A 57,671-nucleotide genomic window follows, 5' to 3' on the forward strand; every position below is an offset into this window, starting at 1 on the left:
AAGATCAGCAGGCATCCAACAGATCCTGCCGACACAACACCCAACTGCCAAGCCCCACAACACATTTCATTCTGAAACGATCAGTAACTCGGGCAGGACGAACGCCGCCAAGTCCCGCTTGGGGACATCACCTTGAAACATCCCGAGAAGCTAGCGGAGAGGCCATCTGACCTGCAAGAACTCGCGAGTTAGTTCGGTTAACGGGCCCTCTGCCGCAACTGCAACACGGTACTCGGCTTCATCGAAAGCAACTACGAGGCCGCAGGCTTGTCTCCCAAATACCTGCAGCAACACAGGAGTTCATAGCCTCGATCCCGCGCCAGAGCCGTGCCAGATCCTGCGGGGAACCACGGGGGAACAGTGGAGACTGGCACGGGTGCAACCAGGGCATCAACACCACTCAGCCGCAGGTCAATGCAACAACCGCCGCCAGAAGACCCAAGCTTCCCAAACTGAGGGCATGAGCGCCCTACCCGGTCCCCGTCCTCAGGCGGGATCGTTGCAACGGCTCGTGCTGGCTTCCTTGGCTGAGGTCGATCGCGTTTGTGCCACCCCGACACTCCGTGGTTGATAGACATAGGTCATCGACGGGAGGGGGACCGATGAAGATTCGGCCAACGGCGTTGAGTGCGTTCGGCTTTGGCGTGAACTGGGAGTTCACGAAGTCGGACAGGGACATCGCTCAGGAGGTCATGGACTTCCTGGCTGACAAACGTGTATTGACGATCGGGCACGCGCGCCCGCAGGTCGAAGCCGCAGCGTGCCTCGCGTCTGCCGGCGAGTGCCGCACTCGGTTGTCCGAGTACCTGACCCAGCTCAAGAAGCCCGGAAGCGACCTGCGCATCTGGCTACGCGCCATGCGTCAGGCCTTCGTGGACTTCATCGAAGCGGGTGGCCCTGACGGCAGCCGTTTCGGCCCCGGATCCGACAGCAGGTTCAACGAGGCTTTGGCTCGACTGCGAGACCAGGTCCAGCAACAAGCCGATGAGGTCTCGGGACGTTACAAGCTCGGCGGCCTCAACCTTCCAGAGCACGAGAGATAGCCCGCAGACTGATGTCCGAGCTCGGACCGAGGCCGGCGCAGGTCGCCTGGCGGACCGAAGTTGGTTACTCCGACGGCGAGGCCAGCCGCCGTCATGGACGATAACCGCATGCATTACTTCAACGGGACGGGGTGGCTCGCGATCTTCACCGGCACGGAAACGATGATCGGTCGGACTGTGGACGTGGACGCCTGGGACGAGACGACGGGCGTTGCCCTCGTGGTCCATCCCAAGCGCGGTACGCGCCGTCCCGTAACGGACTACCCGGACTTCTCCCACCTGGAGCGAGCCGACCAGGTAGTGGCCACCATCCCCGGAGGCGGCTGGCGTGCGTACTGGAAGGACGAAGGACCCGACAACGGGCCGTTGACCGAGCAAGTGCTTGCATGGCTGGTCACGTCCAAGGGGCGTGCCACCCCGATCACCGTCGATACCCACGGACACGTGGACGACGCCGAGAGTGCCGATCGTTTTATCCCACCTGAGGAAGAGTGAAGCGACCGCTCCGGCCCACCGTCTCAGTTTCCGTCTCATGCAGCCCCGTTCACGGTCGTTCAGAGTGGGCCACACGTCAGGCCCGCCAGACGGGCGAGACGCCCATGAACGCAGGTGTATGCCCTTGCACACAGCCCACCACCCCACCAACACAGTTGGAAAGCCTGTTGGGCCCGGGTGGTCCGCCCAGCGAGTCCCCGCGTCTTACGGAGTCGTGACGTGCGGCGGCGGTCACATGGTCCGGCGTCGTCCCGGGCTTAGCGTGGCCATATGCGTGTACTGGTCACCGGCGGTGCCGGGTTCATCGGGTCCCATGTTGTCGACGCGCTCCGGGCGGGTGGACATGAACCGGTGGTTTATGACGTGCGGGAGGATCCGGGCGCCGATGTGCGCGACCCGGCGGCGGTCGCCCGTGCGCTGGTCGGTGTGGATGCCGTGTGCCACCAGGCCGCGATGGTCGGACTCGGCGAGGGGATCTCCGACGCGGCGGAGTATGTCTCCCGCAACGACCTCGGTACCGCCGTCCTGCTCAGCGCCGTGGCGGAGGCGGGCGTGGGGCGCTTCGTGCTGGCCGGGTCGATGGTCGTCTATGGGGAAGGGCGGTACGAGTGTGCCCGGCACGGGGTCGTGCGGCCGGGGCCGCGGGCCGTCGCCGATCTGGACGCGGGCCGGTTCGAACCGACGTGTCCGGTCTGTGGTGCGGAGCTGGGCCCCGGGCTGGTCGGCGAGGACGCTCCGGCCGATCCACGGAATGTGTATGCCACGACCAAGCTGGCGCAAGAGCACCTGGCGGCCGCCTGGGCCCGGTCGACGGGCGGGTCGGCGGTGTCGCTGCGCTACCACAACGTGTACGGGCCCCGGATGCCTCGTGACACCCCGTACGCCGGAGTCGCCTCCTTCTTCCGTTCCGCGCTCGGTCGTGGCGAGGCGCCGCGCGTCTTCGAGGACGGCCGGCAGCGGCGGGACTTCGTGCATGTGCGGGACGTGGCCGCCGCCAACGTGGCCGCGCTGGAGGCGGATGCGCCCCGGGGCGTGCTCACGGCGTACAACACCGGCAGCGGAGAGCCGCACACGGTCGGCGAGATGGCCCGTGCGCTGGCCGCCGCGTACGGCGGGCCCGAGCCCGTCGTCACCGGCGAGTACCGGCTGGGGGACGTCCGCCACATCACCGCGGACTCGTCTCGGCTGCGGGCCGAGCTGGGCTGGAAGCCCACGGTCGGGTTCGGGGAAGGGATGAAGGAGTTTGCACGTGCCGGGCTGCGTGGGGAGGGGCCGGGCGGCGAATCGTCCCCACGGTAGTTCTCATTTATCGACGGTGGTTCTCGCTCAACGCTCGGCCGTCGGCAGCGTCACCTCGAAGCGGCAGCCGCCAGGGATGTTGCGTACGGTGGCCCGCCCCTGGTGCGCTTCGACGATGCCGCGGACGATGGCGAGGCCCAGACCCGCGCCGGCGGGAGGCGTACGGGCATGCGTACCGCGCCAGCCGGTGTCGAAGACGCGCGGCAGGTCCTCCTCGGGGATGCCGCCGCAGCCGTCCGTGACCGACAGGACCACTCCCTCGGGCGAGCGTTCGGCGGCCACCGCGACCGTGCCGTCGGCGGGCGTGCGTCGGATCGCGTTGACGAGGAGGTTGCCGAGCACTCGGCTCATCTCCTTGCCGTCCACCTCGACCGGCACCGGCTCCACATGGTCGCCGAGCAGCCGTACCCCGTGTGCGCGGGCGAGCGGATCCGCGCCCGCCAGAGCGTCACCGATCAGGTCGTACAGGGAGATCCGGGAGGGGGTGAGGAGGAGGGTGCCGGCGTGGATGCGGGAGAGCTCGAAGAGGTCGCCGACCATGTCGTTGAGGCGCTCGACCTCGGTGCGGATCTGCTTGAGGTAGCGGTCCGGGTCCGAGGCGACGCCGTCCTCCAGCGCCTCCGACATGGCGCGCAGGCCGGCCAGCGGGGTGCGCAGGTCGTGCGAGATCCAGGCGACGAGTTCGCGCCGGGAGGACTCCAGGGCGCGTTCACGCTCCCTGGATTCGGCGAGCCTGGCGCTGGTGGCCGCCAACTCGCGGCTGAGCGCGTCCAATTCGGCGGTCGCCGGACCATCGGGGGCGGCGAAGGTGCCGCCGTCGCCGAACGAGCGTGCGGCGACGGCGAGTTCCCGGCTGCGGGCGACGACCCAGCGGCCCAGGAGCAGCGCGGTGGCCAGGGAGACGACCGCCGCCATCGCGACGACGGTCGTGACGACCGTCAGGTCGTGCGACGACAGGAACATCGCCCACGCGACGGCGAGCGTGCCCGCGAGCATCGCGAACACGCCCACGGCCGCCACCACGGCGAGCGACGTGGTGAGCGAGCGCCGCCGGATCAGCCGCAGTACGCCCGCTCCGGCCAGGCCGGTGGCGGCGGCGCCGAGGAAGGAGTAGAGGGCGATGAGGAGGGTGTCGTGCACCGTCAGCCCACCTCCTGGCCGCTGGGGTCGAACCGGTAGCCCACGCCCCACACGGTCTGGATCAGCCGGGGCCGGGCGGGGTCGTCCTCGACCTTGCCGCGCAGACGGCGGACGTGGACCGTGACGGTCGACAGGTCGCCGAAGTCCCAGCCCCACACCTCACGCATCAGGTCCTCGCGGCCGAAGGCCCGGCCGGGGTGGCGCAGGAAGAAGGCGAGCAGGTCGAACTCGCGGAGGGTGAGGGCGAGTTCGGCGCCGTTCTTGGCGGCCCGGCGGGCGGTGGGGTCGACGGTCAGGCCGGCCGCGCCCAGCGGACGCTCCGCGGCGGCGGGTCGCGTACGGCGCAGGACCGACTCCACCCGCAGCACCAGCTCGCGCGGGCTGAACGGTTTGGTGACGTAGTCGTCGGCGCCGACCTCCAGACCGAGGATACGGTCGTCCTCGTCGCCGCGGGCAGTGAGCATGATGACCGGCACGGGACCGCGGCCGCGCATCCGCCGGCACACTTCCAGCCCGTCCATGCCGGGCAGCATCAGGTCCAGTACCACCAGGTCCGGCCAGTGTGCGGCGGCCCGGGTGAGTGCCGTGGGGCCGTCGGCGGCCCGGTCGACGACGTAGCCGGCCCGGTCCAGATACCCGGCGACAACCTCGGCGACCGTGGGATCGTCGTCGACGACCAGGACCCGGGCGGGCCCGTCCGGCTGGGGCCCGGCGGTGGAACCTGCCTTCGCGGACCCGTCCGGCTGGGGCCCGGCGGTGGAACCTGCCTTCGCGGACCCGTCCGGCTGGGGCCCGGCGGTGGAACCTGCCTTCGCGGACCCGTCCGGCTGGGGCCCGGCGGTGGAACCTGCCTTCGCGGACCCGTCCGGCTGGGGCCCGGCGGTGGAACCTGCCTTCGCGGACCCGTCCGGCTGGGGCCCGGCGGCGGTCTGGTCCGGCCGGTGCCCGGTGGTGGATCCCGCCCGCGTGGGCTCGTACGGCTGCTGCATGCATTCAGCCTCGCACCGCGTCACTCTCCTATGTCGCCCCCGGCGCCGCTCCGGCCTCCGACGTCCGCGTTTCGTAAGGAGCCGGAGTCCGAAATGCCTGATTCGCGTTCGTAGGGTGAAAGCCGTGACCACCTCGCCCACACCGCAGCACGTCGACGTCGTGCTTCCCTGCCTGAACGAGGCAGACGCCCTTCCCTGGGTCCTGACCCGTATCCCGGCCGGCTGGCGTGCCCTCGTCGTCGACAACGGCTCCACCGACGGCTCGGCCGACCTCGCCCGCACGCTCGGCGCGACCGTCGTCCATGAGCCGCGCCGGGGCTTCGGCGCCGCCTGCCACGCAGGGCTGACCGCCGCCACCGCCGACATCGTGTGCTTCTGCGACTGCGACGCCTCCCTCGACCCGTCCCGCCTGGTGCCCTTCGTCCGCGAGGTCCGCGCCGGTGCCGCCGATCTGGTACTCGGCCGCAGGAGGCCGCAGAGCCGGGGCGCGTGGCCCGCGCACGCCCGCGTCGGCAACCTCGCGCTCGCCCGCATGCTCCGCCGCCGCACCGGACTGCGCCTGCACGACCTCGGCCCCCTGCGCGCCGCCCGCCGCGAGCCGCTCCTCGCGCTCGGCCTCACCGACCGGCGCAGCGGCTACCCGCTCCAGATGGTCGTGCGCGCCGCCGACGCGGGCTGGCGGATCACCGAACACGACGTGCCGTACCTGCCACGCACCGGCGCCTCCAAGGTCACCGGAACCTGGCGGGGCACCTGGCAGGCGGTACGGGACATGAGCCGCGTCCTGGCCGAAGCCCCCGCGGCCGACGCCCCCGCCGGGGAAGGAACCGCACGGTGACCACCCTCCTCGTCATCGCCAAGGAGCCACGGCCGGGGCGGGTCAAGACCCGGCTCACACCGTCGTTCACCCCCGCCGAGGCCGCGGTCCTCGCCGAGGCGGCCCTCACGGACACCCTGTGCGCGGTGGCCGCGACGCCCGCCCGCCGCCGGGTGCTGGTGCTCGACGGAGAGCCCGGCCGCTGGCTGCCGGCCGGCTTCGACGTCGTACCGCAGTGCGCGGGTGGCCTGGACGAGCGGCTCGCGGACGCCTTCGCCGGGTGTGACGGCCCGGCCCTGCTGATCGGCATGGACACCCCGCAGGTGACGCCGGAACTGCTCACCGTCGACTTCGCCGGGTGCGACGCGTACTTCGGTCCTGCCGAGGACGGGGGCTTCTGGGCTCTGGGACTCGCCGAGCCCGAGCCCGGGCTGCTGCGGGGCGTGCCGATGTCGACGCCGGTCACCGGTGCCATGCAGCGCGGGCGCCTTGTCGCGGCGGGGTTGCGGGTGCGTGACCTGCCGAGGCTGCGGGACGTCGACACCGCCGCCGACGCCGAGGTGGTCGCCGCGACGGCACCGCACAGCCGGTTCGCGGCCGAGCTGGCCCGGCTGGCCCGGCTGCGCACGGCCGGCGGCCGATGAGCACCGCACAGCGCCGGACCACCGAGCCGCCCTGGTCCGCCGACCCCTACTCCGCCGCCTTGCGAACCGGCCGCGGCCCGCTCTTCCTCTCCCGCGGTGACGGCTGGCTGCTGCCCCTGGAGGTGGAGCGGTGGTGTGCGCGCGCCGACGCCGTGGACCTGAAGGTCGTGGCGCGGTGCGAGGGCACGGTGCTGGACGTGGGGTGCGGGCCGGGGCGGCTGGTGGCGGAGCTCGCGGCCCGGGGCCGGTCCGTGCTCGGCATCGACGTCAGTGAGGCCGCCGTCGCCCACACGCTGCGTCTCGGTGGGCAGGCGCTGCGGCGCTCCGTCTTCGACCCGTTGCCCGGGGAGGGGCGCTGGGGCACCGCCCTCCTCGCCGACGGGAACCTCGGCATCGGCGGCGACCCCTGCGCCCTGCTCGACCGGATGGCCCAACTCCTCACCGCTGGCGGCCTGTTGATTGCCGAGACGGTTCCCCTCGACATCGACGAGCGAGTGAGTGTCCGGGTCACCGACGCCCGGGGCGGCACCAGCGCTCCCTTCCCCTGGGCCCGCCTCGGCACCCCGGCGTTGCTGCGGTACGCCGGGGCGCTGGGCTGGCGCACCGTCGATCAGTGGACGGTCGGCGGCCGCTGTTTCGCCGCCCTGCGCAGCCGAGGCCGAGGCCGAGGCCGAAGCCGAAGCACCAGCAGCAGTGCCGAGCCGCCGAAGAGCAGGGCCGTGATCAGCAGCCAGCGGGCGAGGAACCCGTCCGCCGACAGCCCGGTGGCCGACCGGTAGTGGTCCGACACCCGCCCGCTGATCAGCGGGAACCAAGTCAGCAGGAGCAGCCCGGACAGGGCGGTCGGCACACGCACGTACGGGATCCACTCCCGGTGACCGGTCGTGCCGAGCGCCCCCGCGACCGCGCGGTCCGCCACCGCGTACAGCGGCAGCAGCACCAGGTCGTGCAGTAGAGCCGCGCCCACGAACCACAGCGCCACGCCGAACCAGTCGTCGGCGAGCAGCCGTACGCCCGCGTAGCCGGCGAGCGCGAACGAGCAGGCGAGCAGCAGGAGTTGCAGGGGACTGCCGAGCGGGATCCGTAGCCTCGTCAGCCTCGTCCACCGGCTCATCACAGGTCTCCGAACGTCATCCGGGCCACCCACTTGGTGTTCAGCACGCCGGGCGCGGCGGGCACGATCACCCGCGCCGGGTGGCCATGGTCGGGGGTCAGGTCCTCGCCGTTGACGTACAGGGCGAGCAAGGAGCGTGGGTCGGCCACCTGGTTGGCGCGCAGGGCCGCGCGGCGGAAGGCGCCGCGGTGCTGGAGGGACTCGACGAACACGTCCGGCGGGTCGTCGTACCCGACGAGCGCCGCGAGATCCCGCAGCCGTACGCCCCGCCACCACTGGTCGGATGTGGACCAGCCCTCCACACAGGCGATGGGCAACGCCGAGCTGCGCAGGGGAAGCCGGAGGAGATCGGCACGGCTCAGCCGGACGGTGCCGGTGCGGCCGGTGACGATCAGCCGCCATGCCTCCTCGCTCGTCTCCGCCGGGTCGATTCCCGCGTACGCGGCCGTCTTGTTGATCTGGAAGCCGCCGGGGCCGCTGCCCGGCTCACTGCCGCCGTGCGGCGCGAGGAGGGCGGTGGCCCGCAGAGCGTCGGAATTCTGTCCGACCGTCGTGCCGAACAGGAGCAGTGAGCCGCCCCCGACCAGCCACAGCGCGCCGCGCCGGGAGACGGTGGGTGGATCGGGCCGCGGGGACGTCAGGCCGTCCTCCTCCCGGTCCTCCGGCCGGTCCTCCCGCAGGTGGCGCAGGTTCCGTACGGCCGCGGGCAGCTTGAGTACGGTGTGCGCGACGAAGGCGGCGAAGAAGACCCAGGCCCCGTAGAAGTGCAGCGGGTAGAAGGAGCCGGGGAAGACGTAGTCGAGCTGGATGTTGAGCATGCCGGTCACGAACTCGAACAGCGCGCCGCCGACCAGCAACAGCAGCGAGATCCGCTCCAGGGCGTGGGCGAGGGAGCGGGCCGGCGGCAGGGCGAACAGCTTGGGCACCACCGACCACAGCTTGGCCAGCAGCACGGGGATCAGAGTGATGCCGAGGGTGACGTGGACGCCCTGGTTGAGCCGGTACAGCCAGTACGGGTTCGTCGGCCAGGCGAAGAGGTAGAAGCCGAGGACGCCCTTGTCCGGCGTCTGGTCGTTCACCGGCGACAGGTCCGGGTTGTAGGCGGCGTACGAGACCAGGCCCGTCACGAACAGCACGGTGATGCCGACGAGCAGGACGAGGCCGAGCACCGAGGTGAACCAGGGGCCGCGCAGGGGGCTGCGCCAGAAGCCGGGCGAGGTGGGAAGCCGAGGGTTGCTGAGACGCCGAGGGGTGCTGGGAAGCCGAGGGTCGCCGCTGGGACGCCGGTGGTCGCGCATGCCCCGACCGTAGGCACGCACCGGCCCAGGAATCGGCCCGCAACCCATGACGAAACGCTGACGTCCGGCTTGTGCGCCGCCCCGATGCCCGCCTTCCGGCCTAGCGTTCCGCTGTGACCCGCGCTCTCCTCCGCGACCTGTACGCCGCCGTCGCCGCGGCCCTGCTCGTGCTGGTGGCCGTGCTGATCGGCCGCCACATCCAGTTCACCCACCACACGCTGTTCGTCCACTGGCCTCCGCTGTTCGCCGACTGGGACCCCCACCTGGGTCCGGGTACCCCGGCCGCCCTCGTGCTGGCGGCCGCCGTGGTGGCGTACGGGCCGGTCCTCGCGGTGCGGCTGCGGTGGCGGGCGCTGCTCGCGGCGGCCTGGGGCACGGCGATGGGCTGGACCTGGTCACTCGCCCTGATCGACGGCTGGCAGCGCGGCATCGCGGTCCGGCTGACCACCACCAACGAGTACCTCCAGGTCATCGACCGCTTCCATGACATCCCGGCCACGCTGCGGGACTTCACCCACCACATCCTCATCGGCACCCCCGACCGCTGGCCCGCCCACATCGCCGGCCATCCCCCGGCCGCGCCCCTCACCTTCGTCCTGCTCGACCGGATCGGCCTGCGTGGCGGGGGCTGGGCCGGGGGCTGGTGCATCACCGTGGGCGCCACGGCATGCGTGGCCGTCCTGGTCGCGGTGCGGGCACTGGCCGGGGAAGGCCTGGCGCGGCGGGCGGCACCGTTCCTGGTGCTGGCACCGGCCGCGGTGTGGATGGGCGCCTCCGCCGACGCGTACTTCGCGGCGGTCGCCGCCTGGTCCGTGGCGCTGCTCGCGCTCGCGGTGAGCGGGAGTTCCCGGGAGGAAGTCTCCCCTGGCCGGGCGAAGTCGAGAGCTTGGGCGTGGTGGGCGGCGGCCTCCGGCCTTCTGTTCGGCCTGACCTGCTACCTCTCGTACGGGCTCACGCTGTTCGCGCTGATCGGGGCCGTGGTGCTGTTGCTCGGCCGCGACCGGCTGCGGGCACTGCCCTGCTTCTTTGCCGGTCTGAGCGTCGTGCCGCTCCTGTTCACCCTCGCCGGCTTCGACTGGTGGGAGGCGTACCGGCTGCTGGTCGAGCGCTACTACCAAGGAGTCGGCGGCATCCGCCCCTATGGCTACTGGGTGTGGGCGAACCTCGCCTGTACGGTGCTCATCACGGGCCTGGCTACGGCGGCGGGCCTGCGGCGCGCCGGTGCCGTGCTCGTCCGGCCCGGCAGGTACGACGGGTACGCCGCGGAGGCCCGCCTCGCGCTCCTCGTGTCCGCGGCCCTGCTCGCCCTGTTGATCGCCGACCTGTCCGGGATGAGCAAGGCCGAGACCGAGCGCATCTGGCTCCCGTTCGCGATGTGGCTGCTCCCGGCGTGCGCGTTCCTCACCCACCCCCGCGCCTGGCTCACCGGCCAGGCGGCCCTCGCGCTCCTCCTCAACCACCTGCTGTACACCGGCTGGTGACCGATTTCTCGCCCCCGTCCCCTGGGGGGCTCCGCCCCCAGACCCCCGTTCGGCCTAACGGCCTCGTCCTCAAACGCCGGACGGGCTGAAATCCTTGGCCCGTCCGGCGTCTGAGGACGAGCCCTTCGGGCGAAGGCGGGGGTTTGGGGGCGGAGCCCCCAAGGACGATGGGGGTCCCCCTGCTCGAGCGAAGCCGAGAGCTTGGGGGAGGGTAGGGGCGGCGGGGGAGGGTAGGGGCGGCGGGGGCGAAGAACCGCCCCGCACGCCCCCCGGTCGGCAGACGCTACGCGTGCTCGCGCCACCGATTCGTGATCGGCAGCCGCCGGTCCTTGCCGAACCCCTTCGCGGAGATCTTGGTGCCCGGCGGATACTGCCGCCGCTTGTACTCCGCCGTATCCACCATCCGCAGCGTTTTCACGACCAGCTCCCGCTCGAACCCGGCCGCGACGATCGCGTCAGCGCCCTCGTCCCGGTCCACATACCGTTCGAGGATCGCGTCCAGGACGGGATAGTCGGGGAGGGAGTCCGTGTCGACCTGGTCGGGGCGGAGCTCCGCGCTCGGGGGCTTGGAGAGGGAGTTCTCGGGGATCGGGGGAGTCTGGCCGCGTTCCACGGCCGCCCGGTTGCGCCACTCGGCCAGCCGGAAGATCGACGTCTTGTAGACGTCCTTGATGGGGCCGTACGCACCCACCGAGTCCCCGTACAGCGTCGAGTACCCCACCGCCAGCTCGGACTTGTTCCCCGGCGCCAGCACGATGTGCCCCTCCTGGTTGGAGATGGCCATCAGCGTCGTGCCGCGCAGACGGGACTGGAGGTTTTCCTCGGCCAGCCCCGTCAGGCCCAGCGAGGACATATACGCGTCGAACATCGGCTCGATCGGCACGGTCCGGAAATTGAGCCCCGTGCGCCGCGCCAGCTCCGCCGCGTCCCCCTTGGAGTGGTCGGACGAGTACTTCGACGGCATCGAGACGCCGTACACGTTCTGCGCGCCCAGCGCATCGCACGCGAGGGCGGCGACCAGCGCCGAGTCGATGCCTCCGGACAGTCCGATCAGCACGGACCGGAACCCGTTCTTCGCCGCGTACGCCCGCAGGCCGACGACCAGCGCCGAGTAGACCTCCTCGTCGTCGTCGAGCCGCTCCGCGTACCCTCCGGCGAGCTCCGCCTCGTACGGGGGCAGCGGCTCCTCCGACAGCACCAGCCGCTCGATCCGCAGCCCGTCGTCCACAACGCTTCCATCAGCGACTTCGTCGCGGGCGGTCACCGGCGACGCGGCCGCAGCCGGAAGCTCCAGGTCCAGGACGACGCACCCCTCCGAGAACTGCGGCGCCCGCGCCACGACCTCCCCGTCCCGGTTGACCACGATCGAGTCCCCGTCGAAGACGAGCTCGTCCTGGCCGCCGATCATGGCGAGGTAGGCGGTGGTGCAGCCGGCCTCCTGGGCCCGCTTCCTGACCAGCTCGAGCCGGGTGTCGTCCTTTTCGCGCTCGTACGGGGAGGCGTTGATGGAGAGCAGCAGGCCGGCCCCGGCGGTGCGGGCGGCCGGCACGCGTCCGCCGTCCTGCCAGAGGTCCTCACAGATGGCCAGGGCCACATCGACCCCGTGGACCCGCACGATGGGCATGGTGTCGCCGGGCACGAAGTACCGGAACTCGTCGAACACGCCGTAGTTCGGAAGGTGGTGCTTGGCGAAGCGCAGGGCCACCTTCCCTCCGTGCAGCACAGCGGCGGCGTTCCGCGGGGTTCCGGCAGGCTGCCCGTACTTCGGCTGGGCACTCTCGGACCGGTCGAGGTAGCCGACGATCACCGGCAGCTCCCCGAAGCCCTCGTCGGCCAGCCGCACGGCCAGCGCGCGCAGCGCCGCGCGGGAGGCCTCGATGAAGGACGGCCGCAGGGCCAGGTCCTCGACGGGATACCCGGTCAGCACCATCTCGGGGAACGCCACCAGATGCGCTCCCTGCTCGGCGGAGTGCCGGGTCCAACGGACGATCGCCTCGGCGTTGGCGACAAGATCGCCGACGGTCGAGTCGATCTGATTCAGGGCGAGGCGTAGTTGAGGCACGGATCCAGTGTAATCGTCAGAGCGACACAATGGGGTGTGGGGCGCCCCACGTGGAGGCGCCCCACACCTCAGGCCGTCAGGGCCTGTCCGGGGCGGGGCCTCGTGCCCTTACGCCTGATCCCTTAGGGCCTGTCCGGCGGATCATGCCGGAGACGCAGGGTCTGGTGCGCCGATCTGCGGCGTTGTCGTCGGTTGCCGACTCCCCCAAGTTCTCGGCTTCGCTCGAACAGGGGGGACCCCCATCGCGTCGCCGCCCTCCTCCGCCTTGCAGCTCGACGCACCAGACCCCGCTCACCTGCGCTGACAACGCGCCGCCGCTTCCCTCCGACCTGATCCGCCGGACAGGCCCTACGCGCGATAACCCAGCACGGTCATCATCCCCGCCTCCGAGTGGTAGACGTTGTGGCAGTGGACCATCCACAGCCCCGGATTGTCGGCGTCGAAGTCGACCGTCAGCGTCCCGTTCGGCAACACGATCGCGGTGTCCTTGCGCGGCCCGCCCACCACGCCGGCCAGGGCGAAGGTGTGCCCGTGCAGATGGACGGGATGCCACATGCTCGTGGAGTTGGAGAACACCAGCCGCACCCGCTCCCCGGACCGCACGGGATGGCGCTGATCCGCGCGATACGGCTTCTTGTCGAAAGCCCAGTCGTACTTCTCCATTCCCCCGGTGAGCTGGAGCTTCACCGTGCGGTCCGGCTCCCGCTGCTTCAGCGCCACGGACTCGTCCGCCGTCAGCTGGTCGGCCGTCAGCAGCCGCCCGTCGAGCTCCTTCGGCCGTACGGAGGCGGCGGGCGCCGAACCGCCGCCGGTCCGCAGCAGCGCGAGCGCCGACGCCTTCTTGCCCTCGGCGAGCGCGGTCAGCGGGAAGACGCCGTCCTTGGCGGTGACCAGTACGTCGTAGCGCTCGCCCATGCCCAGGAGCAGGGTGTCCGTCGTCGCGTGCCGCACCGGGAAGCCGTCCGTGTGCGTCACCGTCATCTCGTGCCCGCCGAGGGCCACTCGGAAGGCGGTGTCGCCGCCCGCGTTGATGATCCGGATCCGGATGCGGTCGCCGGGGCGTGCGCGGAAGACCGAGGGGGCCTTCGCCGTACGCCCGTTGACCAGGTAGTACGGATACGCGACATCCCCCGCGTCGCCGCCCAGCAGATCGCTCTCGGCGCCCATGAGCATGCGGGAGGGACCGGGCGAGGACGACTCCGTCGTCTCCGTCCTCCGCATCGACATGTTCGCCATGTCGTGCCCGGAGTGATCCATGCCCCCGTCGTCACCCGTGCCCATGCCCCCGCTCAACTCCTTGAGCACGGCGTCCGGCGTGGACCCGTCCACCCCGTCGACCCAGTCGTCGAGGACGACCACCCACTCCTTGTCGTAGGCCAGGGGCTCCTTGGGGTCATCCACGATCAACGGCGCGTACAGACCGCGGTCCTGCTGGGTGCCCGAGTGGGGGTGGAACCAGTATGTCCCCGGGTGCGGCACCGTGAAGCGGTACGCGAAGTCCCCCCCCGACTTGACGGGGCGTTGGGTGACGTCCGGCACGCCGTCCATGTCGTTGCGCAGGGCGATGCCGTGCCAGTGCAGGGTTGTGGACTCGGGGAGATGGTTGGCAAGGGTGAGGGCGAGGGTGTCGCCCGCGGTGACGCGGATCTCCTTGCCGGGCAGCTCGCCGCCGTACGTCCAGGACTTGACCGTACGGCCGCCCAGGTCGAGGGAGGTCTCGGCGGCGGTGAGCCTCACCTCTCGGACCGGCCCGGAGCCGCGCTTCTTCTCGGCGGCGGCGACTTCCTGGCCGGCCGGATCGACGTATCCCTTCGGAGCGCCGCCGCTCCCGGACCCTCCGTGGCCCGAGTGCCCCGAATCCGAGCTCGAACAGGCGGACAGAACTCCCGTCCCGACCGCCGTGCCGGCGACGGCGATCGACGCACCGAGAACGGTGCGGCGCGTGTGTGTGCGCATGGCTGAGTAACACCTCGTCGTGTGATGTTGCGTGCGGATGGGCGCGTCCGCTGCTTCTGGTACACCGCTCGACGCCCGGAGGTTCCCACCTCTGGCGTCCGGAGATTCGGCCCCGTGCGGGCAGCCCGAAGCAGCCGGTGCGCCGGCCTAGATGCGCAGCACCGACAGACGGGAGAGAAGGGTTCTGGGCGGGGGAGGGTTGGGCCACAGGGCGCGCAGCAGCCGTGTGAGCGCGGGTGGGCGGAGGGAGTCGGCCCACGGGCGGCCCAGGGCCACCGCGAGCAGCAGCAGGAGGGCGAAGCCTCCGAGCACGGCCAGACAGACGGACAGCGGGTCCATGCCGCTCATCGGCGGCATCTCGGTGTCGGAGAGTTCGGCCGTCGCCGCGTGACGGGTCTCGGCCGCCTGCCCGTGCGCCTCGGACACGGCGGCGGACATGCCGGGCAGTGGCGCCTCCGCCACCCCCGCCACCGTGTGCGCGGAATGGGCGGAACCCGGCCCCGCACCGTCCCCGCCGTGCCCGGACGGATGTCCCAGCGTGTGCATGGTGACGATCCCGAAGAGCAGCGCGGCGAACAGCAGCAGCTGTCCGTATCCCGCGCCCGCCCGGAGCGCTCGGCGCGTCCGGCTCCTCGTCGTCATGTCCCGCACCCTACCCCCACCGGGTATATGGCGCCTCCGTGCCTCTCCGGGCCGGGCGGCCGGAAACACGTGCGCCCGCCCCTCGGCGAGGGACGGGCGCGACGGTGGTGGCCGACGGTCAGTGACCGCGACGTGCGCGGTACGACGCGACAGACCCTGGACGGCACGCTGCCGCCGCCGGCAGCACTACGAACGCGCCTTCGCCCCCCGCTCCTTGAGCATGTCGGCCATCAGATCGATCTCCGACTGCTGCGCGTTGACCATGCCCTGGGCCAGCCGCTTCTCCACCCCGACCGTGCACTCGGCCACACAGCCCTTGGCCATGTGGATGCCGCCCTGGTGATGGTCGGTCATCAACTGCAGATAGAAGACCTCGGCCTGCTTGCCGCTCAGCGTGCCGAGCTTCTTCAGCTCGGAGTTGGTCGCCATGCCGGGCATCAGTGCGCCGTCCTTGCCGGACGCCATGTCGCCCATACCCATCCACGTCATGGGCGCGTCCGACGAGACCTTCGGCAGCTCCCACAGGTCGAGCCAGCCGAGCAGCATGCCGCGCTGGTTGGCCTGGGTCTGCGCGACGTCGTACGCGAGCCGCCGCACCTCTTCGTCGTCCGTGCGGTCGCGCACGATGTACGACATCTCGACGGCCTGCTGGTGATGGACCGCCATGTCCCGGGCGAAGCCCGCGTCCGCGGAGTCGGTGGAGGGCGCCTTCGTCCCCGGGGCGTCGCTCTCGGCGACCGCGTACGTGATCGCCCCGGCGGCGACGAGCACCGCCGCCGTGCTTGCCGCGATCCAGCCCGCTTGCCGCATCTGCTTCATCCGGCTCACTGTGACAGGCCGTTGGTGCAGGCGGCGCCCGGCTCGGGCGTCTGCTTGCCCTGCACGAACTCCGAGAAGAACTTGTCGACGGCGGCGTCGCTCGCGCCCGTCACCGTGCGCTGCTTGCCCCACGCGCTGAGCATGATCGGATCCTGCTGGTCCTCGACGGGGCTCATCAGGGTGTACGGCGTCTTCTTGACCTTCTCCGCGAGCGCCTTCACGTCGGCGTCCGAGGCCTTGCTGTTGTACGTCACCCACACCGCGCCGTGCTCCAGCGAGTGCACGGCGTTCATGTTGTTGATCGCCTTGTCGTAGACGTCGCCGTTGCAGTTCATCCACGCCTGGTTGTGGTCACCGCCGACCGGGGGCTCCATCGGGTACTTCACGGTCTTGGTGACGTGGGTCTGGCTCAGCGTGCCCTTCCACGTCTTCACCCCGTCCGCGCCCGTGACGAACTTCCCCGACGACCCCTTCGAGTCGCTCGCCGTGTCGTTTCCGTCCGACTGCGACCGGACCAGGACGACGCCGCCGATGACGAGACCGACCACGACGACCGTGCCGGCCGTGATCATGAGGATCCGGCTGCGGCGCTCGCGGGCCCGCTCGGCCTTGCGCATCTCTTCTATGCGCGCCTTGCGCTGCGCGGAACCGGTGTTCTTGGCGGAACCCATGGCGAGTCCTTATGGGGGAATGGGACGGTCGGGTCCGCTGATCGTAGTGGGGACACAGGGGATGCTCGTAGGGAGGGCACAGGAATGGCCGAAGGCGTGACCTTCTTCCCGATGAGCTTTCCGAAAATTTGAACTAAAGATGCGCATTATCTAGGCTGTCGTCATGCGGCTCCTGCAGTCCACCGATCTGGCCCTGCGCATTCTGATGCGGCTCGCCGTCGCGGGTGAGTCCAACCCCACGACCAAGCAGGTCGCGGCGGACATGGACGTGCCGTACACGCACGCCGCGAAAGTCGTCGCCGAACTCCAGCACATGGGTCTGCTGGTGGCCCGCCGCGGCCGGGGCGGCGGCCTCGCACTCACCGAGCAGGGTCGTACGGCGTCGGTGGGCGCAGTCGTACGCGCCTTCGAGGGCGACGGTGACGTCGTCGGCTGCGAGGGCCCCACCCCGTGCCCGCTCAATTCCGCGTGCCGGCTGCGGGGTGCCCTTCGGCGGGCCCAGGAAGCGTTCTTCGCGTCGCTGGACCCGCTGACGGTGCAGGACGTGGTCGCCGCGCCGACCGGCCCGCTGCTGCTGGGGATCTCCAGTGGGCCCCCGTCGTGAGGGACGGCGTCAGTCCTGCGCGAGCCAGAGGTCGGGCCCGAACACCTCGTAGTGGATGGCGGCGGGAGCCACGCCCTTCACGATGAGCCCGGCCCGCAGCGCCCGCATGAACGGCAGTGGACCGCACAGGTACGCGCGCGTGCCCGGCGCGACGGCCACCTCGGAGAGATCGACCAGGCCTGTGCGGTCGGCCCCCGTGGCGTTCCGCTCGTACCAGAAGTGCACGTCCGCCTCCGGAAGCTTCGCGGCGTACGTCCGGTGCTCGGCGCGCAGAGCGTGGTCGGCGGGGGAGCGGTCGGCGTGCACGACGGTGACCGGGGCGCGGTGCCCGGAGAGGGCGAGCTGCTCCAGCATGGCGATCATCGGGGTCACGCCGATACCGGCGGAGGCGAGCAGCAGCGGCGCGTCCGTGGCCTCGAGCACGAGATCGCCGTACGGGGCGGAGACCTCCAGGATGGTGCCCTCGTGCACGTGCGCGTGCAGGTGGTTGGAGACCTCGCCGTCGGGAGTGGCGTCGCCGTGGACCCGCTTGACGCCGATCGGGCGCACCGGTGAGCCGGGCGCGGCGGCGAGACTGTACTGGCGTATCTGGCGGGCGCCGTCCGGGAGGGTGACGCGTACGGAGACGTACTGGCCCGCCCGGAAGTCCGGCACCGGCCCGTCGTCCGCGGGGCGCAGCTCGAAGGCGGCGACGTCCGCGGTCTCCTCGACGCGCCGCACGACCTCCCAGGGGCGCCATCCGCCGACGCCCTCGTGGTGCGCGTACAGCCGCTTCTCGATGACGATGAGGGCGTTCGCCATCAGCCAGTAGACCTCGTCCCAGGAGGCCGCGACCTCGGGCGTGACCGCGTCGCCGAGGACCTCGGCGATGGCGGCGAAGAGGTGCTCGTGCACCACCGCGTACTGCTCGGGCGCGATGCCCAGCGAGGCGTGCTTGTGGGCGATGCGGTTCAGCATCACGTCGGGGCGGTCGTCCGGCTGCTTCACGAGGTACGTGGCGAAGGCGGCGATCGAGCCGGCCAGGGCCCGGCGCTGGGTGCCGTCGGCCTGGTTGCCGCGGTTGAAGAGGTCACGCAGCAGCTCGGGACGGGCGGCGAAGAGCCCGTCGTAGAAGCGTTCGCTGATCTCGTCGATGGCCCCGGCGACGGCGGGCAGGGTGGTGCGCACGATGGCGGCGGACTGTTCGGACAGCATCGGGGACTCCTCTCGTCCACGCCGCACGGTAGTAAAACTTGCATCTGAAATGCAAATTAAGAGGGAGGGGAGAGCGCGGAGGTCGCCTGTTACGCATACGCGCTGGAGCAGGCAAGATGGGCGACAGGGCGGGACACCTGCTGTACGCGAGGCGTTCAGGCCGAAGTCGGCCGATCGATCTTGGTCGGCAATGCGCACGAAATGCTGTTGTGGTGGGATGCTCAGGTGCCCGACCGCCTCCCACGGGACGGGAGCAGACGGCCTGACCAGCAAGGATGGGTGGAAGCGGAAGATGGACAAGCAGCAGGAGTTCGTGCTCCGGACACTGGAGGAGCGCGACATCCGGTTCGTACGCCTGTGGTTCACGGACGTGCTGGGCTTCCTCAAGTCCGTAGCCGTGGCGCCGGCCGAGCTGGAGCAGGCCTTCGACGAGGGCATCGGCTTCGACGGGTCGGCCATCGAGGGCTTCGCCCGCGTCTACGAGTCCGACATGATCGCCAAGCCGGACCCGTCGACCTTCCAGGTCCTGCCGTGGCGCGCGGAGGCCCCCGGCACGGCCCGCATGTTCTGCGACATCCTCATGCCGGACGGCTCCCCGTCCTTCGCGGACCCGCGCTATGTGCTCAAGCGCGCCCTGGCGAAGACCTCCGACCTGGGCTTCACCTTCTACACCCACCCGGAGATCGAGTTCTTCCTGCTGAAGGACCGCCCGCTGGACGGCTCGCGCCCCACCCCGGCCGACAACTCCGGCTACTTCGACCACACCCCGCAGAACGTCGGCATGGACTTCCGCCGCCAGGCGATCACCATGCTGGAGTCGATGGGCATCTCGGTCGAGTTCTCCCACCACGAGGGCGCCCCCGGCCAGCAGGAGATCGACCTCCGCTACGCCGACGCGCTCTCCACGGCGGACAACATCATGACGTTCCGCCTGGTCATGAAGCAGGTGGCGCTGGAGCAGGGCGTCCAGGCGACGTTCATGCCGAAGCCGTTCAGTGAGCACCCCGGCTCGGGCATGCACACGCACCTGTCGTTGTTCGAGGGCGACAGGAACGCCTTCTACGAGTCCGGCTCCGAGTACCAGCTCTCCAAGGTCGGCCGCTCCTTCATCGCGGGCCTGCTCAAGCACGCGGCGGAGATCTCCGCCGTCACCAACCAGTGGGTCAACTCCTACAAGCGCATCTGGGGCGGCTCGGAGCGCACCGCGGGCGCCGGCGGCGAGGCCCCCTCGTACATCTGCTGGGGCCACAACAACCGCTCCGCCCTCGTCCGCGTCCCGATGTACAAGCCCGGCAAGACCGGTTCGGCGCGGGTCGAGGTCCGCTCCCTCGACTCCGGCGCGAACCCGTACCTGGCGTACGCGCTGTTGCTGGCGGCGGGTCTGAAGGGCATCGAAGAGGGCTACGAGCTTCCGCCCGGCGCCGACGACGACGTCTGGGCCCTCTCCGACGCCGAGCGCCGCGCGATGGGCATCGAGCCCCTGCCCCAGAACCTGGGCGAGGCCCTCACCCTCATGGAGCGCAGCGAACTCGTCGCCGAGACCCTCGGCGAGCACGTCTTCGACTTCTTCCTGCGCAACAAGCGCCAGGAGTGGGAGGAGTACCGCTCCGAGGTGACGGCCTTCGAGCTGCGGAAGAACCTGCCGGTGCTGTAAGCGCAGGTCAGGGTAGTTGCTGAAACGACACGTAGGGCCGACGGTGACCGACCGTCGGCCCTACGGCGTCTCGGACCCGTCAGTCGACGCGGGTGAGCGGAGGGCATTCCCAGGCCGCGTCCACGACCTCGCGGTGCGGCCGGTACATGCGCAGGATCACGAACCAGGTGCCGCTTTCGGGCGTGGGCAGCCAGTTGGACTCGCGGTCCTCTCCCGGTGATGTGGACTGCAGATGGAGAGTCAGACCGCCGTCGTCAGGGTCCATGACGAGCCCGGGCGTGCGGTCCCCGACCGAGTAGCGGCCGGCCGGGTGGGGGATCAGGTTCATGTCCTCGCCGTACGCGGTCAGGGACCAGAAGGCATCGACGGGCGGCATCGCGCCCGCGCCGAAGCGCAGTTCGTACCGGCCGGACGACAGCTTGTTCCCGTCCGCGTCGTCGTAGTTGAGCAGATAGACCGCCTCGTCGGGATCGTTGGCCATGATGCCCGCCAGCGACTGGTCGGCAGCGCGCTTGAGGAAGTCGTCGCCGAAACGGCCCATCTGCGGTGGCGGATAACGCCAGCCGTTCACCACATGTGCCCACTCACCGCTGAGCATCTGCTGCTTGAGCATCGGCATACCGACAGCCGCGGCCCGGATGAGGTTCTGCTTGACCCGCTCCGGCTGGGCCTCGACATCGAGACCGGGACCGATGCCGACCTCGGCGAACTGCTTGAGCAGGATCGCGTGGTGCGCCGGTGGCGGGTTCTCGGCCAGCATGGCGTTGAGCGTCTTCCAGGGGCCGAGTGGATCCTGCGCGGGGTCCACCGGCGTCAGCACCTCGCGGCTCGCCGGGAGCTGCGCCAGGTCGACGGCCTCGCCGTCCCCGCCGAAGGCGCTGAGCGGAATGAGCCGGTACTGGGCTTGGAGCGCCTGTACGTTCGGCACATCGGCCTCGCCGTCGACCAGCGTCCTGCCGAGGATCAGGATCCACGGGCTCGGCGCGGTCGCGACGCGGCCCACACCATCGGGAAGCTTCCCCTTCCAGTCCGGACCGACGATCGCGAATTGGCCGGCCTTCGATCCCGTGGAGCGCTGACCTATGTAGTCGAAGTTGTCGGAGGTGATGCCCATCAGCTCGAAGCAGAAGTAGCGATCACCCATGTCCGGGTGGGTGAGGATGACCGGCTCGCTCCGCAGGTCCACCCACGCGGTCGAGTACAGGGTGTCGTTGTTCGGACATCCGCCGTCCCGGAACGAGGCGTCCAGCAGCCGCTGCGCGTGCCAGAAGTGGTTGACCGCGGAGTACGGCACCGTCGCCGGGTCACGCAGCTCGGTCACCCACTGGTGACGCAGCCGGGCGTTGTAGATGTACGGAAAACCGTAGACGAAGGCCTGCTCACCCAGCGTGTAGGCGTACTCCCCACGCCAGTCGGGCACCCGTCCGGTCAGGATGGGTGTCACCGCCTGCCGGACCAGCGGCAGCGTCTGAGGCAGATGCCGGAACCGGTCCACCATGGCCTGGGGGTGCCGTACGGCCCCCGCCGCGGCCCGACCCGCGGCGCCCGCGGCGCTCGCTGCCCGGTTGATGGTGGCTGTGACGCCTGCGGCATCGTCGTGCGTCCGCCGATGCGGACGGTGACGCGCGGCTTCGGACATGATCATGTCCCTTCCCCTTGCGGACACCCCGTGCGAACACCCCGTGAGAACACCCCGTGGAAAAGCTCTTTGCACCACTTCTCACCATAGGACTCATCCGGAGGAGCGCCAACGCGGACGAGATCCGGTGGCCTCTGTGCGGCTGCGGGACGTCATACGAACCGCCAGCGGGTCTGGCTGAACGGCTCCCCCTTTCCGAAGCCGAAAACCGTCTGCGGTGTCACGGAGAAGACGACAGCGTGTCCGGGACCGTGGTGGAAGAACCCGTCCCGCACCTCGAAGTGCCAGAAGCTGCCGTACTTGGCCTCCCAGGCCGCGGCCAGCTCACGCAGCCGGTCGTCGTCGGAGACTCGGACGGCTTCGCCCTCCACCACCAGGTCGTAGCCCTTGTCCCAGGTGTTGGTGCCCGTCGTCAGCACGACGTGCGGGTTCTGCGCGAGGTTTCTGGCCTTACGCTCCTCGGGCCCGGTGCAGAAGTGCAGTGCGCCGTCCGCCCACACCGTGGGCATCGGCGTCACATGCGGGCGCCCGTCCGGCCGTACCGTCGAGATCCAGAACAGCTCGGCCTCGGTGAGCAGCGCATCGGCCTCCGACCAGGGCGTCGCGGTGGCCGTCGCGTCGCTGTAGCGGCGGTCGAGACGGGTCTGTGGTGCGTTGTCGGTCGTCATGGCGCGTCCTTCCAAACATCGGCTGGCCCCTCGACAAGGAAGACCCCGTACAGCGGCGGAACTCATCGCTTCCTGCCCCGGCGCTTCCCGCAGGCAGTCCGGTTAGGCTCAAGGTCGTAGGACCTTGATCCGACAGGAGGCCGGGATGGCGGCGGTGCCGGGGCGCAGAAGCACTACCTTCACGCGGCTGCTGCGGCACGGGTTCACCGATTCGTCGGCCGCCGAGCGGCTCCTGGAGAGCGCCGAGCTGGCGCCCGTACGGTCCGACCCGGTGCTCCTCGACGCGCTGGGCGCGACCGCCGACCCGGATCTGGCGCTGCTCGGGCTGGTTCGGCTCGTCGAGGCGCAGGACGGCCACACGGACCGACGGGAACTGCTCGACACGCTGATCGCGTCGAAGCCGCTGCGCGACCGGCTGCTCGGGGTGCTCGGCGCCTCCGCCGCGCTCGCCGACCACCTCGCCCGCCACCCGCGCGACTGGCAGGCACTCGTGACGTACGAGCCGCGGGACCTGCACCCCGGGGTGGAGGAGTTCGAGCGGGGGCTGGCCGAGGCGTCCGACCCCGTCTCGCTGCGCGTTGCCTACCGGCGCTGCCTGCTGTCCATCGCCGCGCGCGATGTCTGCGGCACCATCGACCTCGCCCAGACCGCCGCCGAGCTCGCCGACCTCGCCACCGCGACCCTGCGCGCCGCGCTGGCCATCGCCAGGACCGCCGCGCCCGACGACGCCGCGCTGTGCCGACTCGCGGTTGTCGCGATGGGCAAGTGCGGGGGACATGAGCTGAATTACGTGTCCGACGTCGATGTGATCTTTGTGGGGGAGGCTGTGGACGGGGCTGACGAGCGCAAGGCTCTTCAGGCCGCCACCCGGCTGGCCTCACACATGATGCGGATCTGCTCCGAGACGACCGTCGAGGGCAGCATCTGGCCCGTCGACGCGAACCTGCGGCCCGAGGGGCGCAACGGCCCGCTCGTCCGGACGCTGAGCAGCCACCTCGCGTACTACCAGCGGTGGGCCAAGACCTGGGAGTTCCAGGCGCTGCTCAAGGCGCGGCCGGTGGCCGGGGACCTCGCACTCGGCGCGGAGTACGTCGACACGCTCGCGCCGCTCGTCTGGCACGCCGCCGAGCGGGAGAACTTCGTCGCCGATGTGCAGAAGATGCGGCGCAGGGTGGTGGAGAACATCCCCGTCGCAGAGGTCGAGCGTGAGCTGAAGCTCGGGCCGGGGGGACTGCGGGACGTCGAATTCGCCGTGCAGCTGCTCCAGTTGGTGCACGGGCGGGCCGATCTGTCACTCAGGAGCGGTACGACCCTGGACGCGCTGGCCGCGCTGGCCGCCGGCGGGTATGTGGGGCGTGCCGACGCCGTGCAACTCGACGACGCGTACCGGTTCCTGCGGGCCATGGAGCATCGCATTCAGCTCTACCGGCTGCGGCGGACCCATCTCGTGCCGGAGAGCGACGCCGACCAGCGGCGCCTGGGGCGCTCGCTCGGGATGCGCGCCGACCCGGTCGGCGAGCTGAACCGTGAGTGGAAGCGGTACGCGGCCGTCGTACGGCGACTGCACGAGAAGCTCTTCTACCGGCCGCTGCTCGACGCTGTTGCCCAACTCGCTCCCGGCGAGGCCCGGTTGAGCCCCGACGCGGCCCGGGAGCGGCTTGTCGCGCTCGGGTACCACGATCCGGCCGCGGCGTTGCGGCACCTGGAGGCGCTGGCGTCCGGGGTCTCGCGCAAGGCGGCGATCCAGCGGACGCTGCTGCCGGTGCTGCTCGGGTGGTTCGCCGACTCGGCCGACCCCGACGCGGGGCTGCTCAACTTCCGCAAGGTCTCGGACGCGTTGGGCAAGACCCCCTGGTATCTGCGACTGCTGCGGGACGAGGGAGCGGCGGCCGAGAACCTTGCGCGCGTGCTGTCCGCCGGGCGACTCGCTCCCGATCTGCTCATGCGCGCTCCGGAGGCGGTGGCGCTGCTCGGTGAGGGGGACGGTGGCGGGCTCGAACCGCGCGGCCGGGCGCACCTGGAGCAGGAGATCATCGCCGCGGTGGGGCGGGCCGAGAACGGTGAGCAGGCGGTCACGGCCGCGCGTGGCGTGCGGCGGCGGGAGTTGTTCCGTACGGCCGCGGCGGACATCATCGCCTCCTACGGCACCGAGGAGACGCCCGCCGTCGCAGACCAGGGCGCGCTCGTGGACCAGGTCGGCGGCGCGGTGTCCGACCTCAACGCGGCGACGCTCGCGGGAACATTGCGGGCCGTGGTGCGGGACGGTTGGGGCGACACGCTGCCCACCCGGTTCGCGGTGATCGGGATGGGGCGGTTCGGGGGCCACGAACTCGGTTACGGGTCCGACGCGGATGTGCTGTTCGTGCATGAGCCCCGGGACGGGGTGGACGAGCAGGAGGCGTCTCGGGCCGCCAACACCGTTGTTTCGGAGATGCGGCGGCTGCTTCAGGTTCCGAGTGCGGATCCGCCGTTGCTGATCGACGCGGATCTGCGGCCCGAGGGGAAGACCGGGCCGCTCGTGCGGACGCTCAACTCCTATGCGGCGTACTACCGGCGGTGGTCGCTGGTGTGGGAGTCGCATGCCTTGCTGCGGGCCGAAGTCGTCGCGGGGGACGAGGACTTGGGGCGGCGGTTCATCGAGCTGATCGATCCGTTGCGGTATCCGGCGGAGGGGTTGGGCGAGGACGCGGTGCGGGAGATTCGCCGACTGAAGGCGCGGATGGAGTCGGAGCGGCTGCCGCGCGGGGCCGATGCGACGCTGCACACCAAGCTGGGGCGGGGTGGGCTGTCCGACGTGGAGTGGACGGTGCAGTTGTTCCAGTTGCGGCACGGGTGGGAGGAGCCGGGGCTGCGGACGACGCGGACGCGGGAGGCGCTCGCCGCGGCCTGCGCTGCCGGGCTCGTCTCCGGCGAGGACGCGGCGATCCTCGACGAGGCGTGGGTGCTGGCGACTCGGGTGCGCAACGCGGTGATGCTGGTGCGGGGGCGGGCGGGGGACACGTTTCCGTCCGCCGGGCGTGAACTGGCCGCGGTGGGACGGTACTTGGGGTACGGGCCCGGACACGTGGGCGACATGCTCGATGACTATCGGCGTACCACTAGGCGGGCTCGGGCCCTGGTGGAGGAGTTGTTCTACGGGGCGTGAGCCCTCCGGGCGCGCGCGGTGTGGTGGGTGGTCGTGTCCGCCCTTTGTTGTCTGCGGGACATTGCCACCCCGGCCAGGACCACCGCCATGCCGGCGATCACCCGGGGGCCGATCCTCTCGTCCAGTACCAGTGCGCCCAGTGCGACGGATACGACGGGGAGCAGATAGCCGACCGTGGCTGCGCTGGTGGGGCCCTCGTCGGCGATCATGCGGTAGTTGAGGTAGAAGGTGAGGCCCGTGGCGAGGACGCCGAGGGCGACGACGGCGAGCAGGGCCGTGGCGTCGGGGTGGCTGGGGGCGGCCGTGGGAAGGGCCAGGGTGCTCCAGGCCGTGGCGGTGAGGAGTTGGGCGGCCGATACGGCGAGGGGCGCGCCGTGGGGGGTGAGGTGGCGGGCCATGTACGCGAAGGCGATCGCGTAGCTCGCCGCGGCGGCCAGGATGGCCAGGGAGCCCAGGCCGACCAGCCCCTCGCGCTGCCAGGGGGCGAAGATCAGCACGACGCCGGCGAAGCCCAGGAGCAGGCCGGTCAGCCGGAGCGGGTGGAACGCGCGGTCCGTGCCCAGGAGGGCGCCGAGAAGGAGGGACCACAACGGGGTGGTCGCGTTGAGGACGCCCGCGATGCCCGAGTCGACCGTCTGCTCGCCCACGGCGAAGAGGACGAAGGGGATGGCGTTGCAGAAGAGGGCCGCGACGGCGAGGTGGCCCCAGAGGCGGCGGGAGCGGGGGAGTCGCTGGCCCGCCGAGCGCGCCAGGAGCAGCAGGACCGCCGTGCCCAGGGCGCAGCGCGTGACCGTGATGTACGCGGGGGACAGACCGTGGTTCAGGGCCAGTTTGATCCAGAGGAAGCCCGAGCCCCACAGGAGTGCCAGCACGGCCATGCGGAGCGGGGCGGTGAGTGGATGCGGCATGCGTCTACGGTCCCGGGCGGCTGGTTTGAGGACAAGCGAAAGGTTTTGCATGCACTGTTAAGGTGAGCTACATGCTTGATGTGCGGCGTATGCAGGTGCTCAGGGCTGTGGTGAGCAGCGGGTCGGTGACGGCCGCCGCGGCGGATCTGGGGTACACGCCGTCCGCCGTCAGTCAGCAGATCGCCGTGCTGGAGAAGCAGGCGGGGACCGAGCTGCTGGAGCGGGTCGGGCGCGGGGTGCGGCCGACCGCCGCGGGGCTGCTGCTCACCGAGTACGCGGATGTCATCGGGCGGCAGGTCGCGGAGGCGGAGACCGCACTCGCGGATCTGCGGGCGGGGCGGACGGGACGGCTCGCGGTGCGGTACTTCGCCACGGCCGGGGCCTCGCTGGTGGCTCCCGCCCTCGCCCGGTTTCGCGGTGAGCATCCTGGTGTACGGGTCGAGCTGAAGCTGATCGATCCGGAGGATCCGCTGCCCGACGTCAAGGAGGGGCGGGCCGACCTCGCGCTCGTGGTGCGGTCCGGTGGTTCGGGCGGTTCGGGTCCCGAGGGCGTACGGCTGGTGCATCTGCTCGATGATCCGTACCGGGCCGTGCTGCCCAGGGGGCACCGGCTCGCGGGGAAGCGGGTGCTCGACCTCGCCGACCTCGCGGCCGAGCCGTGGGTAGGGAGCGAGTGGCCGGGGCCCTGCCTCGCCGCCCAGCTCGACGCCTGTGCGGCCGCCGGGTTCAGCCCCGACTTCGTGGTGCAGAGCGAGGACTACGTCACCGCTCAGGGGTTCGTGGCGGCGGGGCTCGGGGTGAGTCTGATCCCTTGGCTCGGACTGGGGGGACGGCATCCGGACGTCGTCATCCGGAAGGTGCGCGCGCCCGAGCCGGTGCGGGCCATTTACGCGGCGGTGCGGGCTACGGTCTCGCCCGGGCGTGCGTTGGACGGGCTGCTGGACGCGCTCCGGGAAGCTGCCCGGAAAGGCCCGCCTGGCCCAAGCTCGTAGCCGTTGCGGCGGATGCCGTCGGCGAGTCCGCCGCCGGGGACCTTCCTCGGAAACCGCCAACACTTCGGCCCAAAGTGTTGGCGGTTTCAGACACCCCTGCGGTGGCGGCGGCACCGCCGACCGGATACGCCAGGATCCATCCCCGTCGCTCAGGCCTGCGCGGGCAGCAAGGGCGCCCCGCGCGTCCCCGGTACCCAGCGCGGCAGCGCGTACGGCAGCGACCCGTACCAGAGCCGTGCCACCGTGAACCCGAAGGCCAGGCACAGCATGCCGCCCACCGCGTCCAGCCAGAAGTGGTTGGCCGTGGCGACGATGACGATCAAGGTGGCCGTCGGATAGAGGAGGCCGAGGATGCGGGCCCAGGGCGCCGAGGCCAGGGCGAAGATGGTCAGGCCGCACCACACGGACCAGCCGATGTGCATCGACGGCATCGCGGCGTACTGGTTCGACATGTGCTTCAGGTCGCCGGAGGCCATGGAACCCCAGGTCTGGTGGACGAGCACCGTGTCGACGAAGTCGCCGCCGTTCATCAGGCGGGGCGGGGCGAGCGGGAAGAAGTAGTAGCCGAGGAGCGCCACCACGGTGGTGGCGAAGAGGGAGAGACGGGTCGCCGCGTAGCGGCCGGGGTGGCTGCGGTACAGCCACACCAGAACCCCCAGCGTCACCACGAAGTGCAGCGTCGCGTAGTAGTAGTTCATGCCGACGATCAGCCATGTCACCGAGTTCACGGCGTGGTTGACCGACTCCTCGACGGCGATCCCCAGGTGGTGCTCCATGCGCCAGATCCAGTCGGCGTTGCGCAGCGCCTCGTGCTTCTGCTCCGGCACGGCGTTCCGGATCAGCGAGTACGTCCAGTAACTCACCGCGATGAGCAGGATCTCGAACCAGAAGCGGGGGCGACGCGGGGTCCGCAACCGGTGCAAAGGTCCTTTCCCCGCGGTTTCCTCCGCGACGGAGTGTGGAGCGGCCTGCTCTCGGCCTTCCAGTGTCGTCACGGTTGTCTCACCCATAGGCACAGAGTCTGCCAGAAAAGCCGTACCCGTCCGATCATCCCTTGGTCGGGTCCTGGTCGCATGTTCTACGCCGGGAGGAGTCCTACGAGGAACGTATCTGCTCCTCCTCAAGGACGATTCCGCTCCCCAGGGGCCGAAGCGGTCGAACCGCGCACCACCAGTTCAGGCATGAACACGAACTCGCTGTGCGGCGCCGGAGTTCCGCCGATCTCCTCCAGCAACGTCCGTACCGCGGCCTGCCCCATGGCGGGGACCGGCTTGCGGATGGTCGTGAGGGGCGGGTCGGTGAAGGCGATGAGCGGCGAATCGTCGAAGCCCACGACCGATATGTCCTTCGGAACATCCAGGCCGCGCTGCCGCGCCGCCCGTATCGCGCCCAGGGCCATCATGTCGCTCGCGCAGACGACTGCCGTGCAGTCACGGTCCATGAGGGCGGTGGCCGCGGCCTGACCGCCCTCCAGGGTGTACAGCGAGTGCTGGACCAGCCGTTCCTCGATGTCGGCGGGACCCAGGCCCAACTGCTCCTGCATCGTGCGGACGAAGCCCTCGATCTTGCGCTGCACGGGCACGAACCGCTTGGGACCCAGGGCGAGTCCGATATGGGTGTGCCCGAGCGAGACCAGGTGCGTGACGGCCAGGGCCATCGCCGCGCGGTCGTCCGGCGAGATGAACGGCGCCTGCACCTTCGGCGAGAAACCGTCGACCAGGACGAACGGGACGCCCTGGGCACGCAACTGCTCGTAGCGCTGCATGTCCGCCGAGGTGTCGGCGTGCAGGCCCGAGACAAAGATGATCCCGGCGACGCCCCGGTCCACCAGCATCTCCGTCAGCTCGTCCTCGGTGGAGCCGCCCGGGGTCTGGGTCGCGAGGACAGGCGTATAGCCCTGCCGCGTCAGCGCCTGGCCGATGACCTGCGCCAGGGCGGGGAATATCGGGTTCTCCAGCTCCGGCGTGATCAGGCCCACCAGGCCCTCGCTGCGCTGCCGCAGACGTACGGGGCGCTCGTAGCCCAGGACGTCGAGCGCGGCCAGGACGGTCTGGCGGGTGGTCGCGGCGACGCCCGGCTTCCCGTTCAGGACGCGGCTGACAGTCGCCTCACTGACCCCCGCCTGGGCTGCGATGTCGGCAAGCCGTGTGGTCACAGGATTGGACTGTACCGGCCGGGTCTCACCTTGCCCACCAACCAGACGCCGTGTGCGGGCGGTTGAACGGCCCGCTCCGGGCTGCTGCGTCATCGCGCTCCCTCGTGTAGTGGTCGGCTCGGCGTCCCGGGCGTGCGCCGCGGGAAGGGGTGGCTCCTGCAAGGCGCTGACGGAGCGATGATCCCCGTACCCGGCAGGTGTGGCAAGAGCTTGCAGAGTCTTGCACAGGGGGTCCCATGTCTGCTGAGCGGCCTTGTGCAAGGGTTCTGGGGCCGCTGGACAGAGGTCACGGGCACGTAACTCTCGGCAGTCCTTGCACTTTTTTGCTGCAAGGTCTTTCGTGGCGCTTACATCGCTGTTACGTTCACGTCGCCCGGCGGACGCAACGGCGCAGTCGGCAAGTCGGCAAGGGGAGCGGGCGGGACCGCTGCCTCAACCACTCGGGCTTTCACCCTCAAGGAGATCTCATGCGGCGTGGCATAGCGGCCACCGCGCTGGTGGCGTCCATCGCCCTCGCGGCGACGGCCTGCGGCGGCAGTGACAGCGGCAGCGACAAGTCGGACGGCCCCACCACCATCACCTGGTGGGACACCTCCAACGCCACCAATGAGGCGCCGACGTACCAGGCCTTGGTCAAGTCTTTCGAGAAGGCCAACCCCGACGTCAAGGTCAAGTACGTCAACGTCCCCTTCGACCAGGCGCAGAACAAGTTCGACACGGCCGCCGGTGCCAGCGGCGCCCCGGACGTCCTGCGCTCGGAGGTCGGCTGGACCCCGGCGTTCGCCAAAAAGGGCTACTTCCTGCCGCTGGACGGCACCGAGGCCCTCGCGGACGAGAGCAAGTTCCAGCCCAGCCTGATCGAGCAGGCCAAGTACGACGGCAAGACGTACGGTGTGCCGCTGGTCACCGACACGCTCGCGCTGGTCTACAACAAGGAGATCTTCGAGAAGGCCGGCGTCGAGGCCCCCACCACCTGGGCCGAGCTCAAGACCGCCGCCGCCGCGATCAAGAAGAAGACGGGCGTCGACGGCTACTGGGGCTCGACGCAGGCGTACTACGCGCAGTCCTTCCTCTACGGCGAGGACACCGACACCGTCGACGCCGACGCCAAGAAGATCACCGTCAAATCGGCCGCCGCGGTCAAGGGCTACGAGACCTGGGAAGGGCTGTTCGACGGCAGCGGCCTGCACAAGGCCGACACCACCGTCGACGCGTACGCCCACATCCAGGAGGCGTTCGTCAGCGGCAAGGTCGCCTCGATCATCCAGGGCCCGTGGGAGATCACGAACTTCTACAAGGGCTCGGCCTTCAAGGACAAGGCCAACCTCGGCATCGTCAGCGTCCCGGCCGGCTCCACCGGCAAGGCGGGCGCCCCGACCGGAGGCCACAACCTCTCCGTCTACGCGGGCTCGGACAAGGCCCACCAGGAAGCGTCGCTGAAGTTCCTGAAGTTCATGACCTCGGCGACGTCCCAGGAGACGATCGCCCTCAAGAACTCCACCCTGCCGACCCGCGACGACGCCTACACCGCCAAGGTCAAGGCCGACCCGGGCATCGCCGGCTACCAGACGGTGCTCGCCGCCGCCCAGCCGCGCCCGGCGCTGCCCGAGTACAGCTCGCTGTGGGGCCCGCTCGACACCGAGCTGAACAAGGTCGCCGCCGGCAACGAATCGCTGGACAAGGGCCTGAGCAACGCGGAAACCGCGATCGCCAAACTGGTCCCCGACTTCAGCAAGTGACCCCGTGTGGCCGCCGGATCTGCCTGAATTGGGGGGACAGATCCGGCGGCCATCGGCCTGCGTGCGCCCAACCCCTGATCTTCCAGAAGGTGTCGAACCATGACAGTCGTCATCGACCGCGCGACCGGTAAGCGCCGTGGTGACCGAGGGCCGCGCCCCGGGCCGCTCCAGCGTCTCAAGCACGGATACCAGAAGTACTGGTATGCGTACGCGATGATCACCCCGGTGGTCCTCGTGCTCGGCGTGCTGGTGCTCTATCCGCTGGTGCGGGGTATCTACCTCACGCTGACCAACGCCAACAGCCTCAACTCGGCCCGCCAGATCGGCGTCAACCACATCGACGCCACCTACGAGTTCGTCGGCCTCGACAACTACGCCGACATCCTGTGGGGACCGACCTCGTACGACCGCTTCTGGTCGCACTTCATCTGGACGATCGTGTGGACGGCCCTGTGCGTCCTGCTCCACTACGCCATCGGGCTCGGCCTCGCGCTGCTGCTCAACCAGAAGCTGCGCGGCCGCACCTTCTACCGGCTCATCCTGGTCCTGCCGTGGGCCGTACCCACCTTCGTCACCGTCTTCGGCTGGCGGTTCATGCTCGCCGACTCCGGCATCATCAACTCCGCCCTCGACGCGCTGCATCTGCCGTCGCCGCTGTGGCTGGAGGACTCCTTCTGGCAGCGCACATCCGCCATCATGGTCAACACCTGGTGCGGTGTGCCCTTCATGATGGTCTCGCTGCTCGGCGGTCTGCAGGCCATCGACTCGACCCTCTACGAGGCCTCCGAGATGGACGGTGCCAACGCCTGGCAGCGCTTCCGGCACGTGACGCTGCCGGGACTGCGGCCCGTCAGCTCCACCGTCGTACTCCTCGGCGTCATCTGGACCTTCAACCAGTTCGCCGTCATCTTCCTGCTCTTCGGAGACACCGCCCCCGACGCCCAGATCCTCGTCACCTGGGCCTACTACCTGGGCTTCGGCCAACAGCCGCGTGACTACGCGCAATCGGCCGCCTACGGCGTCCTGTTGCTGTCCATCCTGATCGTCTTCACCTCCGTCTACCGACGCTGGCTGGCCCGCAATGAGCAGCAGCTCGCGAACTGAGGCAGGAGCCCCCATGAGCACCACACTTAAGAGTTCCGCTCCGGCGGGTCGGGTCCCCACGGACGACGCCTTGCCGCCCCGCAAGTCGCGTCGGCGCGGAGAGAACAGCCTCGCCGGGTCGATCACCTCGCACGGCATCCTGATCGTCGCCAGCCTTGTCGCGCTCTTCCCGATCGCCTGGCTGGTCTATCTGTCCCTCGGCCCGGACAAGGACGACTATCTGCACCCCGGGCGCATCTTCGGCAAGATGACGCTCGACAACTACGCGTTCGTGCTTCAGCACACGCAGTTCTTCGACTGGCTGTGGAGCACGCTCGTCGTGTCGCTCGGCACCACCTTCATCGGTGTGCTGGTCGCCGCCACCACCGGCTACGCGGTCTCCCGCATGCGCTTCCCCGGCTACAAGAAGTTCATGTGGGTGCTGCTCGTCACCCAGATGTTCCCGGTCGCCGTACTGATGGTGCCGATGTACGAGATCCTTTCGGAACTCCAGCTCATCGACAACTACTTCGGCCTGATCCTCGTCTACTGCACGACCGCCGTGCCGTACTGCGCCTGGCTGCTCAAGGGCTACTTCGACACCATCCCCTTCGAGATCGACGAGGCGGGACGGGTCGACGGACTCAGCCCCTTCGGTACGTTCGCGCGGCTGATCCTGCCGCTCGCCAAGCCGGGCCTGGCGGTCGCCGGCTTCTACAGCTTCATCACCGCGTTCGGCGAGGTCGCCTTCGCCTCGACGTTCATGCTGTCCGACACGAAGTACACCTTCGCCGTCGGTCTGCAGAGCTTCGTCAGCGAGCACGACGCGCAGCGCAACCTGATGGCCGCCACCGCCGTGCTGGTCGCGATACCCGTCTCCGCGTTCTTCTACCTTGTGCAGAAGAACCTGGTGGCCGGCCTCACCGCGGGCGGCACCAAGGGCTGACGCCCGCCCAGAGACTCCCGCGCGACGCCGTCGCGCGGGTGGCGGCCGCGGTGACCATCCGACCCCGCTGTCACCGCGGCCGCCTCGTCCCGTTGTCTCCATACACGCCCATGACCCGAACTCATCCCCCACTCTCGGCTCCGCTCGACCGGGGGACCCCCATCGCATCAAGGACGCCATGAGCCAGCACTCCACCGACCAGGCCCCGACCTCCGCCCTCGCCACCGTCGCCGCACACCGCGACTGGTGGCGCGACGCGGTGATCTACCAGGTCTATCCGCGCAGCTTCGCCGACAGCAACGGTGACGGCATGGGCGACCTGGAGGGCGTACGTTCCAGACTTCCGTACCTGCGCGACCTCGGAGTGGACGCCGTGTGGCTGAGCCCCTTCTACGCCTCGCCGCAGGCCGACGCCGGCTACGACGTGGCGGACTACCGGGCCGTCGACCCCATGTTCGGCAACCTGCTGGACGCCGACGCCCTGATCCGCGACGCCCACGAGCTGAGCCTGCGGATCATCGTCGACCTCGTTCCCAACCACTCCTCCGACCAGCACGAGTGGTTCAAGCGAGCGCTCGCGGAGGGGACGGGTTCCCCCCTTCGCGAGCGCTACCACTTCCGGCCGGGCAAGGGCGAGAACGGCGAACTGCCGCCCAACGACTGGGAGTCCATCTTCGGCGGACCCGCCTGGACCCGGGTCACCGAGCCGGACGGTACCCCCGGTGAGTGGTACCTGCACCTCTTCGCGCCCGAGCAGCCCGACTTCAACTGGGAACACCCGGCCGTCGGCGACGAGTTCCGCTCCATCCTCAGGTTCTGGCTCGACATGGGCGTCGACGGCTTCCGCATCGACGTGGCGCACGGGCTGGTGAAGGCGGAGGGCCTGCCGGACCTGGGTTCCCACGAGCAGCTGAAGCTGCTGGGCAACGATGTCATGCCGTTCTTCGACCAGGACGGCGTGCACGACGTCTACCGGCAGTGGCGCACGATCCTCGACGAGTACTCGGGCGAGCGCATCTTCGTCGCCGAGGCGTGGACCCCGACCATCGAGCGCACCGCCAATTACGTGCGCCCCGACGAGCTGCACCAGGCGTTCAACTTCCAGTACCTGGGCACTCATTGGGACGCGACCGAGCTGCGCTCCTGTATCGACCGCACGCTGGACGCCATGCGCCCGGTCGGTGCCCCCGCCACCTGGGTGCTGTCCAACCACGACGTGACCCGGCACTCCACGCGCTTCGCCAACGAGCCCGGGCTCGGCACCCAGATCCGCACCGCGGGCGACCGCGAGCTGGGCCTGCGCCGGGCACGGGCCGCGACCCTGCTGATGCTGGCGCTGCCCGGCTCCGCGTACCTCTACCAGGGCGAGGAGCTCGGCCTGCCGGACGTCGTGGACCTGCCGGACGAGGTGCGCCAGGACCCGGCCTACTTCCGGGGCGCGGGCCAGGACGGCTTCCGCGACGGCTGCCGGGTGCCGATCCCGTGGACGCGCGAGGGCTCGTCGTACGGCTTCGGAAGCGGTGGCAGCTGGCTGCCGCAGCCCGCCGAGTGGGCCGAGCTGAGCATCGAGGCGCAGACCGGCGCGGAGGGCTCCACCCTGGAGCTGTACCGCGACGCGCTCGCCGTCCGGCGGGAGCGGCGCGACCTCGGCGCGGGCGACTCCGTCGAGTGGCTGGAGGCGCCCGAGGGCGTACTCGCCTTCCGCCGCGGCGAGTTCGTCTGCACCGCGAACACCGGCACCGAGGCGGTCACCTTCCCGGCGTACGGCCGTGTGCTGATCGCCAGCGGCGAGGTGACCCTCTCGGAGGACGGCGGCGAGGCGAAGCTGCCGGCGGATGTCACCGTGTGGTGGGCAGTCTGACACGCGGGTGGGCGGTGCCCTGGTTCACGGGGCACCGCCCATCTCCTCGTACGGCCTACCTCCAGGTGTCACTCACGCTGTAGCCCACCCCCGAACCCGTGCTGTAGGTCCGGTTGCTGCCCGACTCCCACGTCACGTTCCCGGACGCGTCCTTCTTGACGTACTTGTACTCGAACGACGTCGACTTGGGCACGATCGCGAGCCTGCCCCAGTACGGGTACGAGGCGGAGGAGAGCGGGATCGCGTCGGCGGTGTTCCAGGAGCCGAGTGACGGGATCGAGCCGACGACGTACACGTTGGTGCCGTAGTCGGTGGTGGCGTTCACTCCGAAGGTCACGTCCGTGGCGTTCGCGCTCGCCACGTTCCAGGAGGTGTTGACCTCAACGGCCGAAGTGCCCGTGTTGAGCGTCCTGTTGGCGTTGGACTCCCAGGTGACGTTCCCGGAGCTGTCCTTCTTGATGTACTTGTACTCGATGGCGCTGTTCTGCGGCACGGAGACGTCCGACTTCCAGACCGGGTAGCTGGACGACGAGAGCTTCACCGCGCTCGACGTGTTCCAGCTGCCCAGTGCCGAGACCGAGCCGACCACATACACATCGGTGCCGGAGGTCGTCGACGCGTACTCGTTGAAGGTCGCCGTGACCGTTCCGGTGCCCGGATCGGTGCTGCCACCATCGCAGTTGACGGTGCACACGTAGTCCGGGTCGTAGAAGGCGACCGCCCCCTTGGCGGGAACGGTGAGCGTGGCCGTGCCACTGGCGACCGTGACCGTCGTGGCGCCGCCGTCGATCACATTCGGGTAGGTGCCGTCGGCGAGACCGGTCGTGTACGTGTAGGTATTCGCGCCGGAGCTGTTGTTGATGGCGACGAACCCGGCGCCGCCCCGGCTGAAGCCGATCACATTGGACGCGGGGGACTGCCAGTTGGCGACGGAGTAGCCGGTCGCCGCGTTGTGCCAGCCGACCATGCCCGAGATCGCGGTGTCGCGGTCCAGGCAGTACCAGCCGCTGGAGCAGTCGGTGTCGGTGACGAAGCCGCCCGAGTTCGGAGGGGCCTCGTCGCTCTGGCTGAAGGTCCAGCCGGCATAGATCGACGGCGTGCCGTAGCCGCGTGCCAGCTGGAAGACGTTGGCGAGCACGGCTGTGGAGCCGTCCTTGTAGCTGAGCGAGTAGCCGTTGCGCTCGGTGTCATGGTTGGTGACGAAGGTGTTGGAGTTCGCCTCGGTGGCCAGCCCCCAACTGCTCCCGAAACTCGACAGGTTGGCGATGTCGCCCTGGAACTGCGACTTCACCTGGGAGGCGAAGGTGAAGTCGAGGACGTCACCGGTGCCGTAGTACTCGTCGAGCGAGGGCGGTGTGCCCGGGTAGATCTCCTGCGTGATGTACGGCGCCGAGCCCGCGGTCGTCGTATGCAGTCCGGCGACGATGGCGCTCATGTCGGCGGCCTCGATGTGCTTGGCCGCATCCACGCGGAAGCCGTCGACACCCAGGTCGATCTGCTGGTTGAGGAAGCCGATGATCTTCGTGCGGACGCCGCTCTCGGCGGTGTCCAGGTCGGGCAGGCCCAGGAGTTCGCAGTGCTGGACCTGGTAGCGGTTGGTCCAGTCCGTGATGGTCGTAGTGCAGTCGTCGCTGTCGGCCGGGTCGTAGTCCGGGGTGTCGTACTTGGTGGTGAGGACGGTGCCGTTGTAGCCGGTGCCGGTCTGGGCGGCGGTGTGGTTGATCACCGCGTCCGTGTAGACCTTGATGCCCGCGGCGTGGCAGGTGTCGACCATGGACTTGAACTGACTCGCCGTCCCGAAACGGCTGTTCAGGTTGTGCGCGTACGGCTGGTACACGTCCCACCAGTAGAAGTTGGACTGCTTGAGCGACTCGGCGGGCGGCGCCACCTGCACCGCTCCGTATCCGGCCGGGTCGAGCACGTCGGTGCACTCGGCGGCGACCGACTTCCAGTTCCACTCCCACAGGTTGGCGATCACATCCCCGTTGGGGATACCGGTGTCGGCCGCGGCGGCCTGCTGGGCGGGCAGCGCGGCCAGCCCGCCGACCGCCAGTGCGGCGGTCAGCAGCAGCCTGGTGATCCTTCTTCGTCTTAAGGCCATCATGGTGCGGCTCCTCTTCGGATCCGGCCGACTCGACCGGGACGCGCGGGGCGTTGGCACGTGTGGAGCGTGGGACCGCCGAAGCGCCCGCGTCAATACAGGAGTTGGAAGTTCTTTCGACATCTTGCTGAAACTTGCGTGCAAGAGATACGTTCCGATCCCCCCCCCACCCGCACAAGGAAGTGCAGGAGCACTCACATGGCAAGGAAAACGCTTGCCGCCACGCTCGCCCTCGCGGCGGGCCTGGCGGTCACGGTGGCCGTACCCCCAGGCACGGCGGCGGCCTCCCCGCCCGGAACCAAGGACGTCACCGCCGTCCTCTTCGAGTGGGACTTCGACTCCGTCGCGACGGAGTGCGCCAGCCGGCTCGGCCCCGCCGGGTACGGATTCGTCCAGGTCTCCCCGCCCGCCGAGCACATCCAGGGCTCGCAGTGGTGGACCTCGTACCAGCCGGTCAGCTACCAGATAGCCGGGCGGCTCGGCAACGCCACCGACTTCCAGGAGATGGTCACCGCCTGCCACAACGCGGGCGTGAAGGTCGTCGTCGACACGGTCATCAACCACATGTCGGCGGGCAGCGGTACAGGCACCGGCGGCTCCTCGTACACGAAGTACAACTACCCGGGCCTGTACTCCTCGTACGACTTCGACGACTGCACCGCGACCATCAGCGACTACACGAACCGCACCAACGTGCAGAACTGCGAGCTGGTCGGTCTCGCCGACCTGGACACGGGCGAGTCCTATGTCCGCTCCGCCATCGCCGGTTACATGAACACCCTGCTCGGCTACGGCGTCGACGGCTTCCGCATCGACGCGGCCAAGCACATGCCGGCGGCCGACCTCGCCAACATCAAGTCCCGGCTGAGCAATTCCAGCGTGTACTGGAAGCAGGAGGTCATCTACGGCTCGGGCGAGGCCGTCCAGCCGACCGAGTACACCGGCAACGGCGACGTCCAGGAGTTCCGGTACGCGTACGACCTCAAGCGGGTCTTCAACAACGAGAACCTCGCCTACCTGAGCAACTACGGCGAGGGCTGGGGCTATATGAGCAGCGGTGTCTCGGGTGTCTTCGTCGACAACCACGACACCGAGCGCAACGGGTCGACCCTGAACTACAAGGACGGCGCGAACTACACGCTCGCGAACGTCTTCATGCTCGCCTGGCCGTACGGCGCGCCCGACATCAACTCGGGCTACGAGTTCTCCTCCACCGACGCCGGACCGCCCAACGACGGTACGGTCAACGCCTGTTGGCAGGACGGCTGGAAGTGCCAGCACGCCTGGCCGGAGATCCAGTCGATGGTCGCCTTCCGCAACACCACCCGCGGTGAGTCGGTCACCAACTGGTGGGACAACGGCGCCGACGCCATCGCGTTCGGCCGCGGCTCCAAGGGCTACGTGGCCATCAACCACGAGTCGTCCTCGCTGACCCGCACCTACCAGACCTCCCTTGCGGCGGGCACGTACTGCAACGTCCAGAGCAACACGACCGTCACGGTGAACAGTTCGGGCCAGTTCACGGCGACGCTCGGCACGAACACGGCGCTGGCGATCTACTCGGGCAAGTCCAGCTGCTGAGTGATGGCAGAAGAGGGCCCGTTCACCGATCACCTGGTGAACGGGCCCTCGGTCTGTCGGGCCCTCCCTCCGGACCGGATGTGAAAGTTCTTGCCATCGGTTTCAAGTCTCTTGCTGTAAACCTTTCGTAAGCGATACGGTCACGCCGGCGCCCGGCAACGAAGCCGAGCCGCGGCGTGGGGTCGGACCCGAATGAGCCGTAATCGCAAGGAGTTTCCGCCTGTGATACCGAGATGGCCGGCGCCCTGGGCGCACCGCACCCCCCATCACACCGCGTGGCGCGGACGGATTGCGGCTGTCGCCGTGGCCGCCCTCGCCGCAGCACTCGTCCAGCCCGTCGCGGCCCGCGCCGCCACCCCGCCCGCGCCCCCGTCCGATGCGGCCCTGGCCAAGACGGCCGCCCGCAATGACGCGACCCGCGAGCAGTTCTACTTCGTCCTCCCGGACCGCTTCGCCAACGGCGACACCTCCAACGACGAGGGCGGTCTGACCGGTTCGCGTCTGTCGACCGGCTACGACCCCACCGACAAGGGCTTCTACCAGGGCGGCGACCTCAAGGGCCTGACGAAGAAGCTCGACTACATCAAGGATCTCGGCACCACCGCCATCTGGATGGCGCCGATCTTCAAGAACCAGCCCGTGCAGGGCACCGGCGACAATGCCTCGGCCGGCTACCACGGCTACTGGATCACCGACTTCACCCAGGTCGACCCGCACTTCGGCACCAACAAGGACCTGGAGACGCTGATCTCCAAGGCCCACTCCAAGGGCATGAAGGTCTTCTTCGACGTCATCACCAACCACACCGCCGACGTCGTCGACTACGAGGAGAAGTCCTACGGCTACCTCTCCAAGGGCGCCTTCCCGTATCTGACGGAGGACGGCGAGCCCTTCGATGACGCGGACTATGCGGACGGTTCGCAGGACTTCCCCGAGGTCGACGCCGACTCCTTCCCGCGCACGCCGACCGTGACCGCCGCGAAGCAGAACACCAAGGTCCCGTCCTGGCTCAATGACACGACGATGTACCACAACCGCGGCGACTCCACCTTCGCCGGGGAAAGCTCCGAGAACGGCGACTTCTCCGGCCTCGACGACCTGTGGACCGAGCGTCCCGAGGTCGTCAGCGGCATGGAGAAGATCTACGAGAAGTGGGTCAGGGACTTCGACATCGACGGCTTCCGGATCGACACCGTGAAGCACGTCAACATGGAGTTCTGGACGCAGTGGGCCACCGCCCTCGACGCGTACGCGAAGAAGCAGGGCAGAGACGACTTCTTCATGTTCGGCGAGGTGTACTCCGCCGACACGTCGATCACTTCGCCGTACGTCACCCAGGGCCGCCTCGACTCCACACTCGACTTCCCCTTCCAGGAAGCGGCCCGGCAGTACGCCTCCCAGGGCGGCAGCGCGCAGAAGCTGGCCTCGGTCTTCGGCGACGACTACAAGTACACGACGGACAAGGCCAACGCGTACGAGCAGGTCACCTTCCTCGGCAACCACGACATGGGCCGCATCGGGTACTTCCTGAACCAGGACAACCCGAACGCGACCGACGCCGAGCTGTTGAAGAAGGACAAGCTCGCGAATGAGCTGATGTTCCTCAGCCGCGGCAACCCGGTCGTCTACTACGGCGACGAGCAGGGCTTCACCGGCGCGGGCGGCGACAAGGACGCCCGCCAGACGATGTTCGCCTCCAAGACCGCCGACTACCTCGACGACGACGAACTCGGCACCGACCGCACCCACGCGAGCGACGCCTACGACACGAGTGCACCGCTCTACCAGCAGATCAGTGCTCTCGCGAAGCTCCGCAAGGACAACCCCGCCCTCGCGGACGGCGTCCAGACGGAGCGGTACGCCGCCGACGGCGCCGGTGTCTACGCCTTCTCCCGTACGGACGCGAAGACCGGCACCGAGTACGTCGTCGCGGTGAACAACGCCGGCGAGGCGAAGACGGCGAGCTTTGCGACGGGTTCGGCGGACATGAGGTTCCGCGGGATCTACGGCACCCAGGACACCGTCACCAGCGGCACCGACAGCAAGATCACCGTCACCGTCCCGGCCGGTTCCTCCGTCGTCCTCAAGGCGGCGGGCAAGCTCGGCGCACCCGCCTCGAAGCCGACGCTCACCCTGAAGGCACCGGACGCGGGTGCCACCGGCACCGTGGAGCTCTCCGCCGACGTCGACGGCGGTCAGCTGAACCGCGTCGTCTTCGCCGCGCAGGTCGGCAACGGCAAGTGGCAGACGCTCGGCTCCGCCGACCACGCCCCGTACAAGGTCACCCAGGCCATCGCCAAGGACGTACCGGCCGGAACCACCTTGCGCTACAAGGCAGTTGTCATCGACTCGGCCGGACGCACATCGAGCGCCACGGCCACCTCGGTCACGGGCACCCCGCCCGTTGAGGAAGTCCCGACAGCCTCCTCGCGCGACTACGCGATCGTCCACTACAAGCGCACCGACGGTGACTACACCGACTGGCGGCTCTACGCTTGGGGCGACCTCGCCGACGGCGAGTCGACGACCTGGCCCGAGGGCCACGACTTCATCGGCCGCGACGCCTACGGGGCCTTCGCGTACGTCAAGTTGAAGCCGGGCGCCTCCAGCGTCGGCTATCTCGTGATCGACAAGGACGGCAACAAGGACGTCTCCGCCGACCGCACGATCGACGTCACGAAGACGGGCGAGATCTGGGTCGAGCAGGGCAAGGAGGCCGTCCTCACCGAGAAGCCCGACTACCCCGCGCAGGACAAGACGAAGGCGGTCCTGCACTACCACCGCGCCGACGGGAACTACGACGGCTGGGGACTGCACGTCTGGACGGGCGCCGCGACGGGCACGGACTGGTCGAAGCCCCTGGAGCCGGTGGACACTGACGCCTATGGCGCTGTGTACGAGGTGCCGCTCGCCGAGGGTGCCACCAGCCTCAGTTACATCCTCCACAAGGGCGACGAGAAGGACCTCCCCACCGACCAGTCGCTCGACCTCTCGGCGAACGGCCACGAGGTGTGGCTGGTGAACGGCCAGGAGAAATACCTGCTCCCGCAGCCGGCGGGCAGTGCGGCCGCGCTCGACCTGACCACGTCCAAGGCGGTCTGGATCGACCGGAACACGGTCGCCTGGAACGGCTCAGAGGCGGCCGTGTCCACGCAGCTGCTCTCCTCGCGCGACGGCTCGATCGCGGTGAAGGACGGCGCCCTGACCGGGGACGCCCAGTGGCTCCGCCTGTCCAAGTCCGCCCTCACCGACGCCCAGAAGGAGAAGTTCCCGCACCTGAAGTCGTACACCGCCTGGACCGTCGACCCGCGCGACCGCGACCGGGTGCGTGAAGCACTGAGCGGCCAGGTCGTCGCCTCGCAACGCGCCGTGAACGGAGCCGTGCTCGCGGCGACGGGCGTGCAGATCGCCGGCGTACTCGACGATCTGTACGACGCGACGAAGGCGGACCTCGGCCCGACCTTCCGCAACGGCCTTCCCACGCTGGCCGTTTGGGCGCCCACCGCGCAGAGCGTGTCGTTGGACCTCGACGGCTCCGCCGTCAGGATGAAGCGGAACGACACCACCGGCGTCTGGTCCGTCACCGGCAAGAAGTCCTGGGCGAACAAGCCCTACCGCTACGTCGTCAAGGTGTGGGCGCCGACCGTCCAGAAGGTCGTCACCAACACGGTCACCGACCCGTACTCGGTGGCCCTGACCGCCGACTCCGAGAGCAGCCTCGTCGTCGACCTGGACGCCAAGTCCCTTGCACCGAGCGGCTGGTCGACCCTCAAGAAGCCCGCGGCGGTGGCGCTGAAGGACGCCCAGATCCAGGAGCTGCACATCCGGGACTTCTCGGTGGCGGACACCACGGCCGAGAACCCGGGCACCTACCTCGCCTTCGCCGACAAGGACAGCGACGGCTCGAAGCACCTACAGGAACTGGCCAAGTCCGGCACCTCGTACGTGCACCTGCTGCCCGCGTTCGACATCGCCACCATCCCCGAGAAGAAGTCCGACCAGGCGACCGCCGACTGCGACCTGGCCTCCTACGCGGCCGACTCCGACAAGCAGCAGGAGTGCGTGGCGAAGATCGCCGCGAAGGACGCCTACAACTGGGGCTACGACCCGTACCACTACACGGTTCCGGAAGGTTCGTACGCGACGGACCCGGACGGCACGGACCGTACGGTCGAGTTCCGACAGATGGTCAAGTCGCTGAACGAGGACGGCCTGCGGGTAGTCATGGACGTGGTCTACAACCACACCGCCGCGAGCGGCCAGGCCGACACGAGCGTGCTCGACAAGGTCGTCCCCGGCTACTACCAGCGGCTCCTCGCCGACGGCAGTGTCGCCAACTCCACCTGCTGCGCCAACACGGCGACCGAGAACGCCATGATGGGCAAACTGGTGGTGGACTCGCTCGTCACCTGGGCCAAGGAGTACAAGGTCGACGGCTTCCGCTTCGACCTCATGGGGCACCACCCCAAGGCCAACATCCTCGCGGTCAGGAAGGCCCTCGACGCGCTCACCCTCGCCAAGGACGGCGTCGACGGGAAGAAGATCATCCTGTACGGCGAGGGCTGGAACTTCGGCGAGGTCGCCGACGATGCCCGCTTCACACAGGCCACGCAGAAGAACATGGCGGGGACGGGCATCGCGACCTTCTCCGACCGCGCGCGTGACGCCGTACGCGGCGGCGGCCCCTTCGACGAGGACCCCGGCGTCCAGGGCTTCGCGTCCGGTCTCTACACCGACCCCAACTCCTCGACCAGCAACGGCACTTCGGCCGAGCAGAAGGCCCGCCTGCTGCACTACCAGGACCTCATCAAGGTCGGGCTCAGCGGCAATCTCGCCAAATACAGCTTCACCGACACCAGCGGCAAGGAGGTCAAGGGCTCCGAGGTCGACTACAACGGCCAGGCCGCCGGATACGCGGACGCGCCCGGTGACGCCCTCGCGTACGCCGACGCGCACGACAACGAGTCCCTGTTCGACGCCCTCACCTACAAGCTGCCCGCCGCGACGAGCGCGAGCGACCGGGCCCGTATGCAGGTCCTGGCCATGGCGACGGCCACCCTCTCGCAGGGCCCGTCCCTCTCCCAGGCCGGCTCCGACCTGCTGCGCTCCAAGTCCCTGGACCGCAACTCGTACGACAGCGGAGACTGGTTCAACGCCATCCACTGGGACTGCCGGGACGGCAACGGCTTCGGCCGCGGGCTGCCACCGGCGGCCGACAACGCGTCCAAGTGGCCCTATGCCGCACCTCTGTTGAGCTCGGTGAAGGTCGGCTGCGAGCAGATCGAGGGCAGCTCGGCCGCGTACCAGGACCTGCAGAGGATCCGTACGACCGAGAGCGTCTTCTCGCTCTCCACGGCCGACCAGGTGCAGTCCGAGCTCTCCTTCCCGCTGTCCGGAAAGGACGAGACACCCGGAGTGATCACGATGGAGCTCGGCGACCTCGTCGTCGTCTTCAACGCGACGCCCGAGCGGCAGAAGCAGTCCGTGAGCGACCTGGCCGGGACGGCGTACGCCCTCCACCCGGTACAGGCGGCGGGCGCGGACCCCGTCGTCAAGTCCTCGTCGTACGAGGCGACATCGGGCACCTTCGCCGTTCCGGCCCGCAGCGTCGCGGTGTTCTCCCGGGCGGCGCGGTAGCGGGTTAACGTGGTGGGGCGGGCCCGAAAGTGCGGGGGCCCGCCCCACCTCCCGTGCCCCGAGGGGCTGTTCATATGGACGGCAACGGCAAGGACACCGACTCCACCGTGCTCGTGGTCGACGACACGGCGGCCGGCCGCTACGCCATGGCCGCCGTACTGCGCCTCGCCGGACACGAGGTCGTCCCGGTGGCCGGCGCCGGTGAGGCGCTCCGGGAGCTCGACGCACGGATGCGCGCGGGCACCCTGCCCGACGTGGCGCTGGTCGACGTCGGCCTGCCCGACATGGACGGCTTCGAACTCTGCCGCAGGCTCAAGGCGCAGCCGCCCCTGGCCGCCCTGCCGGTCGTGCACTTCTTTGACGCCCCCACCCCCTCCGCCGGGGCCACCTACCGCTGCCGGGGTCTCGAAGCGGGCGGCGAGGCGTATCTGACGGTGCCCGCCGAGCCGGAGGAGATCCGGGCGGTCGTACGGGCGGCGGTGCGCGCCGCTCGGGCGCGCTCGGGTGCCGAGGCGCTCGCACGGCAGCTGACCCTGCTCTCCGAGACGATCGTGGCCGTACAGACGGCGGGCTCACTGCGGGACCTCGCCGAGGCGGCGGCCGAGGGCACCGCCCGGCTCAGCGGAGGGCCCGCCGCCGTCTTCATCCTCGGCGAGGAGGGTGAGCTGGTGTGCGGGACGGCGCGCTGCCGTGCCCGCTCCTGGCTGCCGGATCTGGGCGCGCACCAGGCCGTGGCCCGGCTGATCTCCCGCATCATGGCGGGCCGCACCGCGATGCGCGCCACCGTCGTCCCCGACCCGCTGTGGCCGGCCGGGTTGTTCCGGGCGGGCCGACCCGATGACGCCCGCCTGGTGCTGGCCCGCACCCCGGACGGCACGGCGTCGGTGTGCCTGGCCACCCCGGCGTACGACAGGACGGCCGAGCCCGAGACCCACACCCTGGTGGCCCGGCTCGCCCAGGCCGCCGCACTCGCCGCGGAGCCGCTGCGCAGGTACCAGGTGGAGCGCCGGGTCGCGCTGACCCTGCAGCACAGCTTCCTGCCCAAGACGTTGCCGGAGCTGCCGGGCGTGGAGGTCGTGGTCCGCTATGTGCCGGCCTCGCGGCAGGCCGAGATCGGCGGCGACTTCTACGCGGCCCAGCGCACCTCACGCGGCGTGCTCACCGCGGTCGGCGACGTCGTCGGGCACTCCCTGGACGCGGCCACCGTCATGGTCGAGCTCCGGCACGCGCTGCGCGCCTACTGCGTCGAGGACCCCGACCCCGGCGTGCTGGCCCGGCGGCTCGACCGGATGCTCCGGCACCACCACCCCGAGGTCACCGCCACCGTCTGCCTGGCGCTGGTCGACCCGGACACCGGGCATACGTGGATCGCCAACGCGGGCCACCTCCCGCCGCTGCTCGTCGGCGACGCGGGCAACGCCGAGTACGCGAAGGCCGCGGGGCCGCTGCTGGGCCTTGGCCTGGACCGGCAGCCGCCCGTCGAGCTGACCCTTGCCCGCACGGACCGGCTCCTCATGGTCACCGACGGGCTCATCGAGACCCGCGGCACGGACCTCGCCGTATCCCTGGAGCAACTGCGCACCGCCGCGGCCGACGCCCCGCCCGGCACCGCCGCCCTCTGCGACACGCTGCTCGACCGCTTCGGACACGACCGGGACGACGACATCGCGCTGCTCGCGCTGCGGCTGGGGTGAGCGCTGCGACTGGGGTGAGCGCTGCGGCTAGGGTGATCAGAAGACCCCTAGAACAGGAGTGCGCATGCCGAACATCACCGTCGAGCGTTCCCCGGCGCTCGACCACGTCGACTGGAACGGGTTCGCCCTCGCGCTGCACCCGGTGATCGTCGAGACGGCGGCCGCACGGATCGAGGCCTGCAAGACGCGGGTCCTGCGCACCGAGGACGAGGTGGTGGGAGCGGACGCGGACAGGCACGCCATCGTGAACGTCTCGCTCGCCCTGCTGGCCGGCCGGAGCGACGAGACCAAGGCGAAGCTCACCGAGGCCGTACTGGAGCTGCTGCGCACGTACGTCGAGCCCGTCGACGGACTCACGCTGCATGTGTCCGCCGAGGTACGCGATCTCGACCCGTCGTACCGGAAGTTCGTGGCGTAGCCCTGAGGACCTGTCCTACGACGCGGCGGGTGAGGCCAGCGAGATCAGCCGGACGGCGAGGTCGGTGAACGGCCCGTCGCCCGGCTCGCCCTGGAGTGCCTCACGCAGCAGCGCGCCCAACTCCTTGTCGTGCGCGGCGCTCACCGCCGCCAGCGCCGCGAAGTCGTGCACGAGCTGCACCTCCAGCTCGGCGCGCGGAATCCGCCGCCCGTCCAGCCAGATCAGCGCCGTCGACTCGACGAGCGATATCCACGAGCGGATCACCAACTCGAGCCGGGCAGGCGGATCCTCGACCTTCAGATGGGCGAGGATCTGGAGGTACGCGGCCTGCCGCACCGCGTCGACGAGCGCGTTGGTCGTCGACGAGCCGACCGCCGGGCCGCCGCGCATCAGCGCCGAGAAACCGGGCCCGTGGTCGTCCACGAAGTCGAAGAACCGGCGCATGACCCGCAGCAGCCGTGACCCGAGCGCTCCCTCCCGCGGCTCCACGAACCGACTCGCGAGATCGTCCGCCGCCCGCTGCAACGCCGCCTCGTACAGGCTGAGTTTGCCAGGAAAGTAGTGGTAGACCAGCGGTCGGGAGATCCCCGCGGCCGAGGCAATCTCGTCGATGGAGACCTCGTCGGGCGAGCGTCGGCTGAAGAGGTCGAGGGCGACGCCGATCAGCTGCTGCCGCCGTTCCTCGACACCCATCCTGCGACGTACCCCGGTTGTCATGCGAACACCTTACCGATCGCATCCGACCCGGAACGGGCCGGTCCGGGTCGCGATCGTTCACATGTCCAGCACGATTTGCTCACCGCGCGCCCGCGATACGCAGATCAGCATCGAGTCGGCACGCTCCGCATCGGTCAGCAGCTCGTCCCGGTGCTCGATCTCCCCTTCCCGTACCCGCTGTTGGCAGGTCCCGCAGAATCCCTGCGCGGTGATCCAAACGACACCCCCTGGCCCGGACCGCGGTCCCGTGGTCGACTAACGCAGCCCGGTGATCTCCCGCCCGTCCGCCAGGCTCCCCTTCAGCCCCGCCTGCGCCCCCTGCTCGGTCCGTACGGCGAGCAGGGCGCCCTCCGCCGATCCGCTGACCCCGCCCGTCGCGTTGATCGACGCCGTGTCCTTGCTGCCGGCCGCGAGGAGATACCAGGCCCCCGCGCCCGACTTCCACAGCACGCCCGCCAGCACGTGAGGGTCGCGGGAGCCGCACGCGGGCGAGTTCTCGGCCTTCGCGGCGATCGCCCCGTACGCCCCGCCCGGTGTGTGGAACTGCGCCAGGACGTGCGTGCCACCGCCCCGCCAGGTGTCGGCCCGCGTGCACACCCACGCGGCCGTGCCGCTCGCGTCGGGCAGCGGCTGCTGCGCGTACTGCCAGGCGTTCACGGACCGCACCCCCTCGGAGCGCACGGCGGCCAGCGAGCAGGCGTACGGCGCCCAGTCCCGCAACGCGGCCGTGCCGGCGGCCTCGTGCGGAGTGGAGGGACGGCCCGTGGTGAGGTGCGCCGGGATCAGCTCGCCGAGGTCGGTCGACAGGCGGGTGCCCGAGGCGTCGGTCAGTTGCAGCACGTTCCACGAGGTGCAGTCGCCGGTCCGCTGGACCGGGCTGGCCAGCGGGGCGGTGACACCGTCGGGCGAGCGGTCCAGGTCCATCGTGCCGGCGGTCGGCGTCCTCAGGTCGCGCTCGGCGGCCTTGGTCACCCAGGGGGCGGTCAGATAGCGGACGTTGCCGTCGGTCCGGTTCAGGAGGACCGCGCTCGCCTCGGCCTTGGTGGCGCCGTCGACCCGGGCGAAGTCGAGCGCCGCGCCGCTGGTGCCGTCGCGCGGCTCGGCGTACCGGGCGATGCGCAGCCCGTCGTACAGCACCACCACGCGCGCCTGGTCCACGTCCCCCGCGTACAGCAGCTGCGGCGGTCCGGGCGGGGCGCCCGCCGGGGTGCCGGGTGTCGCGGAGACCTGTACGGACTTCCCGGGCCGGGCCCAGACGGAGAGCGCGCGGCGCAGCAGCGCGGTGTCCCGGGCGAGGTTCCCGCGGGCGGGCCACACGGAGAAGTCGGTACGCGCGGACGCCCGCCAGACAGTCGGGGCGACCCGCGTCAGCTTCCCGGGGTTCAGGGCGGCTTGGGCGGCCGGGTTTCGCGCGTACGAGGGCGCGGCGGCGCCGTCGGGTCCCCAGCCGCCGCCGGGCAGCGCGAACAGCGCACCGCAGACGGCGATCGCCGCGGCGGCGGCGAGCGCGGCCTTCAGATGCTGCCTGCGCCGGATCAGGTCGGTGGGCCGGGCGTGCAGCGAACAGGGGTCGAACTCGGGGGAGTGGAGCAGCGAGTCCTGCGCCTCGAGGCCACCGGCCTCCGTGAGCGCCGCGCCCGGGTCCTCGGCCCCCGCCGCCGTCAGCACCTTGTGCACGTCGGCGTCGGAGAGCTTCTCCAGGCCACGCAGTACGTACGCGGCGCGGGCGGGGCCGGAGAGCGCGGAAAGCCGCTGGTCCAGGGCCAGTTCGTCGGCGCCGCCGGAGCGCGGGAAGAGCCTCAGGCCCCACACCTGGGGCAGCAGCGGCGGCAGCTGGGACCGGGTCGGCCACGCCCTGCGCCGCAGCGGAAGGCCCGCCTCCAGCGCCGTACGCACGACGTGCAGGCGTACGAGGGCGTAGCCCGGGTCGCCGTCGCGGCCGGTGGCCTGCGCCGGGATCGGGGACGTGGACGTACGCCCTCGGGGGAGCGCGCGCTGGGTGAGGGCGTGCGCGGTCAGCACCCGTCGGTTGCGGCCGAGGCTCGGCGGCAGCACCAGATAGGCGAGCCGGACGAGCCGCGGGTAGTGCTCGACGAGCGCGGCCTCGGCCTGCTCGACGTCGACGACCGGTCCTGAGGGGGGTGCGGGGCGTGGGGCTACATCCTGTGACTGCACGTTCAGCAAAACGAGCGAATCGTTGGATGGTCACCTGAGCCAGGGGAGGGTCCGGGGGTTCAGCGGCGAGTTACCGCTCCGGCTCGACCAGCGCCCGCGCGTAGTTCGCCATCGACCGCTGGTAGCGCGGCAGATGGGGCGCGAGCGCGCCGAGGACGAGGGAGAGGCCCTCACGGTCCCGGCCGAGGCTGGACAGACACAGCGCGAGACAGGCACGTACGGCGTCGTCCAACTCGTCCGAGGGAGCGTCCAGTTCGGGTGTCAGCAGCTTGACGCCCTCCTCCGCCCGCCCGGTGTTCCGCAGCGAGCTGGAGAGCTGGATCTTGGCCCGCCGGACCTTGTATCCGCTGTACTCGCTCAGCCCGAGCGCCAGTGCCTCCCGGTACAGCGGCACGGCCCGGTCCGAGTGGCCTGTGGAGTCCCAGGCGCAGGCCCGCTCGAAGGGGCCGAGGGGGCTGCCGGCGGGCAGCTCGGAGACGAGGGTGTCGATCACTGCGCGGAAATCCGCGGAGTGCTCCTCCTCATAGTCGTCGAAGGTGGCCCAGGCGGCGGCCGTACGCTCTTCCCAGTCTTCGTTCACCGGCTCACTCTCGCACAGGTGTGCAGCGGGATTCCCGCCGATTTGAGCGGGGCGCGCGTGGGAGCCGTATCGAAGACGAGGCCTCTTGCCGGGGCTCTCTGCGGCATGGGCCGAAAACACTCGGCGCCGGAACGACCGGAGGAACGACTGATGAGGTTGACGCGAACGAAACTTGCGGCGGCCGGAGCCGTGGCGGTGCTGGGGCTGGCGCTCACGGCCTGCGGGGGCGGTGACGAGCACGCCGCCGGGCACGAGGCCACCGACGCGGTGCCGGTCGCCGCGACCGGCAGCCTCGAACACCTGGCGAGCGAGGCGGGCTGCAAGCCGAACATGCAGACGGACGCGGACACGATCCGCCAGGCCATCTGCAAGAACTCGGATGGCAAGTTCGTCCTCGCGACGTTCGCCACCGACCGTGGTCAGCGTGAGTGGCTGAACGGGGCGAAGGACTATGGCGGCTACTACCTCGTCGGCCGCAAGTGGGTCGCCGTCGGCGAGGAGAAGACGGTCACAGCACTGCGCGGCACGCTCGGCGGGACCATGGAGGAGGGGTCCGCTCACATGAATCCCGGTGGCAGCCACAACCGCAGCGGTCACAGCAGCTGACCGCACGGCTCCGGGGCAGCACGGCTCCGGAGCAGGCTCGTGCGCAGTGCTCCTGATGGCCTGTGCATCCTTGGTGCGACTGGGTATCACGGGGTGGTGCTCAGTGTGGTGTGATCAGGTTTTTGTGGCACTTTCCGGTGACTGTGCGTTTGTGAGGTGCAGGAGCATGGTGGTGCGCCCGGTAGCGGCCCACGGTCCACCGGCAGGCATCCACACCCCGCCCAGCACGACGGACCGCTTCCCCGCATCCAGGAAAACCCAGGATCGCCCAGGGAACCTCAGCTCATCAGCGACGCTCGGGGAAGCAAGCAAAAGCCGGCGGTGGGGAATCCCACCGCCGGCTTCCTGGTTGGTCAGTGCCGGTTTCCTAGCTGGTCACTGGCAGTTCTGACCGCTGTTGATGCAGTTGACCATCTCGTTCATCGTGTTCTCGTCGAAGAAGTTGATGAAGTCGTTGTGGTCGGTGATCGGCTTGTGCAGCTGGTCCGGGAAGGAGTCCACCGCGAACGGGTTCACGACCTGTCCGTTGTTGATCTGCGGGGCCTGAACGTCGTAGACCAGACGGACCTGAAGCTGGGGGATGGCCTGGAAACCGTTCGAGCAGCTACCGTCCGCCTCCACGAAGTCCACGTGGGTGCGGTGGTTGGCGCTGTCGATGTTCTGGCCGTCCCAGCAGCTCTGGAAGAAGGACGTCCGTACCACCGAGCTGCCCTCGGGGCAGATCGGGTACTTGTCCGTCAGTTGCCGGTCCTCGAAGCCGGTGCAGCTCCAGTTCGTGTTGGCGTTGTTCAGGCCGTTCACGAAGGACTTGGCGTCACCGGTGATGATGCGCAGGGCCGTCGGCATCGCGACGACGTCGCTCTTCTTGTTGCCGACGAACTTCAGCTGCGCCTCGCTGGTCTGGAGGATCGTGCCGGCGTTGCCGTCCTGACCGCCACCGGGGGCGTTCGCGTCGATGTCGTTCTGGCCGTCCTGCACACGCAGCACCGGCCAGAAGTACGACGACTTGTCGCCCTGGTTCTGGCACGTCGTGTTGCCGTTGGCCAGGTCCTCGTCGCTCGCGAACGCGTTGTTGGCCTGGTTGCCGACGTAGTCGTGCTGGTGCTGCGCACCGTTGCTGACACCGGGAGCGACGATCACGTTGTCCGAGTTGCGGTTCTCGTTCTCGTTGGTGCCACAGTTGGAGGTGAACGTGCCCGTCGAACCGGAGTCCCCGTTCGCGGGGAGCCCGTTTCCGTTCACGCCCTGCGGGCCGCCGTTCGGCTGAACCTGGGTGATGTCCTGGAAGTCGGCAGCCACCGGGCCGTTGCCGGCCTGACCGCCGTTGCCCTGGTCCTGGCCGTCATTGCCCTGGTCCTGACCGTCGTTGCCCTGGTCCTGACCATCGTTGTTCTGGTCCTGACCGTCGTTGTTCTGGTCCTGACCATCGTTGTTCTGGCCGTTGCCGTTGTCGCCGTCGACGACCTCCGGCTGCTCGGCCGGCACACCCGTGCACCCGGCAAGCTGGTCGACTCCTCGCGGAGCCTTACCGCCCACACGCTTGATGTTGATGCTGATGCGGTCGATGGTGGCTACCCGCTTGGACTTCAGCGGGCCGAGGATGGCGTTGTTGACGTAGCCGGCGTCCCCCGCCTGAGCCTGGCGCGTATCTGCGAGACGCTTGTAGGCCTCCGTGACCTGCTGGTCGAGCCGCGCCAGCTCCTGGTCGACGCCCTTCCGAGCCTTGCGCGGCACATCGGTGAGCTGCTGGCCGACATCCGGGCAGTCGATCGTCGCGACCTGCGTGGCGGTGGCCTTGGTCTGGTTCTGGGCCCCGTTCTTCGTTTCGTGAGCCGAGGCGTAGAAGTTCGCCCAGACAAGTCCGCCTCCACCGATCGCGAGGGCCGCGGATGCGGCCACGGCGCGAACGGCCAGCGGCGAACGTCGTTTTCGAGTGTTGCGTCCCATGGAACTCCTCTGACTTCCTTGCGGGGCAGCGAGGCGCCCGACAGGAGTGAAGCGGCTCCCATACATACGCAGTGGGTCCCAGGAGTGTTCAGCCGCCTCAGAGATTGATGAGAGATTCGAGGGATAATTCAGCCCCAACTTGGGCACTGGCACCGGGAGTTGTGGTGACGTCACGGCAAGTGCTCGACACGGGGGCTGTTTTCGTCGAGAGGTGGCCGCATTCGTCGAGTTTCATTGAGTTTTCAGCGACCGTGGTCAAGATGAGCGAGAACCGCCAGGACGCGCCGGTTGTCGTCTCGGAGACCTCAAGTCCGAGTTTGGCGAAAATGCTGGACGTGTGTTTGCCGATGGCCCGTTCTGGCGACGAGCCGCTCCGCGATCGCCGCGTTCGACCGCCCCTGCGCCATCAGCTCCCGCACCTCCCGCTCGCGGGGCGTCAGCCGCCCCAGCGGCCGGTCGTCCGCCGCCTGCCGGGACAGCAGCTGCTGGATCACCTGCGGATCAGCGCGGTCCCGCCCGCCGCGACCCGTCGTACGGCGTCGATGGACTGGTCCGCGTCGAACACCCGGTCCTCGAGCAGATAGCCGACCCCGCCGTCGCCGTCGGCGAGCAGCTCACGCGCGTACAACTGCTCGACGTGCTGAGACAGTACGAGCACCGGCAGCCCTGGCCGGTTACGCCCCGGTCGGCACACCTAAGGGGCGAGCACCTTCGCCTCCGTCTCCGGGGCGAGCCCCACCGCCGGCCGGTCCGGTCGCTGGGGGGCCGTGCCGCCGATGCTCCGCAGCCAGGCCCAGGTGTCGGCGACCGTCTCGGCGACCGGCCGGCAGCGCAGGCCCGCCGCGACGGCAAGCGACACGTCCGCGCCGTGCAGGGCGTCGTACAGCTCGGTGTCCGGCGGCGCCCACACCGGCAGCTGTGTCCACGGCTGGATGCCCGCGTCGAGGACGACCCGCGAATCGGTCCAGCGCAGCTCGGCCGCGCTGCCGGTCACGCGCACGCACGCGTCGAGCAGCGCCCCCGTCGTGGTGTGCCCCCGCGGACCGGCCAGGTTGTACGCCCCGCCCAGCCCCCGCTCCACCGCGCCGAGGATCCACTCGGCGAGGTCGCGGACATCGACGTACTGGAGGGGAAGGTCGCGTGGACCGGGGGCGAGGACGGGACCGCCGCGGGCGATCCGGGTCAGCCACCACGGCAGCCGGCCGATGTTCTCGTACGGCCCGAGGATCAGCCCGCACCGCACGAGCAGCGCGCGTTCCGCGCCGAAGGCCGAGACGGCGGCCAGCTCGCCGCCCCGCTTGTCCCGCGCGTATTCGGTCCCCTCCGCGTCCGCGGAGGCGCCTTCCACGAGCGGGGCGTCCTCGGTGTACCCGGCGGGCGGAGCCCACGCGTACACGGAACAGCTCGACACGTACACATACCGCCCAGCGCGGTCGGCCAGCAGCCGCGCCGTGTCGCGGACGGCCCGCGGCGCCGCCGACCAGGTGTCGACGACGACATCCCACTCGCCGTCGCTCTCGGCGAGCGCCGCGAGCCCGTCCGCGGCGGTCCGGTCACCCAGCAATGACCGTGCCCCGGCAGGGGGTTCGTGCCGCCCCCGGTGGAAGACGGTCACGTCCCAGCCGCGGCCGAGTGCCGCCTCCACGATCGCGCGCCCCACGAACTCCGTACCGCCCAGCATCAGAAGCCTCATACGGGCGACTCTGCACGGACCGCCCGCCGGACGGAAAGGGAATCTGCTGACAGAAGATCTACGGTCCGCGGGTTACGGTCAACGCCCGGTCGGCGGCGTGTACTTGTACCCGACCCGCCGCACCGTCTGGATCGCCTGACGGTGCTGCGCGCCGAGCTTGCGCCGCAGTCGCGCGATGTGGACGTCGACGGTCCGCCCGTCGCCCACGTGCCCGTAGCCCCACACGGTGGTGACCAACTGGTCCCGGCTGTGGACCCGGTTCGGGTGCGCGACGAGATGCGCGAGCAGCTCGAACTCCAGGTAGGTGAGGTCGAGCGGCCGTCCGTCGACCTCGACGGTGCGCTGCACGGAGTCGACGCGGACGAGCGGGTTGTCGTCGGTGGCGGACGGCACCGGCTCGGGCCGGTCCGGCACGGCGATCGGCAACACGGGCTGCTGGTCGGCCGGTACGAGGACCAGATAGCCGATCATCGGCGGCTGGCCCGGCAGCACGGGCAGGGTGTGCGGAGGGGCGGGCAGCCAAGTGGCGCCCGGCGGCAGGAGGTCCGCGACATCGACCACCTCGTCCCGGTCGACGGCACGCAGTCGATGCCGTGCCGAACCGGTGGACGGAGCCGTCGCGGCGGAGGAGAAGGTACGAGTGTTCGCCATGAGAGGTCAGCTCTTTCGCGCGAGAAGTTCGTCGGGGAGTTCGACGACCGTGAGTTCGTGGTCTCGGTCGTCGAGGACGTACGTCGTGCGCGCTGGCCGAAGGCCGGGGTGTACGGCTTTAGAGGGCCGGCGCGTTCATCGCGCGGCAACACACCCGGTCGAAGTCATGGTGCTGACGGGAAGGCCAGAAGGGCTCGAGGTCGGGGCGACCCGTCGCGGTGTACTTCTGGAAGCTGGCCATGTCCCCATTGAAGCAGAAGCCGGAGCCGGGCAGGAGCCTCCGCGCCCGGGTTCTCACGGGACGGACGCTCTTGGCGTGGAATGGACGGCGGACAAGCGGAGAGGGCGCCCACCGGGATGGTGGACGCCCTCTCGACGAAGTGCGGGGGATCAGACCTGTCCGGCCTTCTCCAGCGCGGAGCAGCAGGTGTCGACGATCAGCCGCGTCACGACGTACGGGTCGACGTTCGCGTTCGGGCGGCGGTCCTCGATGTAGCCCTTGCCGTCCTTCTCGACCTGCCACGGGATACGGACCGAGGCACCGCGGTTGGAGACGCCGTACGAGTACTCGTTCCACGGGGCGGTCTCGTGCAGGCCCGTCAGACGGTCGTCGATGCCGGCGCCGTAGTTCTTGACGTGGTCGAGCGGCTTCGAGCCCTCGCCCAGCGACTCGCACGCGGTGATGATCGCGTCGTAACCCTCGCGCATCGCCTTCGTGGAGAAGTTGGTGTGCGCGCCCGCGCCGTTCCAGTCGCCCTTGACCGGCTTGGGGTCGAGGGTCGCGGAGACGCCGAAGTCCTCGGCGGTGCGGTAGAGCAGCCAGCGGGCCACCCACAGCTGGTCGGCGACCTCGAGCGGCGCCAGCGGGCCGACCTGGAACTCCCACTGGCCGGGCATGACCTCGGCGTTGATGCCGGAGATGCCCAGACCCGCCGTGAGGCAGTTCTCCAGGTGCGCCTCGACGACGTCACGGCCGAAGATCTCGTCCGAGCCGACGCCGCAGTAGTAGCCGCCCTGCGCGGCCGGGAAGCCGCCCTCGGGGAAGCCCAGCGGGCGCGTGCCCTTGAAGAAGGTGTACTCCTGCTCGATGCCGAAGATCGACTCCTGCGCGGCGAACTTCTCCGCGACCTCGGCCAGCGCGGCACGGGTGTTGGACTCGTGCGGCGTCATGTCGATGTTCAGGACCTCGCACATGACGAGGATGTCGTCGCCGCCGCGGATCGGGTCCGGGTAGGTGGCGACCGGCTTGAGTACGCGGTCGGAGGCGTGACCCTCGGCCTGGTTCGTCGAGGACCCGTCGAAGCCCCAGATCGGGAGCTCGGCACCCTTGGCGTCGTCGGCCAGTATCTTCGTCTTCGAACGGAGCTTGGCCGTCGGCTCGGTGCCGTCGATCCAGATGTACTCAGCCTTGAAGGTCACGGGCCACATCCTTCGGGGTGGGTCTTTGGGCGCACTGCGGGTGCTGCGGCGCTGCGGCACTGGGGCGCCGCGGTAATGCCCGGCAGTTTGTCAACAGGCGGTTTCCCGATCATTGCTCGAATGTGAACCCCGTGTTACCTGATGCCTCTGTGCTGCGGCTCACTCGCTGAGAGCGATTCGCGACCGCTATGGGCGGGCCGCTCCCGGAGCCCGTGTGTGTCGGCGTCCGTGCACCGTGATCCTCCCGCAGCGGGTGCGGCGGCTCGTATGCGATGGGTTTGCGGGCGCGCAGCCGTGGGGGAGCTGTCGATGTCGAGGCGGTGGTCCTGCCGCTCGTGGCCGCGAGCGGCAGGATCCGCGAGTCGTGTGCCGGGTGGCCGCCCGGCACACGGGCATCCTCAGCGGTCGTGGTGGCTGATCACCCCACCTTCTCGATCAGGGCCCTGCGGATCAGGAACTTGCCGGGCTCCCGTACCTGCTCGAACGCCGCGTTGTTCAACAGGGCGCAGCTGCCGGAGACCGACGTGACCTGCACGGTCGTCGACTTGTTGTTGTCCAGGTTCGTGACCTTGAGCGTCGTCCCGGCCGGGAACTGGTTGCTGGACGCGGCCGGGGCGCCGCCCTCGCCGGAGAGGGTGACGGTCGAGCCGACGCAGACCTGCGAGCCGGTGGCGCCGCCGCCGCCGCCACCGCCGGCGCCCTGGGTGGGTGCGGTGGTCTGCTGTTGCGCGGGCGGGGTGGTCTGCTGCGCGGGTGCGGTCGCCGCCGGCTGCGTGGCTTGGGAGTCCTGAGCCGACTCCCCGACCGTGCAGCCCGACGCCTTCTGCTGGACCTTGATCTGGGCGATGACCGCCTCGCGATTGGCGATCCGTGCGTCCGATTGGGCGTCGGGGTTGGCCCGTTGCCCGTCGATGAACGTCTGGTTGTTGCCGAGCGCGGTGGCCAGCCCCTGGCAGACCGTCGAGTTGGCCGCGTTCTGCACCGGGGCCGCGTTGGACGTGGCCGCCATGGCGAAGGCGCCGCCCCCGGCCACGGCCGCCGCACTGACCAGCAGCGCGAGCTTCTTCTTGGGGCTGAGAGTTCTCCTACGCGACATGCGCGCCTCCTGTCCCCGGCCGCCTCCATCGGCGTCCGGATGTGATCCGTACGCCGCTATGTACGAGATGCCGAACAGGGCCGCTCAACGGCTCACACGAGTCACTGGAGTGACCTGGGTCACAGGGAGGGTGCCTACCGGGACAAGACGTCCCGTACCGCCTCCTCGGTGCGGGCCACGACGGCCGTCCCGTCGTCGGCGGTGATGATCGGCCGCTGGATGAGCTTCGGATGCTCGGACAGCGCCTTGATCCACCGTTCCCGTGAACTGTCGTCCCGCGCCCACGACTTCACTCCGA

At 69.9% G+C, this 57,671-nt stretch carries 45 protein-coding genes and 2 pseudogenes (1 of these 47 running past the window's edge); 20 read left to right on the top strand and 27 right to left on the bottom strand.

Annotated elements, in window-relative coordinates; genetic code table 11:
* Positions 1 to 602 precede the first annotated feature (602 nt).
* From ACX28W_RS07780 to ACX28W_RS07790, 3 genes are all read left to right on the top strand, one after another.
* On the top strand, positions 603 to 1,043 hold the full coding sequence (locus ACX28W_RS07780; RefSeq protein WP_458998013.1) for a DUF6650 family protein: 441 nt from the start codon (positions 603 to 605) through the stop codon (positions 1,041 to 1,043).
* A gap of 108 nt (positions 1,044 to 1,151) precedes the next feature.
* Positions 1,152 to 1,538, top strand: coding sequence for a hypothetical protein (locus ACX28W_RS07785; RefSeq protein ID WP_458998014.1), 387 nt, complete (start codon positions 1,152 to 1,154; stop codon positions 1,536 to 1,538).
* Between the two features lie 270 nt (positions 1,539 to 1,808).
* Positions 1,809 to 2,837, top strand: coding sequence for an NAD-dependent epimerase/dehydratase family protein (locus tag ACX28W_RS07790; RefSeq protein ID WP_458998015.1), 1,029 nt, complete (start codon positions 1,809 to 1,811; stop codon positions 2,835 to 2,837).
* Positions 2,838 to 2,864: 27 nt separating this feature from the next.
* Here the strand turns inward: ACX28W_RS07790 and ACX28W_RS07795 are convergent, their stop codons facing one another.
* Both ACX28W_RS07795 and ACX28W_RS07800 read right to left on the bottom strand, forming a co-directional pair.
* Entirely contained in the window at positions 2,865 to 3,977 is a 1,113-nt protein-coding gene (locus ACX28W_RS07795) for a sensor histidine kinase (protein ID WP_458998016.1), read from the bottom strand.
* A gap of 2 nt (positions 3,978 to 3,979) precedes the next feature.
* Positions 3,980 to 4,657 carry a response regulator gene (locus ACX28W_RS07800; protein WP_458998219.1) on the bottom strand — a complete coding sequence of 226 codons (678 nt, stop codon included), beginning with the start codon at positions 4,655 to 4,657 and terminating at the stop codon, positions 3,980 to 3,982.
* Between the two features lie 424 nt (positions 4,658 to 5,081).
* On the opposite strand from ACX28W_RS07800, the gene ACX28W_RS07805 reads away from it, so the two are divergent.
* Genes ACX28W_RS07805 through ACX28W_RS07815 form a run of 3 tightly spaced genes read left to right on the top strand, consistent with a single transcriptional unit; the run spans position 5,082 to position 7,206 of the window.
* On the top strand, positions 5,082 to 5,804 hold the full coding sequence (locus tag ACX28W_RS07805; protein ID WP_458998017.1) for a glycosyltransferase family 2 protein: 723 nt from the start codon (positions 5,082 to 5,084) through the stop codon (positions 5,802 to 5,804).
* Positions 5,801 to 6,427 carry a TIGR04282 family arsenosugar biosynthesis glycosyltransferase gene (locus tag ACX28W_RS07810; protein ID WP_458998018.1) on the top strand — a complete coding sequence of 209 codons (627 nt, stop codon included), beginning with the start codon at positions 5,801 to 5,803 and terminating at the stop codon, positions 6,425 to 6,427. The genes ACX28W_RS07805 and ACX28W_RS07810 overlap by 4 nt, the downstream gene beginning before the upstream one ends.
* Positions 6,424 to 7,206: a class I SAM-dependent methyltransferase gene (locus ACX28W_RS07815; protein WP_458998019.1), complete on the top strand. Its 783-nt coding sequence runs from the start codon at positions 6,424 to 6,426 to the stop codon at positions 7,204 to 7,206. Before ACX28W_RS07810 ends, ACX28W_RS07815 begins: the two co-directional genes overlap by 4 nt.
* A gap of 334 nt (positions 7,207 to 7,540) precedes the next feature.
* Here the strand turns inward: ACX28W_RS07815 and ACX28W_RS07820 are convergent, their stop codons facing one another.
* A complete protein-coding gene (locus tag ACX28W_RS07820; protein WP_458998020.1) occupies positions 7,541 to 8,839 on the bottom strand; it encodes a molybdopterin-dependent oxidoreductase in 1,299 nt (432 codons plus the stop codon).
* 113 nt (positions 8,840 to 8,952) lie between these two features.
* Between ACX28W_RS07820 and ACX28W_RS07825 the strand changes: the two genes are divergently transcribed.
* On the top strand, positions 8,953 to 10,320 hold the full coding sequence (locus tag ACX28W_RS07825) for a hypothetical protein (RefSeq protein ID WP_458998021.1): 1,368 nt from the start codon (positions 8,953 to 8,955) through the stop codon (positions 10,318 to 10,320).
* Between the two features lie 283 nt (positions 10,321 to 10,603).
* On the opposite strand, the gene ACX28W_RS07830 is transcribed toward ACX28W_RS07825, so the two are convergent.
* The 5 genes from ACX28W_RS07830 to ACX28W_RS07850 form a co-directional block, all read right to left on the bottom strand.
* Positions 10,604 to 12,382, bottom strand: coding sequence for an NAD+ synthase (locus ACX28W_RS07830; protein WP_458998022.1), 1,779 nt, complete (start codon positions 12,380 to 12,382; stop codon positions 10,604 to 10,606).
* Between the two features lie 348 nt (positions 12,383 to 12,730).
* Positions 12,731 to 14,338, bottom strand: a complete 1,608-nt coding sequence (locus tag ACX28W_RS07835; protein ID WP_458998023.1) for a multicopper oxidase family protein — start codon at positions 14,336 to 14,338, stop codon at positions 12,731 to 12,733.
* Between the two features lie 147 nt (positions 14,339 to 14,485).
* Positions 14,486 to 14,980 carry a hypothetical protein gene (locus tag ACX28W_RS07840; protein WP_458998024.1) on the bottom strand — a complete coding sequence of 165 codons (495 nt, stop codon included), beginning with the start codon at positions 14,978 to 14,980 and terminating at the stop codon, positions 14,486 to 14,488.
* A 186-nt stretch (positions 14,981 to 15,166) separates the two neighbouring features.
* Positions 15,167 to 15,790, bottom strand: a complete 624-nt coding sequence (locus ACX28W_RS07845; RefSeq protein ID WP_458998220.1) for a DUF305 domain-containing protein — start codon at positions 15,788 to 15,790, stop codon at positions 15,167 to 15,169.
* Positions 15,791 to 15,804: 14 nt separating this feature from the next.
* Positions 15,805 to 16,470: a DUF3105 domain-containing protein gene (locus ACX28W_RS07850; RefSeq protein WP_458998025.1), complete on the bottom strand. Its 666-nt coding sequence runs from the start codon at positions 16,468 to 16,470 to the stop codon at positions 15,805 to 15,807.
* Positions 16,471 to 16,633: 163 nt separating this feature from the next.
* Here ACX28W_RS07850 and ACX28W_RS07855 point away from each other — a divergent pair, with 163 nt between their 5' ends.
* Complete coding sequence (locus ACX28W_RS07855; RefSeq protein WP_458998026.1) at positions 16,634 to 17,074, top strand: RrF2 family transcriptional regulator; 441 nt, start codon at positions 16,634 to 16,636, stop codon at positions 17,072 to 17,074.
* Between the two features lie 9 nt (positions 17,075 to 17,083).
* On the opposite strand, the gene ACX28W_RS07860 is transcribed toward ACX28W_RS07855, so the two are convergent.
* A complete protein-coding gene (locus ACX28W_RS07860; protein ID WP_458998027.1) occupies positions 17,084 to 18,268 on the bottom strand; it encodes a globin domain-containing protein in 1,185 nt (394 codons plus the stop codon).
* A gap of 292 nt (positions 18,269 to 18,560) precedes the next feature.
* Between ACX28W_RS07860 and glnA the strand changes: the two genes are divergently transcribed.
* On the top strand, positions 18,561 to 19,922 hold the full coding sequence (gene glnA, locus ACX28W_RS07865) for a type I glutamate--ammonia ligase (RefSeq protein WP_362081627.1): 1,362 nt from the start codon (positions 18,561 to 18,563) through the stop codon (positions 19,920 to 19,922).
* 79 nt (positions 19,923 to 20,001) lie between these two features.
* On the opposite strand, the gene ACX28W_RS07870 is transcribed toward glnA, so the two are convergent.
* Entirely contained in the window at positions 20,002 to 21,567 is a 1,566-nt protein-coding gene (locus tag ACX28W_RS07870; RefSeq protein WP_458998028.1) for a DUF1254 domain-containing protein, read from the bottom strand.
* 146 nt (positions 21,568 to 21,713) lie between these two features.
* Positions 21,714 to 22,229 carry a pyridoxamine 5'-phosphate oxidase family protein gene (locus ACX28W_RS07875; RefSeq protein WP_458998029.1) on the bottom strand — a complete coding sequence of 172 codons (516 nt, stop codon included), beginning with the start codon at positions 22,227 to 22,229 and terminating at the stop codon, positions 21,714 to 21,716.
* Between the two features lie 145 nt (positions 22,230 to 22,374).
* On the opposite strand from ACX28W_RS07875, the gene ACX28W_RS07880 reads away from it, so the two are divergent.
* A complete protein-coding gene (locus tag ACX28W_RS07880; protein WP_458998221.1) occupies positions 22,375 to 25,374 on the top strand; it encodes a bifunctional [glutamine synthetase] adenylyltransferase/[glutamine synthetase]-adenylyl-L-tyrosine phosphorylase in 3,000 nt (999 codons plus the stop codon).
* Here the strand turns inward: ACX28W_RS07880 and ACX28W_RS07885 are convergent.
* Entirely contained in the window at positions 25,362 to 26,282 is a 921-nt protein-coding gene (locus ACX28W_RS07885; protein ID WP_458998030.1) for a DMT family transporter, read from the bottom strand. The two genes, ACX28W_RS07880 and ACX28W_RS07885, sit on opposite strands and share 13 nt — an antisense overlap.
* Positions 26,283 to 26,353: 71 nt before the next feature.
* Here ACX28W_RS07885 and ACX28W_RS07890 point away from each other — a divergent pair, with 71 nt between their 5' ends.
* Positions 26,354 to 27,274 carry a LysR family transcriptional regulator gene (locus tag ACX28W_RS07890; RefSeq protein WP_458998031.1) on the top strand — a complete coding sequence of 307 codons (921 nt, stop codon included), beginning with the start codon at positions 26,354 to 26,356 and terminating at the stop codon, positions 27,272 to 27,274.
* 149 nt (positions 27,275 to 27,423) lie between these two features.
* Here the strand turns inward: ACX28W_RS07890 and ACX28W_RS07895 are convergent, their stop codons facing one another.
* Positions 27,424 to 28,284, bottom strand: a complete 861-nt coding sequence (locus tag ACX28W_RS07895; protein ID WP_458998032.1) for a phosphatase PAP2 family protein — start codon at positions 28,282 to 28,284, stop codon at positions 27,424 to 27,426.
* Between the two features lie 110 nt (positions 28,285 to 28,394).
* A complete protein-coding gene (locus ACX28W_RS07900; RefSeq protein ID WP_362081645.1) occupies positions 28,395 to 29,429 on the bottom strand; it encodes a LacI family DNA-binding transcriptional regulator in 1,035 nt (344 codons plus the stop codon).
* 467 nt (positions 29,430 to 29,896) lie between these two features.
* Here ACX28W_RS07900 and ACX28W_RS07905 point away from each other — a divergent pair, with 467 nt between their 5' ends.
* From ACX28W_RS07905 to ACX28W_RS07920, 4 genes are all read left to right on the top strand, one after another.
* Positions 29,897 to 31,168, top strand: coding sequence for an extracellular solute-binding protein (locus ACX28W_RS07905; protein ID WP_458998033.1), 1,272 nt, complete (start codon positions 29,897 to 29,899; stop codon positions 31,166 to 31,168).
* Between the two features lie 99 nt (positions 31,169 to 31,267).
* Entirely contained in the window at positions 31,268 to 32,272 is a 1,005-nt protein-coding gene (locus ACX28W_RS07910) for a carbohydrate ABC transporter permease (protein ID WP_458998034.1), read from the top strand.
* A gap of 13 nt (positions 32,273 to 32,285) precedes the next feature.
* Positions 32,286 to 33,197, top strand: coding sequence for a sugar ABC transporter permease (locus tag ACX28W_RS07915; RefSeq protein ID WP_458998035.1), 912 nt, complete (start codon positions 32,286 to 32,288; stop codon positions 33,195 to 33,197).
* 178 nt (positions 33,198 to 33,375) lie between these two features.
* Positions 33,376 to 35,058 carry a glycoside hydrolase family 13 protein gene (locus ACX28W_RS07920; RefSeq protein WP_458998036.1) on the top strand — a complete coding sequence of 561 codons (1,683 nt, stop codon included), beginning with the start codon at positions 33,376 to 33,378 and terminating at the stop codon, positions 35,056 to 35,058.
* Positions 35,059 to 35,113: 55 nt separating this feature from the next.
* Here the strand turns inward: ACX28W_RS07920 and ACX28W_RS07925 are convergent, their stop codons facing one another.
* Entirely contained in the window at positions 35,114 to 37,162 is a 2,049-nt protein-coding gene (locus tag ACX28W_RS07925; protein ID WP_458998037.1) for a carbohydrate-binding module family 20 domain-containing protein, read from the bottom strand.
* A 195-nt stretch (positions 37,163 to 37,357) separates the two neighbouring features.
* Here ACX28W_RS07925 and ACX28W_RS07930 point away from each other — a divergent pair, with 195 nt between their 5' ends.
* The 4 genes from ACX28W_RS07930 to ACX28W_RS07945 all read left to right on the top strand — a co-directional run bounded on the left by ACX28W_RS07930 (position 37,358) and on the right by ACX28W_RS07945 (position 46,489).
* Positions 37,358 to 38,740, top strand: a complete 1,383-nt coding sequence (locus ACX28W_RS07930; RefSeq protein ID WP_458998038.1) for an alpha-amylase — start codon at positions 37,358 to 37,360, stop codon at positions 38,738 to 38,740.
* 222 nt (positions 38,741 to 38,962) lie between these two features.
* A complete protein-coding gene (gene pulA / locus ACX28W_RS07935; protein WP_458998039.1) occupies positions 38,963 to 44,377 on the top strand; it encodes a pullulanase-type alpha-1,6-glucosidase in 5,415 nt (1,804 codons plus the stop codon).
* Between the two features lie 74 nt (positions 44,378 to 44,451).
* Positions 44,452 to 46,071: a SpoIIE family protein phosphatase gene (locus ACX28W_RS07940; RefSeq protein WP_458998040.1), complete on the top strand. Its 1,620-nt coding sequence runs from the start codon at positions 44,452 to 44,454 to the stop codon at positions 46,069 to 46,071.
* Between the two features lie 64 nt (positions 46,072 to 46,135).
* The gene (locus tag ACX28W_RS07945; RefSeq protein ID WP_458998041.1) at positions 46,136 to 46,489 is read left to right on the top strand and encodes a 5-carboxymethyl-2-hydroxymuconate Delta-isomerase; all 354 of its coding nucleotides are present in this window, start codon (positions 46,136 to 46,138) and stop codon (positions 46,487 to 46,489) included.
* A gap of 15 nt (positions 46,490 to 46,504) precedes the next feature.
* Here the strand turns inward: ACX28W_RS07945 and ACX28W_RS07950 are convergent, their stop codons facing one another.
* The 4 genes and pseudogenes from ACX28W_RS07950 to ACX28W_RS07965 form a co-directional block, all read right to left on the bottom strand.
* Positions 46,505 to 47,206 (bottom strand): TetR/AcrR family transcriptional regulator, encoded by a 702-nt coding sequence (locus ACX28W_RS07950; protein WP_458998042.1) that lies wholly within the window; start codon positions 47,204 to 47,206, stop codon positions 46,505 to 46,507.
* Between the two features lie 57 nt (positions 47,207 to 47,263).
* Positions 47,264 to 47,410 (bottom strand): annotated as a pseudogene (locus ACX28W_RS07955) (2Fe-2S iron-sulfur cluster-binding protein); the annotation flags it as partial.
* A 51-nt stretch (positions 47,411 to 47,461) separates the two neighbouring features.
* Positions 47,462 to 49,381 (bottom strand): hypothetical protein, encoded by a 1,920-nt coding sequence (locus tag ACX28W_RS07960; RefSeq protein WP_458998043.1) that lies wholly within the window; start codon positions 49,379 to 49,381, stop codon positions 47,462 to 47,464.
* Between the two features lie 70 nt (positions 49,382 to 49,451).
* Positions 49,452 to 49,961, bottom strand: a complete 510-nt coding sequence (locus tag ACX28W_RS07965) for a tetratricopeptide repeat protein (protein WP_458998044.1) — start codon at positions 49,959 to 49,961, stop codon at positions 49,452 to 49,454.
* A 150-nt stretch (positions 49,962 to 50,111) separates the two neighbouring features.
* Between ACX28W_RS07965 and ACX28W_RS07970 the strand changes: the two genes are divergently transcribed.
* Complete coding sequence (locus ACX28W_RS07970) at positions 50,112 to 50,567, top strand: hypothetical protein (protein ID WP_458998045.1); 456 nt, start codon at positions 50,112 to 50,114, stop codon at positions 50,565 to 50,567.
* Between the two features lie 375 nt (positions 50,568 to 50,942).
* On the opposite strand, the gene ACX28W_RS07975 is transcribed toward ACX28W_RS07970, so the two are convergent.
* From ACX28W_RS07975 to ACX28W_RS08010, 8 genes and pseudogenes are all read right to left on the bottom strand, one after another.
* A complete protein-coding gene (locus ACX28W_RS07975) occupies positions 50,943 to 52,514 on the bottom strand; it encodes a DUF1996 domain-containing protein (protein ID WP_458998046.1) in 1,572 nt (523 codons plus the stop codon).
* 242 nt (positions 52,515 to 52,756) lie between these two features.
* Positions 52,757 to 53,193, bottom strand: a pseudogene (locus tag ACX28W_RS07980) (LuxR C-terminal-related transcriptional regulator); the annotation flags it as partial.
* Between the two features lie 15 nt (positions 53,194 to 53,208).
* A complete protein-coding gene (locus ACX28W_RS07985; RefSeq protein ID WP_458998047.1) occupies positions 53,209 to 54,207 on the bottom strand; it encodes an SDR family oxidoreductase in 999 nt (332 codons plus the stop codon).
* Between the two features lie 78 nt (positions 54,208 to 54,285).
* Complete coding sequence (locus tag ACX28W_RS07990) at positions 54,286 to 54,858, bottom strand: winged helix-turn-helix domain-containing protein (protein ID WP_458998048.1); 573 nt, start codon at positions 54,856 to 54,858, stop codon at positions 54,286 to 54,288.
* A 118-nt stretch (positions 54,859 to 54,976) separates the two neighbouring features.
* Positions 54,977 to 55,099, bottom strand: coding sequence for a hypothetical protein (locus tag ACX28W_RS07995; protein ID WP_458998049.1), 123 nt, complete (start codon positions 55,097 to 55,099; stop codon positions 54,977 to 54,979).
* Positions 55,100 to 55,248: 149 nt separating this feature from the next.
* Positions 55,249 to 56,277, bottom strand: a complete 1,029-nt coding sequence (glnII, locus tag ACX28W_RS08000; RefSeq protein WP_458998050.1) for a glutamine synthetase — start codon at positions 56,275 to 56,277, stop codon at positions 55,249 to 55,251.
* Positions 56,278 to 56,695: 418 nt separating this feature from the next.
* Entirely contained in the window at positions 56,696 to 57,373 is a 678-nt protein-coding gene (locus ACX28W_RS08005; RefSeq protein WP_458998051.1) for an RlpA-like double-psi beta-barrel domain-containing protein, read from the bottom strand.
* A 134-nt stretch (positions 57,374 to 57,507) separates the two neighbouring features.
* On the bottom strand, positions 57,508 to 57,671 hold the 3' portion of the coding sequence (locus ACX28W_RS08010; RefSeq protein ID WP_458998052.1) for an arsenate reductase family protein. 196 nt of this gene lie beyond the right edge of the window; only the last 164 of its 360 coding nucleotides appear in the window; its start codon lies beyond the right edge, outside the window; the stop codon is at positions 57,508 to 57,510.

This window comes from Streptomyces sp. SD15 (assembly GCF_054462255.1).

Excerpts from the sequence above, each read along its gene's own strand:
- ACX28W_RS07780 (WP_458998013.1), top strand. The coding sequence starts at position 603 with ATGAAGATTCGGCCAACGGCGTTGAGTGCGTTCGGCTTTGGCGTGAAC.
- ACX28W_RS07785 (WP_458998014.1), top strand. The coding sequence starts at position 1,152 with ATGCATTACTTCAACGGGACGGGGTGGCTCGCGATCTTCACCGGCACG.
- ACX28W_RS07790 (WP_458998015.1), top strand. The coding sequence starts at position 1,809 with ATGCGTGTACTGGTCACCGGCGGTGCCGGGTTCATCGGGTCCCATGTT.
- ACX28W_RS07815 (WP_458998019.1), top strand. The coding sequence starts at position 6,424 with ATGAGCACCGCACAGCGCCGGACCACCGAGCCGCCCTGGTCCGCCGAC.
- ACX28W_RS07820 (WP_458998020.1), bottom strand. The coding sequence starts at position 8,839 with ATGCGCGACCACCGGCGTCCCAGCGGCGACCCTCGGCTTCCCAGCACC.
- ACX28W_RS07835 (WP_458998023.1), bottom strand. The coding sequence starts at position 14,338 with ATGCGCACACACACGCGCCGCACCGTTCTCGGTGCGTCGATCGCCGTC.
- ACX28W_RS07840 (WP_458998024.1), bottom strand. The coding sequence starts at position 14,980 with ATGACGACGAGGAGCCGGACGCGCCGAGCGCTCCGGGCGGGCGCGGGA.
- ACX28W_RS07845 (WP_458998220.1), bottom strand. The coding sequence starts at position 15,790 with ATGCGGCAAGCGGGCTGGATCGCGGCAAGCACGGCGGCGGTGCTCGTC.
- ACX28W_RS07850 (WP_458998025.1), bottom strand. The coding sequence starts at position 16,470 with ATGGGTTCCGCCAAGAACACCGGTTCCGCGCAGCGCAAGGCGCGCATA.
- ACX28W_RS07855 (WP_458998026.1), top strand. The coding sequence starts at position 16,634 with ATGCGGCTCCTGCAGTCCACCGATCTGGCCCTGCGCATTCTGATGCGG.
- ACX28W_RS07860 (WP_458998027.1), bottom strand. The coding sequence starts at position 18,268 with ATGCTGTCCGAACAGTCCGCCGCCATCGTGCGCACCACCCTGCCCGCC.
- glnA (WP_362081627.1), top strand. The coding sequence starts at position 18,561 with ATGGACAAGCAGCAGGAGTTCGTGCTCCGGACACTGGAGGAGCGCGAC.
- ACX28W_RS07870 (WP_458998028.1), bottom strand. The coding sequence starts at position 21,567 with ATGATCATGTCCGAAGCCGCGCGTCACCGTCCGCATCGGCGGACGCAC.
- ACX28W_RS07875 (WP_458998029.1), bottom strand. The coding sequence starts at position 22,229 with ATGACGACCGACAACGCACCACAGACCCGTCTCGACCGCCGCTACAGC.
- ACX28W_RS07880 (WP_458998221.1), top strand. The coding sequence starts at position 22,375 with ATGGCGGCGGTGCCGGGGCGCAGAAGCACTACCTTCACGCGGCTGCTG.
- ACX28W_RS07885 (WP_458998030.1), bottom strand. The coding sequence starts at position 26,282 with ATGCCGCATCCACTCACCGCCCCGCTCCGCATGGCCGTGCTGGCACTC.
- ACX28W_RS07890 (WP_458998031.1), top strand. The coding sequence starts at position 26,354 with ATGCTTGATGTGCGGCGTATGCAGGTGCTCAGGGCTGTGGTGAGCAGC.
- ACX28W_RS07895 (WP_458998032.1), bottom strand. The coding sequence starts at position 28,284 with ATGGGTGAGACAACCGTGACGACACTGGAAGGCCGAGAGCAGGCCGCT.
- ACX28W_RS07905 (WP_458998033.1), top strand. The coding sequence starts at position 29,897 with ATGCGGCGTGGCATAGCGGCCACCGCGCTGGTGGCGTCCATCGCCCTC.
- ACX28W_RS07910 (WP_458998034.1), top strand. The coding sequence starts at position 31,268 with ATGACAGTCGTCATCGACCGCGCGACCGGTAAGCGCCGTGGTGACCGA.
- ACX28W_RS07915 (WP_458998035.1), top strand. The coding sequence starts at position 32,286 with ATGAGCACCACACTTAAGAGTTCCGCTCCGGCGGGTCGGGTCCCCACG.
- ACX28W_RS07920 (WP_458998036.1), top strand. The coding sequence starts at position 33,376 with ATGAGCCAGCACTCCACCGACCAGGCCCCGACCTCCGCCCTCGCCACC.
- ACX28W_RS07925 (WP_458998037.1), bottom strand. The coding sequence starts at position 37,162 with ATGATGGCCTTAAGACGAAGAAGGATCACCAGGCTGCTGCTGACCGCC.
- ACX28W_RS07930 (WP_458998038.1), top strand. The coding sequence starts at position 37,358 with ATGGCAAGGAAAACGCTTGCCGCCACGCTCGCCCTCGCGGCGGGCCTG.
- ACX28W_RS07940 (WP_458998040.1), top strand. The coding sequence starts at position 44,452 with ATGGACGGCAACGGCAAGGACACCGACTCCACCGTGCTCGTGGTCGAC.
- ACX28W_RS07945 (WP_458998041.1), top strand. The coding sequence starts at position 46,136 with ATGCCGAACATCACCGTCGAGCGTTCCCCGGCGCTCGACCACGTCGAC.
- ACX28W_RS07950 (WP_458998042.1), bottom strand. The coding sequence starts at position 47,206 with ATGACAACCGGGGTACGTCGCAGGATGGGTGTCGAGGAACGGCGGCAG.
- ACX28W_RS07970 (WP_458998045.1), top strand. The coding sequence starts at position 50,112 with ATGAGGTTGACGCGAACGAAACTTGCGGCGGCCGGAGCCGTGGCGGTG.
- ACX28W_RS07975 (WP_458998046.1), bottom strand. The coding sequence starts at position 52,514 with ATGGGACGCAACACTCGAAAACGACGTTCGCCGCTGGCCGTTCGCGCC.
- ACX28W_RS07985 (WP_458998047.1), bottom strand. The coding sequence starts at position 54,207 with ATGAGGCTTCTGATGCTGGGCGGTACGGAGTTCGTGGGGCGCGCGATC.
- ACX28W_RS07990 (WP_458998048.1), bottom strand. The coding sequence starts at position 54,858 with ATGGCGAACACTCGTACCTTCTCCTCCGCCGCGACGGCTCCGTCCACC.
- ACX28W_RS07995 (WP_458998049.1), bottom strand. The coding sequence starts at position 55,099 with ATGGCCAGCTTCCAGAAGTACACCGCGACGGGTCGCCCCGACCTCGAG.
- ACX28W_RS08005 (WP_458998051.1), bottom strand. The coding sequence starts at position 57,373 with ATGTCGCGTAGGAGAACTCTCAGCCCCAAGAAGAAGCTCGCGCTGCTG.